This window comes from Lysobacter sp. A421, from assembly GCF_054052145.1.
The window spans coordinates 859,022-914,931 of sequence record NZ_JBSVRL010000002.1 but is presented as its reverse complement, the minus strand read 5'-3'; the positions used below and the strand labels follow the sequence as shown (position 1 = coordinate 914,931).

General features: G+C 65.3%; 57 protein-coding genes and 2 pseudogenes (1 of these 59 cut by a window edge). 29 read left to right on the top strand and 30 right to left on the bottom strand.

The features are described 5' to 3' along the window. The 3 genes in view from hemA to ACW7G6_RS09605 are tightly spaced (at most 17 nt apart) and all read left to right on the top strand, a layout consistent with a single transcriptional unit that may run on beyond the window. Positions 1–975, top strand: partial view of a glutamyl-tRNA reductase gene (gene hemA / locus ACW7G6_RS09615; RefSeq protein ID WP_456978466.1) — the 3' portion only. The gene continues 324 nt to the left of window position 1, outside the view; only the last 975 of its 1,299 coding nucleotides appear in the window; its start codon lies off the left edge, out of view; it ends in the stop codon at positions 973–975. After that, complete coding sequence (prfA, locus tag ACW7G6_RS09610; RefSeq protein WP_456978465.1) at positions 972–2,057, top strand: peptide chain release factor 1; 1,086 nt, start codon at positions 972–974, stop codon at positions 2,055–2,057. Before hemA ends, prfA begins: the two co-directional genes overlap by 4 nt. 17 nt (positions 2,058–2,074) lie before the next feature. Beyond that, positions 2,075–3,772, top strand: coding sequence for an O-linked N-acetylglucosamine transferase, SPINDLY family protein (locus ACW7G6_RS09605; RefSeq protein WP_456998121.1), 1,698 nt, complete (start codon positions 2,075–2,077; stop codon positions 3,770–3,772). Between the two features lie 28 nt (positions 3,773–3,800). On the opposite strand, the gene ACW7G6_RS09600 is transcribed toward ACW7G6_RS09605, so the two are convergent. Further along, positions 3,801–4,400 (bottom strand): TlpA family protein disulfide reductase, encoded by a 600-nt coding sequence (locus ACW7G6_RS09600; protein WP_456998120.1) that lies wholly within the window; start codon positions 4,398–4,400, stop codon positions 3,801–3,803. Between the two features lie 3 nt (positions 4,401–4,403). Next, the gene (locus ACW7G6_RS09595) at positions 4,404–5,666 is read right to left on the bottom strand and encodes a YihY family inner membrane protein (protein WP_456998119.1); all 1,263 of its coding nucleotides are present in this window, start codon (positions 5,664–5,666) and stop codon (positions 4,404–4,406) included. 73 nt (positions 5,667–5,739) lie between these two features. Here ACW7G6_RS09595 and wrbA point away from each other — a divergent pair, with 73 nt between their 5' ends. From wrbA to ACW7G6_RS09580, 3 genes are all read left to right on the top strand, one after another. After that, complete coding sequence (wrbA, locus tag ACW7G6_RS09590; protein WP_456978461.1) at positions 5,740–6,330, top strand: NAD(P)H:quinone oxidoreductase; 591 nt, start codon at positions 5,740–5,742, stop codon at positions 6,328–6,330. Next, on the top strand, positions 6,327–6,698 hold the full coding sequence (locus ACW7G6_RS09585) for a DUF2069 domain-containing protein (RefSeq protein WP_456978460.1): 372 nt from the start codon (positions 6,327–6,329) through the stop codon (positions 6,696–6,698). The genes wrbA and ACW7G6_RS09585 overlap by 4 nt, the downstream gene beginning before the upstream one ends. A 61-nt stretch (positions 6,699–6,759) precedes the next feature. Further along, positions 6,760–7,245 (top strand): asparaginase domain-containing protein, encoded by a 486-nt coding sequence (locus tag ACW7G6_RS09580; protein WP_456978459.1) that lies wholly within the window; start codon positions 6,760–6,762, stop codon positions 7,243–7,245. Here ACW7G6_RS09580 and ACW7G6_RS09575 read toward each other — a convergent pair. After that, positions 7,242–7,709 (bottom strand): hypothetical protein, encoded by a 468-nt coding sequence (locus tag ACW7G6_RS09575; RefSeq protein WP_456978457.1) that lies wholly within the window; start codon positions 7,707–7,709, stop codon positions 7,242–7,244. The genes ACW7G6_RS09580 and ACW7G6_RS09575 overlap by 4 nt on opposite strands. Positions 7,710–7,883: 174 nt before the next feature. Then, positions 7,884–8,441, bottom strand: coding sequence for a putative Fe-S cluster assembly protein SufT (gene sufT / locus ACW7G6_RS09570; RefSeq protein WP_456978456.1), 558 nt, complete (start codon positions 8,439–8,441; stop codon positions 7,884–7,886). A 161-nt stretch (positions 8,442–8,602) separates the two neighbouring features. Between sufT and ACW7G6_RS09565 the strand changes: the two genes are divergently transcribed. Beyond that, on the top strand, positions 8,603–8,986 hold the full coding sequence (locus tag ACW7G6_RS09565; RefSeq protein ID WP_456978455.1) for a hypothetical protein: 384 nt from the start codon (positions 8,603–8,605) through the stop codon (positions 8,984–8,986). Between the two features lie 67 nt (positions 8,987–9,053). Here ACW7G6_RS09565 and ACW7G6_RS09560 read toward each other — a convergent pair whose 3' ends face one another. The 4 genes from ACW7G6_RS09560 to ACW7G6_RS09545 all read right to left on the bottom strand — a co-directional run bounded on the left by ACW7G6_RS09560 (position 9,054) and on the right by ACW7G6_RS09545 (position 14,491). Then, positions 9,054–10,478 carry an NAD(P)(+) transhydrogenase (Re/Si-specific) subunit beta gene (locus ACW7G6_RS09560; RefSeq protein WP_456998118.1) on the bottom strand — a complete coding sequence of 475 codons (1,425 nt, stop codon included), beginning with the start codon at positions 10,476–10,478 and terminating at the stop codon, positions 9,054–9,056. After that, on the bottom strand, positions 10,475–10,795 hold the full coding sequence (locus ACW7G6_RS09555; RefSeq protein ID WP_456998117.1) for an NAD(P) transhydrogenase subunit alpha: 321 nt from the start codon (positions 10,793–10,795) through the stop codon (positions 10,475–10,477). The genes ACW7G6_RS09560 and ACW7G6_RS09555 overlap by 4 nt, the downstream gene beginning before the upstream one ends. Before the next feature lie 111 nt (positions 10,796–10,906). After that, positions 10,907–12,016, bottom strand: coding sequence for an NAD(P) transhydrogenase subunit alpha (locus ACW7G6_RS09550; RefSeq protein ID WP_456998116.1), 1,110 nt, complete (start codon positions 12,014–12,016; stop codon positions 10,907–10,909). Positions 12,017–12,106: 90 nt separating this feature from the next. Next, positions 12,107–14,491, bottom strand: coding sequence for a DUF1631 family protein (locus ACW7G6_RS09545; RefSeq protein ID WP_456998115.1), 2,385 nt, complete (start codon positions 14,489–14,491; stop codon positions 12,107–12,109). A 138-nt stretch (positions 14,492–14,629) separates the two neighbouring features. Here ACW7G6_RS09545 and ACW7G6_RS09540 point away from each other — a divergent pair, with 138 nt between their 5' ends. The 3 genes from ACW7G6_RS09540 to ACW7G6_RS09530 are packed head-to-tail and all read left to right on the top strand — an operon-like array spanning position 14,630 to position 16,769. Beyond that, entirely contained in the window at positions 14,630–15,244 is a 615-nt protein-coding gene (locus ACW7G6_RS09540; protein ID WP_456978450.1) for a nitroreductase family protein, read from the top strand. Further along, the gene (locus ACW7G6_RS09535) at positions 15,241–16,167 is read left to right on the top strand and encodes a 5'-3' exonuclease (protein ID WP_456978449.1); all 927 of its coding nucleotides are present in this window, start codon (positions 15,241–15,243) and stop codon (positions 16,165–16,167) included. Before ACW7G6_RS09540 ends, ACW7G6_RS09535 begins: the two co-directional genes overlap by 4 nt. A 44-nt stretch (positions 16,168–16,211) precedes the next feature. Further along, on the top strand, positions 16,212–16,769 hold the full coding sequence (locus ACW7G6_RS09530) for an NUDIX hydrolase (protein ID WP_456978448.1): 558 nt from the start codon (positions 16,212–16,214) through the stop codon (positions 16,767–16,769). Between the two features lie 7 nt (positions 16,770–16,776). On the opposite strand, the gene pip is transcribed toward ACW7G6_RS09530, so the two are convergent. Together pip and prmC are read right to left on the bottom strand one after the other, a co-directional pair. After that, complete coding sequence (gene pip, locus ACW7G6_RS09525) at positions 16,777–17,718, bottom strand: prolyl aminopeptidase (RefSeq protein WP_456998114.1); 942 nt, start codon at positions 17,716–17,718, stop codon at positions 16,777–16,779. A gap of 124 nt (positions 17,719–17,842) precedes the next feature. Next, a complete protein-coding gene (prmC, locus tag ACW7G6_RS09520; RefSeq protein ID WP_456978446.1) occupies positions 17,843–18,667 on the bottom strand; it encodes a peptide chain release factor N(5)-glutamine methyltransferase in 825 nt (274 codons plus the stop codon). Positions 18,668–19,016: 349 nt separating this feature from the next. On the opposite strand from prmC, the gene ahpC reads away from it, so the two are divergent. The 3 genes from ahpC to ACW7G6_RS09505 all read left to right on the top strand — a co-directional run bounded on the left by ahpC (position 19,017) and on the right by ACW7G6_RS09505 (position 22,747). Beyond that, complete coding sequence (gene ahpC, locus ACW7G6_RS09515; RefSeq protein ID WP_456978445.1) at positions 19,017–19,580, top strand: alkyl hydroperoxide reductase subunit C; 564 nt, start codon at positions 19,017–19,019, stop codon at positions 19,578–19,580. Positions 19,581–20,147: 567 nt separating this feature from the next. After that, positions 20,148–21,752 (top strand): alkyl hydroperoxide reductase subunit F, encoded by a 1,605-nt coding sequence (ahpF, locus tag ACW7G6_RS09510; protein WP_456998113.1) that lies wholly within the window; start codon positions 20,148–20,150, stop codon positions 21,750–21,752. Between the two features lie 68 nt (positions 21,753–21,820). Next, positions 21,821–22,747 carry a LysR substrate-binding domain-containing protein gene (locus ACW7G6_RS09505; RefSeq protein ID WP_456998112.1) on the top strand — a complete coding sequence of 309 codons (927 nt, stop codon included), beginning with the start codon at positions 21,821–21,823 and terminating at the stop codon, positions 22,745–22,747. A 17-nt stretch (positions 22,748–22,764) separates the two neighbouring features. Here ACW7G6_RS09505 and ACW7G6_RS09500 read toward each other — a convergent pair whose 3' ends face one another. Further along, positions 22,765–23,040 carry a putative signal transducing protein gene (locus tag ACW7G6_RS09500; protein WP_456978442.1) on the bottom strand — a complete coding sequence of 92 codons (276 nt, stop codon included), beginning with the start codon at positions 23,038–23,040 and terminating at the stop codon, positions 22,765–22,767. Between the two features lie 165 nt (positions 23,041–23,205). Between ACW7G6_RS09500 and ACW7G6_RS09495 the strand changes: the two genes are divergently transcribed. The 4 genes from ACW7G6_RS09495 to rlmM all read left to right on the top strand — a co-directional run bounded on the left by ACW7G6_RS09495 (position 23,206) and on the right by rlmM (position 27,019). Beyond that, positions 23,206–24,954 carry a glutamine--tRNA ligase/YqeY domain fusion protein gene (locus tag ACW7G6_RS09495; protein WP_456998111.1) on the top strand — a complete coding sequence of 583 codons (1,749 nt, stop codon included), beginning with the start codon at positions 23,206–23,208 and terminating at the stop codon, positions 24,952–24,954. 71 nt (positions 24,955–25,025) lie between these two features. After that, complete coding sequence (locus tag ACW7G6_RS09490; RefSeq protein WP_456998162.1) at positions 25,026–25,358, top strand: hypothetical protein; 333 nt, start codon at positions 25,026–25,028, stop codon at positions 25,356–25,358. A 13-nt stretch (positions 25,359–25,371) separates the two neighbouring features. Further along, a complete protein-coding gene (locus ACW7G6_RS09485; RefSeq protein ID WP_456978440.1) occupies positions 25,372–25,947 on the top strand; it encodes a nucleoside deaminase in 576 nt (191 codons plus the stop codon). Between the two features lies 1 nt (position 25,948). Next, positions 25,949–27,019 (top strand): 23S rRNA (cytidine(2498)-2'-O)-methyltransferase RlmM, encoded by a 1,071-nt coding sequence (rlmM, locus tag ACW7G6_RS09480; protein ID WP_456978438.1) that lies wholly within the window; start codon positions 25,949–25,951, stop codon positions 27,017–27,019. Positions 27,020–27,034: 15 nt separating this feature from the next. Here rlmM and ACW7G6_RS09475 read toward each other — a convergent pair whose 3' ends face one another. Then, on the bottom strand, positions 27,035–28,234 hold the full coding sequence (locus ACW7G6_RS09475; protein ID WP_456978437.1) for an FAD-dependent oxidoreductase: 1,200 nt from the start codon (positions 28,232–28,234) through the stop codon (positions 27,035–27,037). After that, positions 28,231–29,532: a 2-octaprenyl-6-methoxyphenyl hydroxylase gene (ubiH, locus tag ACW7G6_RS09470; RefSeq protein ID WP_456998110.1), complete on the bottom strand. Its 1,302-nt coding sequence runs from the start codon at positions 29,530–29,532 to the stop codon at positions 28,231–28,233. Before ubiH ends, ACW7G6_RS09475 begins: the two co-directional genes overlap by 4 nt. A 42-nt stretch (positions 29,533–29,574) precedes the next feature. Here ubiH and ACW7G6_RS09465 point away from each other — a divergent pair, with 42 nt between their 5' ends. From ACW7G6_RS09465 to ACW7G6_RS09425, 9 genes are all read left to right on the top strand, one after another. After that, entirely contained in the window at positions 29,575–30,153 is a 579-nt protein-coding gene (locus tag ACW7G6_RS09465; RefSeq protein WP_456978435.1) for a DUF6580 family putative transport protein, read from the top strand. Positions 30,154–30,162: 9 nt separating this feature from the next. Further along, positions 30,163–30,717, top strand: coding sequence for a cob(I)yrinic acid a,c-diamide adenosyltransferase (locus ACW7G6_RS09460; protein WP_456978434.1), 555 nt, complete (start codon positions 30,163–30,165; stop codon positions 30,715–30,717). 31 nt (positions 30,718–30,748) lie between these two features. Then, complete coding sequence (locus ACW7G6_RS09455; protein WP_456998161.1) at positions 30,749–31,672, top strand: histone deacetylase family protein; 924 nt, start codon at positions 30,749–30,751, stop codon at positions 31,670–31,672. 147 nt (positions 31,673–31,819) lie between these two features. Then, entirely contained in the window at positions 31,820–34,180 is a 2,361-nt protein-coding gene (lptD, locus tag ACW7G6_RS09450; RefSeq protein WP_456998109.1) for an LPS assembly protein LptD, read from the top strand. Then, complete coding sequence (locus ACW7G6_RS09445) at positions 34,177–35,547, top strand: peptidylprolyl isomerase (protein ID WP_456978432.1); 1,371 nt, start codon at positions 34,177–34,179, stop codon at positions 35,545–35,547. Before lptD ends, ACW7G6_RS09445 begins: the two co-directional genes overlap by 4 nt. A 1-nt stretch (position 35,548) precedes the next feature. Beyond that, positions 35,549–36,535, top strand: coding sequence for a 4-hydroxythreonine-4-phosphate dehydrogenase PdxA (gene pdxA, locus ACW7G6_RS09440; RefSeq protein WP_456978431.1), 987 nt, complete (start codon positions 35,549–35,551; stop codon positions 36,533–36,535). Next, positions 36,532–37,380 carry a 16S rRNA (adenine(1518)-N(6)/adenine(1519)-N(6))-dimethyltransferase RsmA gene (gene rsmA, locus ACW7G6_RS09435; protein ID WP_456978430.1) on the top strand — a complete coding sequence of 283 codons (849 nt, stop codon included), beginning with the start codon at positions 36,532–36,534 and terminating at the stop codon, positions 37,378–37,380. Before pdxA ends, rsmA begins: the two co-directional genes overlap by 4 nt. Before the next feature lie 47 nt (positions 37,381–37,427). Then, a complete protein-coding gene (gene apaG / locus ACW7G6_RS09430; RefSeq protein WP_456978429.1) occupies positions 37,428–37,811 on the top strand; it encodes a Co2+/Mg2+ efflux protein ApaG in 384 nt (127 codons plus the stop codon). 13 nt (positions 37,812–37,824) lie between these two features. Then, positions 37,825–38,685 (top strand): symmetrical bis(5'-nucleosyl)-tetraphosphatase, encoded by an 861-nt coding sequence (locus ACW7G6_RS09425; RefSeq protein ID WP_456998108.1) that lies wholly within the window; start codon positions 37,825–37,827, stop codon positions 38,683–38,685. 16 nt (positions 38,686–38,701) lie between these two features. On the opposite strand, the gene ACW7G6_RS09420 is transcribed toward ACW7G6_RS09425, so the two are convergent. The 13 genes from ACW7G6_RS09420 to nudE form a co-directional block, all read right to left on the bottom strand. Continuing rightward, the gene (locus ACW7G6_RS09420; RefSeq protein ID WP_456998160.1) at positions 38,702–39,205 is read right to left on the bottom strand and encodes a dihydrofolate reductase; all 504 of its coding nucleotides are present in this window, start codon (positions 39,203–39,205) and stop codon (positions 38,702–38,704) included. Further along, complete coding sequence (locus tag ACW7G6_RS09415) at positions 39,205–39,999, bottom strand: thymidylate synthase (RefSeq protein WP_456978426.1); 795 nt, start codon at positions 39,997–39,999, stop codon at positions 39,205–39,207. The genes ACW7G6_RS09420 and ACW7G6_RS09415 overlap by 1 nt, the downstream gene beginning before the upstream one ends. Position 40,000: 1 nt before the next feature. Beyond that, positions 40,001–40,873, bottom strand: a complete 873-nt coding sequence (gene lgt / locus ACW7G6_RS09410; protein ID WP_456978425.1) for a prolipoprotein diacylglyceryl transferase — start codon at positions 40,871–40,873, stop codon at positions 40,001–40,003. A gap of 46 nt (positions 40,874–40,919) precedes the next feature. After that, the gene (locus ACW7G6_RS09405) at positions 40,920–41,411 is read right to left on the bottom strand and encodes a TPM domain-containing protein (protein WP_456998107.1); all 492 of its coding nucleotides are present in this window, start codon (positions 41,409–41,411) and stop codon (positions 40,920–40,922) included. Between the two features lie 10 nt (positions 41,412–41,421). Further along, a complete protein-coding gene (locus ACW7G6_RS09400) occupies positions 41,422–42,324 on the bottom strand; it encodes a TPM domain-containing protein (protein ID WP_456998159.1) in 903 nt (300 codons plus the stop codon). Positions 42,325–42,379: 55 nt separating this feature from the next. Next, the gene (locus ACW7G6_RS09395; protein ID WP_456978423.1) at positions 42,380–43,039 is read right to left on the bottom strand and encodes a LemA family protein; all 660 of its coding nucleotides are present in this window, start codon (positions 43,037–43,039) and stop codon (positions 42,380–42,382) included. 84 nt (positions 43,040–43,123) lie between these two features. Beyond that, positions 43,124–43,843: a TerC family protein gene (locus ACW7G6_RS09390; RefSeq protein WP_456978422.1), complete on the bottom strand. Its 720-nt coding sequence runs from the start codon at positions 43,841–43,843 to the stop codon at positions 43,124–43,126. Positions 43,844–43,888: 45 nt separating this feature from the next. Further along, entirely contained in the window at positions 43,889–44,269 is a 381-nt protein-coding gene (locus ACW7G6_RS09385; RefSeq protein ID WP_456978421.1) for a diacylglycerol kinase, read from the bottom strand. A 251-nt stretch (positions 44,270–44,520) separates the two neighbouring features. Then, positions 44,521–45,480, bottom strand: a complete 960-nt coding sequence (locus ACW7G6_RS09380; protein WP_456978838.1) for an isoaspartyl peptidase/L-asparaginase family protein — start codon at positions 45,478–45,480, stop codon at positions 44,521–44,523. Positions 45,481–45,588: 108 nt separating this feature from the next. Next, complete coding sequence (locus tag ACW7G6_RS09375) at positions 45,589–46,893, bottom strand: sensor histidine kinase (RefSeq protein ID WP_456978420.1); 1,305 nt, start codon at positions 46,891–46,893, stop codon at positions 45,589–45,591. Position 46,894: 1 nt separating this feature from the next. Further along, the gene (locus tag ACW7G6_RS09370; RefSeq protein WP_456962293.1) at positions 46,895–47,605 is read right to left on the bottom strand and encodes a response regulator transcription factor; all 711 of its coding nucleotides are present in this window, start codon (positions 47,603–47,605) and stop codon (positions 46,895–46,897) included. Between the two features lie 76 nt (positions 47,606–47,681). Then, complete coding sequence (gene cysQ, locus ACW7G6_RS09365; RefSeq protein ID WP_456998106.1) at positions 47,682–48,488, bottom strand: 3'(2'),5'-bisphosphate nucleotidase CysQ; 807 nt, start codon at positions 48,486–48,488, stop codon at positions 47,682–47,684. Then, entirely contained in the window at positions 48,485–49,033 is a 549-nt protein-coding gene (nudE, locus tag ACW7G6_RS09360) for an ADP compounds hydrolase NudE (protein WP_456978418.1), read from the bottom strand. The genes cysQ and nudE overlap by 4 nt, the downstream gene beginning before the upstream one ends. 80 nt (positions 49,034–49,113) lie before the next feature. Between nudE and bioA the strand changes: the two genes are divergently transcribed. Together bioA and ACW7G6_RS09350 are read left to right on the top strand one after the other, a co-directional pair. Next, on the top strand, positions 49,114–50,529 hold the full coding sequence (gene bioA / locus ACW7G6_RS09355; RefSeq protein ID WP_456998105.1) for an adenosylmethionine--8-amino-7-oxononanoate transaminase: 1,416 nt from the start codon (positions 49,114–49,116) through the stop codon (positions 50,527–50,529). Next, entirely contained in the window at positions 50,520–51,266 is a 747-nt protein-coding gene (locus ACW7G6_RS09350; protein ID WP_456998104.1) for a 16S rRNA (uracil(1498)-N(3))-methyltransferase, read from the top strand. The genes bioA and ACW7G6_RS09350 overlap by 10 nt, the downstream gene beginning before the upstream one ends. Before the next feature lie 32 nt (positions 51,267–51,298). On the opposite strand, the gene ACW7G6_RS09345 is transcribed toward ACW7G6_RS09350, so the two are convergent. From ACW7G6_RS09345 to ACW7G6_RS09330, 4 genes and pseudogenes are all read right to left on the bottom strand, one after another. After that, positions 51,299–51,823: a chemotaxis protein CheW gene (locus ACW7G6_RS09345; protein ID WP_456998103.1), complete on the bottom strand. Its 525-nt coding sequence runs from the start codon at positions 51,821–51,823 to the stop codon at positions 51,299–51,301. 10 nt (positions 51,824–51,833) lie between these two features. Continuing rightward, positions 51,834–53,117 carry a chemotaxis protein CheB gene (locus ACW7G6_RS09340; protein ID WP_456998102.1) on the bottom strand — a complete coding sequence of 428 codons (1,284 nt, stop codon included), beginning with the start codon at positions 53,115–53,117 and terminating at the stop codon, positions 51,834–51,836. Next, a pseudogene (locus ACW7G6_RS09335) lies at positions 53,107–55,521 on the bottom strand (response regulator); the annotation flags it as partial. The pseudogene ACW7G6_RS09335 and the gene ACW7G6_RS09340, both read right to left, overlap by 11 nt. A 44-nt stretch (positions 55,522–55,565) precedes the next feature. Next, positions 55,566–55,865, bottom strand: a complete 300-nt coding sequence (locus tag ACW7G6_RS09330; protein ID WP_456998158.1) for a hypothetical protein — start codon at positions 55,863–55,865, stop codon at positions 55,566–55,568. Between ACW7G6_RS09330 and ACW7G6_RS09325 the strand changes: the two are divergent. Next, positions 55,851–55,910 (top strand): annotated as a pseudogene (locus ACW7G6_RS09325) (hypothetical protein); the annotation flags it as partial. The gene ACW7G6_RS09330 and the pseudogene ACW7G6_RS09325 overlap by 15 nt on opposite strands.

The following is a 55,910-nucleotide window of genomic DNA, read 5'->3' as shown; positions in this document are numbered from 1 at the left end:
GCCACCGGACTGGATTCACTGGTCCTGGGCGAGCCACAGATCCTCGGCCAGGTGAAGGATGCCTGGGCCAGCGCACGCGCGGCCGGCAGTCTGGGCACCCGGCTGGACGGGTTGTTCCAGCACACCTTCACTACCGCCAAACGTGCGCGCACCGACACCCGCATAGGTGCCAATCCGGTGTCGGTTGCCTCGACTGCAGTGCGCCTGGCACAGGAATCATTCGCTGCGCTGGAAGACTCGACCGTGCTGCTGATCGGTGCCGGCGAGACCATCGAGCTGGCCGCGCGCCATCTGGTGCACGCCAAGGTCAAGCGGCTGCTGGTCGCCAACCGCACCCTGGCGCACGCGCAAGCGCTGGCCAGTCGCCACGGCGGGGTCGCCCTGCCGCTGGCGGAGCTGGACCGGCACCTGTCCGAGGCCGACATCGTGTTGTCGGCCACTGCCGCGCGCGAACCGGTCCTGCATCGCGAACAAGTCGCCACCGCACTGGCCACGCGCAAGCATCGACCGATGCTGCTGCTCGACCTGGCGGTGCCGCGCGACATCGCTGCCGATGTCGCCAGCCTGCGCGATGTCTATCTCTACACCGTCGATGATCTGGAGCGATCGATCGAGGACAATCGCCAGGGGCGCCGCGAAGCGGCCAACCAGGCGGAGGCGATCGTCGAGGTGCAGGTCGCCCGCTTCATGGAATCGATGATCGGACGTACCCGTACCGCACCGCTCAAGCGCCTGCGCGCTCATGGCGAAGCGGTCCGGGCCGAGGCATTGGCGAAAGCCAAAGCGCAGCTGGCTGCCGGCGAGGAACCCTCCGCGGTACTCGACTTCCTCGCCCACACCCTGACCAATCGCCTGCTGCATGCCCCAACCATCGCTTTGCGCGAGGCCGCCTGGACCGGAGACACGGAGCTGGCACGGGCCACCGACAAGCTGTTCCCGATCGACGGCAGCACCCCAGACGACGAGAACCCATGACCCCAAGCCTGCGCCGCAAGCTCGAAGCCCTCGTCGAACGGCGCGAGGAGCTGGAGCGCCTGCTCGCCGATCCCGGCGTGATCGGCGACAACCAGCGTTTCCGCCAGCTCTCACGCGAGTTCTCGCAACTAGAGCCGGTTGCCATCGCACTGGCCAACGAGACCGCGGCCAACGCCGACCTCGCCGCCGCCCAGGCCATGCGTGACGACCCGGAACTGCGCGAGTTGGCCGACGAGGAGATCACCGCCGCCACCGAACGCCTGCAACAGCTGGACGCCGAGCTGCTCGCCCACCTGGTCCCGAAAGACCCGCGCGATGACGGCGATCTCTACCTGGAAGTCCGCGCCGGCACCGGCGGCGACGAAGCGGCGATCTTCGCCGGCGACCTGTTCCGGATGTACTCGCGCTACGCCGAGCGCCAAGGCTGGCGGGTCGAGGTCGAATCGGCCAGCCAAGGCGAGCACGGCGGCTTCAAGGAGGTCATCGCCCGGGTCGAAGGCCGCGGCGCCTACTCCAGGCTGAAGTTCGAATCGGGCACCCATCGGGTCCAGCGCGTGCCCGAGACCGAGTCCCAGGGCCGCATCCACACCTCGGCGGCGACTGTCGCGATCATCGCGGTGGAACCCGAAGGTGAGCCGATCGAGATCAACCCGGCCGACCTGCGGGTCGACACCTTCCGCTCTTCCGGCGCTGGCGGCCAGCACGTCAACAAGACCGACTCGGCAATCCGGATCACCCATCTGCCCAGCGGCATCGTGGTGGAAAGCCAGACCGAGCGCAGCCAGCACGCCAACCGCGACACCGCGATGAAGCGCCTGCGCGCCACCCTGGCCGAGCAGCAGGCCAGCAAGGCCGCCACCGCGATTGCCCAGGACCGCAAGCTGCAAGTTGGCAGTGGCGACCGTAGCCAACGCATCCGCACCTACAGCTATCCGCAGGGCCGGATCACCGATCACCGGATCGAGGGGCTGACCTTGTACGACCTGCCCAACATCCTGACCGGCGATCTGGATGGACTGGTGGAGCGGCTGCAGCAGGAGCACCAGGCCGATGAACTGGCGCGACTGACCCACAGCGAATGAAGCAGGGGACTTGAGCCATGCCGCCCATCGACCAGGGCAATGACCTGCGCCGAGCGGTGGCCCGCGAACCGCACAACCCAATGGCATGGATCGTCCTGGCGGAAGCTGAACTGGACGCCGGCGACGCCAGGGCCGGCGAGGCGGCCTGCCAGCGTGCACTGGCATTGCGGCCGGGACATCCCGAAGCACTGGCGCGCCTGGGCCGCGCACAATGGATGCAAGGCAACCACGCCCAGGCTGCGGCCAGCCTGCGCGCGGCGGCACGCAACGCGCCCGACCATCCCGGCATCGCCGTCTGGCTGGGCCATGTACTGGAAGACATCGGTGAGGCCGAAGCGGCCGCGGATGCCTACGCACGGGCCCATGTCCTCGCCCCCGGCGAACCCCAACTGGCCGCCTATTCGCTGGCGTGGCGCCGCAAGCTGTGCGATTGGCGCGATCTGGACCGGCTGTCGGACCAGGTTCGCGACGCCGTCCGCCGCGGACAGGCCGCGATCGAACCATTCGCGTTCCTGAGTGAGGACAGCACCGCCGCCGAGCAACTTCACTGCGCCCGCCTGCGCTCGGCCAGCATCGCTCGTGCCGTGCTACCGCTGTCCACCCGCCAGCCCATCCCCGCCAGTAGCAGATCGGTGCGGACCGGATTGTTGTCGAACGGGTTTGGTGCCCACCCGACCGGCCTGCTGACGGTAGCCCTGCTGGAAGCGCTGGCCACCCAGGCGCGGATCGACGTTCACCTGTTCGCCCTCAATCCCGACGATGGCAGCCCGATCCGGGAGCGACTCGGTCGGGCGACCCGGTTGCATGACGTCTCCGGACGCCGTCATGCCGACGTCGCCGAAGCCATCCGGGAGGCCCGCATCGACGTGTTGTTCGACCTGCGTGGCTGGGGCGGCGGCGGCGTGCCGGAAGTCCTGGCGATGCGGCCGGCACCGGTACAGGTCAACTGGCTCGCCTACCCGGGAACCTCGGGTGCGCCCTGGATCGACTTCGTGCTGGCGGATGGGTTCGTGCTGCCCGAATCGCTGGCGCCGCATTTCAGCGAAAAGGTGGTCCGCCTGCCCCGCTGCTTCCAGCCCTCCGACACCACACGCGAAGTCGCGCCGCCACCGCCGCGCGCCGAGTGCGGCCTGCCGCCGCGAATCGATGGCAATGGCGTGGTGTTCTGCTGCTTCAACAACAGCTACAAGCTCAACGCCCACAGCGTGAAGCGTGCGTTGGCGGTGTTGCATGGCGTACCCGGCAGCGTGCTGTGGTTGCTGTCCGGACCGGGTCATGCCGACCAGCGGTTACGGGCGGTGGCCCAGGCCGAAGGCGTTGACCCCCAGCGTCTGGTGTTCATGGCCAAGCAACCGCATGCGGACTATCTTGCGCGGCTTCGCCACGCCGACCTGTTCCTGGATACCGAGCCGTATAACGCCCATACCACCGCCTCTGACGCGCTGTGGGCCGGCTGCCCGGTACTGACCCGGCCCGGTCAGACCTTCGCTTCACGCGTCGCCGGCAGCCTCAACCACCACCTCGGGATGGATGAGATGAACATGCCCGACGACCGGGCGTTCATCGCCCGCGCCATCGAGTTGGGTCGCAACCCCCGGCAGCTGGATACGGTCCGGTCCAGGCTGGACCAGCGTCGCCGCGATGGCGATGTGTTCGACATGGAGGGTTTCGCCAACGATTTCGCGTCGGCGGTGCTCGCGATGAGCGCCGGCTGAGGCACCGCACCATTCTCATCGGTGCCGCTTACGTGGCGGCGGCAATCACTGCCTCGATCTCATTGGCGGTGACCGGGCCAAGGATCTTTTTGGCCACGCTGCCATCGGGCGCGATCAGGTAGGTCATCGGCAATCCACGCGGGGTGTCAAAGCCGACCGGCGGATCGTAGGTGTCGACAATGCTGATCGGATACACCACCGGATGCTCCAGCAGGAAAGCCTTCAAGTCCGCCGGCTTGATGTCCTCGTACGCCAGCCCGATCACCTCGACGTGCTCGCGCATCGCATCCAGGGCAGACAGCTCCGGCATTTCCTCCAGGCACGGCCGGCACCAGGTGGCCCAGAAATTCACCACCACCCACTTGCCACGATGATCGGCCAGATCGTAAGGGTCGCCATCGATGGTGGTGACCTGAAGGACCGGGACATGGGCGGCGTCCGGTAGTGGCGCGGTCTGTCCTGGCGCCGTCACTTCCATGTCTGGTGAATCCGGCGCAGCCGCCGTCGACTCCGGCGACGGCGGCGCAACAGCCGACTCGGTCGCGGGGTCCCCGGCGGGCTGGCAGGCGACGAGCAGGCTTGCGAGCAGCACGGCAACCAGCAATACGACAACGCTCGTTCGGGTCATGGTTCAGTCCTCGGCATGGATGGTGGAAACCCGGCGCTTGAGCAGGTCGCGCAGGGGTATTCGCAATTCGTCCAGGGCGGCGACCGCAGACTTGCCCAAGGCATCGTCCCGGCACGGCAAGTGCACCTCCGCGATCGGGATACGCAGCTGGCAGGCCTCGTAGATCTCGCCCAGCGCCAGGTTGTCGAGATCCCGGGCAAGCAGCCACTGTCCATCGTCGGCGCGCCGCACCACATTGATCCCGCCCAGTTGGGCAAGCATTTCCTGGATCAGCGCGTCGGTCAATATCGGCTCCAGGTGCTGGATATCCTCGCTATGCAGCCCCTCCCCGCGTTCGCGCGCCTCGTTGAAACGCGCCAACAGCCGCATCAAGCCGTAGATCTCATACCCGACCGGCAAGCGCATCGACACGGGTTGATAGCGGAATGCGGAACTGGAGGAGGCCAGCGATGCGCCCAGCAACACCCCCACCCAGCTCAGGAAGATCCACATCATGAAGATCGGCACGAACGCGACGGTGCCGTAGATCCGCGAGTAGTTGCCGAAGGTGCCCAGGTACACCCCCAACCCCCAGCGAACCAGTTCGAACAGGCAGGTGGCCAGCACCGCACCGGCAATCGCATGCCGCCACTGCACGGTGCGATGGGGGACGACGCGATAGATCGCCGAGAATGCAATCAGTTCCAGCACCATCGGCGCCACCTGCAGCATCACCACTTCCAAGGCATGCCCGGCCGCGGTGTCGAAAACCGACAGCGAGAAGAACCGCGCCGACACCGCCAGGCTGGCCGCCGCGATGATTGCCCCCAACGTCAACACGGTCCAGTACACCAGGAAGCGACCGACCTTGGGCCGGGTCGCCTTGACCCGCCAGATCCGGTTGAAGGTCACTTCAACGCCGTTCAGGGTAATCAGCAAGGACACCACCAGGGCGACAATGCCCGCCGTGGTGAGTTGGCCGGCGTTGCTGGAGAACTGGAGCAGATATCCCTCAACCGAGCGCGCCGCGGACGGCACGAAGTTGGAGAAGATGTAATCACTCAGCCGCTCGCTCCACTCGGCGAACACCGGGAATCCGGACAGCACCCCGAAGACCACCATCGACAGCGGCACCAGGGCGAATACGGTGGTGTACGACAACGCGCCGGCGGCCTGGAACAGATTGTCGTCCAGCACTCGCCTGCCAAGAAAGCGCAGGAAGCTGAGCACGCGCGGGCGATCGCGCACGCGCTCGCTCCAGCGGTTGAGGGAGTCCAGTGGTTCCATCCACAGCAGGTTAACTGATGACGGCAGCGGCTTCCTCTATCCTTGAGCGCTTTGATGCTGGGTGCGCAAGGCAATGGCGGAAATTCTGGTGCTTTACTACAGCCGCAACGGGGCGGTCGCGCGGCTGGCGCGGCAGATTGCACGCGGGATCGGCGAGGTCCCGGGCATGAGTGCCCGGCTGCGCACGGTGCCGCCGGTCAGCGCAGTCACCCAGGCGGTCGCACCATCGGTGCCGGAGGATGGAGCGCCCTACGTGGAGCCTCGCGACCTGGAGGAATGCGCCGGGCTGGCGATCGGGAGCCCGACCCGCTTCGGCAACATGGCCGCGCCGCTCAAGCACTGGCTGGACGGGCTGGGCGGGCAATGGGCCAGCGGCACCCTGGTGGGCAAGCCGGCGGCGGTGTTCACCTCCACCACCACCATGCACGGCGGTCAGGAGTCGACCCTGCTGACAATGATGGTGCCGCTGCTGCACCACGGCTGCCTGCTGGTGGGGATCCCGTTTACCGAGCCGTTGCTCAGCACCACCCAAACCGGCGGCACACCATACGGCGCCAGCCACGTCACTGGCACGGGCGATGACCGGCCAATCAGCGACGAGGAAGCGCACCTGGCGCGGGCGCTGGGCAAGCGGGTCGCGATGATTGCCGGGAGGCTGGGATGAGTACGCCGCGCGAACCCGGGACCACAACACGGTCACATCCGGCCCGCTCACTGGTGCTGGTGCTTGGCTTGATCGGGTTGGCGGTGCTGTATGCGGCCTGGTTTGCGCCGCCGCGTGATTGGGTCGCCTTGACCGTATTCGGGTTGCCGCCATTGGCACTGGGGATCGCGGCATGGCTTGGCTGGCGCACGGCCGGGTTCTGGGCTTCGGTACTGGCGCTGGCCTGGTTCAGCCACGGGATCATGGCGGCATGGACACGCCCGGCCGAGCTGGGGTTCGCCTTGATGGAAACCTTGCTGGCATTGGTGGTGATATTCGCCGCCAACCTGCCTGGGCTGCGTGCACGATTCGGGACCAGGCGCTCGTAGACCTGCCACCCCGGCAACGCCGGTGCCTATAATCGTCGGTCAACCCGCAACGCGAAGCCCCATGGACCAACTCTGCATCGTCACCACCGGCGGCACGATCGACAAGATCTATTTTGACGACAAGTCGGATTACCAGATCGGCGAGCCACAGATCGGACTGATCCTGGAGGATCTGGGGGTCGCGTTCCGCTATCGGGTGATCCCGATCCTGCGCAAGGATTCGCTGCATATCACCCACGATGACCGCGAGCTGATCCGGGCAACGATTACGGCACAGGACGCGCGCTGCGTGCTGGTCACCCACGGCACCGACTCGATGGTGGAGACGGCCAACGTACTGGCCAGCATCGCCGGCAAGACCATTGTGTTGACCGGTGCGCTGAACCCCGCACGATTCCGCGGCTCCGACGCCCAGTTCAATATCGGCACCGCCGTCGGCGCGGTGCAATCGCTGCCGGCCGGTGTCTACATTGCCATGAACGGACGCATCTGGGACCCGGCCAAGGTGCGCAAGAACGTCGAAGCGAACCGGTTCGAGGCGCTCTAAAGGTTGCCGCCAAGCGGTTCCGGCGGCGGCAGCGTCGACCCCTGCTGGATCGTCACAATGCCGTCGATTTCGATGTATTCAACCTGTGGGTCCGACCCGAACTGAGCCATCAGGGCCGCCGCCTCTTGCCGGTCCAATGGACGCGACGTGGTGAATACGTCGGCACCCACCGCCAGGCGGAGCTGCCAATCCAGTTGCAATGATTGGCCCGTCGCAGCCCCGTCCAGACCACTGGCGACAGCACTGGCTTCCAACTGGGCGCGTGCGGCTGCCGGGCTTTGCGCTGCGACGCTGCCATCGCGGTACTTCACGATGAAGCGCTGGTAGGGGCCTTCACCGGGGAGCTCGCCAAGCTTTGTCGGAGCCGGCGTGACTGCCGGTAACGCATCAGCGTTATCCGCCGTTGGCACCGGCGTCAGGTCCTGCGGCTCCGGATTGCCCGTCGCCACGGCGCAAGCGCTCATGCCAGCGACCAATGCGACCGCAAGCCCTGCGCGAACAAAAAGGTATGGGCCATGCATGGGCTCCTCCACAAACCTGGAAAAATTACACGCTACAGCATGTCCAGGATGCGGGGAGTCATGGAGCCGTCACCCATCAGCGTTCGACGCAACGCATCGGTGCTCAAGCCTCAAGCCTCAAAGCATCCCGGTCTCGAGCTGGGCGGCCTCGGACATCATGTGGCGGTTCCAGGGTGGCTCGAATACCAGTTCCACGTCGGTCTCGGTCACCGTCGGAATCATCTTGAGCTTGTCGCTGACGTCCGCCACCAGGATCTCACCCATGCCACAACCCGGAGCGGTCAGGGTCATCCGGACCTCGACCAGCCGCTGCCCCGCTTGTTGCGGATGCGCCTTTACATTGGCCTCATAGATCAGCCCCAGGTCGACCACGTTGATCGGGATCTCGGGGTCGAAACAGGTTCGTAGCTGCTTCCACACCAACTCCTCGACAGCGCCTTCATCCGCGCCATCGGCAAGCTCCAGCGGTTCGGGAGGCTCCTTGCCAATGGCATCCGCGTCTTCGCCGGCAATCCGGAACAGGTTGCCATCCACGAACACGGTGTAACTGCCCCCCAGGCTTTGGGTGATGTAACCCGTGGTGCCGGCGGGCAAGTTGACGACATCGCCCTGGGGGACCAGTACGGCAGGACAGTCGCGCTCGAAACGGACCGGTTCGCTGTTGCGTGAATACATGTGGGAGGCCGCCAAGACCGGCTTTTCTGGAAGTAGGACCATTCTAGTCCAATATGCTGTTGGCAGCGCGACAGCTATGCTGCACGGCCCCCGACTCGACATCCCATTCCATGGTTCCATCCTCGCGATCGACTGCTCGCCCGTTCCGGTTTCCCCACTGGGTGCTTTCGCGCCTGCTGTTGGTGCTGGGCATCTGCGGGTTCGCCGCGATCTGGGTGATGCTGGCCGTCTACACCGACTCCCAGAAGAGCTGGATGGCGGTCGTGGGCGCACTGGACGTCGCCGTGATCCTGCGTCTGGGTGGTTGGCGCGCGGGCATGGGGCGCATGCTGCTGGCGGTGCTGTCCACGGCCACGATCGTGGTGTTGGCCAATTGGGGCATCATCGCCTCCCACCTGGGCGCGATGCTGGGCCTGCTGCCGTGGGATTCAGCCACCCGCCTGGGTTTCCACCACGCGTGGACCCTGGCAGGGCTGGCCAACGACGCCGCAGACCTGGCCTGGCTGTCGCTGGCTTTGCTGGTGGCTGCGCTGACCACCCGCTGAGCGACCTCCTGACGGGCCGGCCTCGCCAAACCCTGTTCGTGCCAACGGTGTCGCGCTGCCACGTGCCTCAGCCGTCCAGCGCCTTGAGCTCCGACACCAGCGCCCCGACCATCTCCGCGCCATCGCCGTAGAGCATCCGGGTGTTGTCGGCATAGAACAGCGCATTCTCGATACCCGCGAAGCCGGTGCCCTTGCCACGCTTGATCACCACTGCGTTCCTGGCATTCATCACATCCAGGATCGGCATGCCGTAAATGGGGCTGGCGGGGTCGGTTTTCGCCACCGGGTTGACCACGTCGTTGGCGCCAATCACCAGCGCCACATCGGTCTGCGGAAACTCCGGGTTGATATCGTCCATGTCGACGATCAAGTCGTACGGCACGCCTGCCTCGGCCAGCAACACGTTCATGTGGCCGGGCATCCGACCTGCAACCGGATGGATCGCGAACTTCACCTTGACCCCGCGCTCGATCAGCTTTTGACTCAACTCCCACACCTTGTGCTGCGCCTGGGCCACTGCCATGCCGTAACCCGGCACGATCACCACCCGCTCGGCATACGCCATCATCGCGGCGACATCCCCGGCCTCAATGGGCTTCTGCGTGCCGTCAATTTCCTGCGCCTCGCCACCGCCCCCAAAGTGGGAAAACAGCACCCCGCTGATTGGCCGGTTCATCGCCTTGGCCATCAGCCGGGTCAACAACATGCCGGCCGCACCGACCATGGTGCCGGCAATGATCAGCGCCTGGTTGCCGAGCACGAAACCCTCGAACGCGACGGCCAGGCCGGTCAAGGCGTTGTACAGCGAGATCACCACCGGCATGTCGGCCCCGCCGATCGGCAATGTCATCAACAGGCCCAGCAGCAGCGCCAGGGCGAAGAACGCGATGATCACCGGCACCTGCAGCGATACCACCGCCCAGCCCCCTGCCACCAGCATGGCGATGAAGACCACGGCGCTGAGCAATTGCTGCGCCGGGAATACCACCCGTTTGTCGAGCCTTCCATCGAGCTTGGCCCACGCGATCACCGAGCCCGACAGCGACACGGCGCCAATCGCCGCACCCAGTACGGCCAGCACCAACACCGACATCACTGGCGACACGGCGCCGGCGGATGCCGCGACCGGTTGACCCGACGCCACTGACGAGAACTTCAGTAATTCCACCGCGCCAATCCCGGCCGCCGCGCCGCCGCCCATGCCGTTGTAGAGCGCCACCATCTGCGGCATGTCGGTGATCGCCACCTTGCGCCCGGAAACCCACGCGGCAACCGTGCCAATCACCAACGCGACCACGATCAGCTCGAAGTTGTGCAGCCCCGGCAGCAGGAAAGTCGCGGCCGTCGCCACCACCATCCCGACACCCGCCCAGCGGATGCCACTACGCGCGGTGCGGGGCGAAGCCATCCGCTGCAAACCAAGCAGGAACAAGGTCGCGGCGATGAAGTAACTGCCCGCCGCCAACAGCGATTGCCACCCGTCTGCGATCACGCCGGGCCACCGGGCTGACCACCGGATTTCCCAACTGGCTTGCTGGGTTTGAACATGTCCAGCATGCGTTCGGTCACCACGTAACCGCCAGCGGCATTGCCCGCACCGAGCAATACCGCGACGAAACCAATGACCTTCTCAACCGTGGTGTCCGCATGGCCCAACACCACCATCGCGCCGACCAGCACGATGCCATGGATGAAGTTGGAGCCCGACATCAGCGGGGTGTGCAGGATGACCGGCACCCGGGCGATGATCACGTGGCCGGCAATTGCCGCCAGCATGAAGATATAGAGCCCCATCAGTCCATCGCCCATCGTTGCTTCTCCGCAAGGTGTTGATCGCATCATAGCCGTGTCGCGGACGTGCTCACCCGGGCGGCTGGCACACATCGAAAAGACTCGCGATAGCGCGGGCCATCGCCGTGTCTAAGCCGCCGCTGGTCGCTCCGGCCATACGGTTTTCGCCAGCAATTCATCGTCCCAGTCGAATTGGATGGCTCCGTCGACAAGGAACAGGCCGACGAAGTTGAATACGTTGCGGGCAAACATCTCACTGGCGTGGGTCGCACCACTGCTGGCCAGGTCAAGCGGCCCGGCGATGGTGACGCCGTCCGCCTGGATGGTCTCGCCCGGCCGGGTCGACTCGCAGTTGCCACCGGTCTCGGCGGCCAGGTCGACGATCACGCTCCCGGGCTTCATTCCCGCCACCATGGCCTCGCTGATGATCTTCGGCGCAGGCCGGCCAGGTACGGCCGCCGTGGTGACCAGGACATCCACCACCTTGAGGTGTTCGCCGAGCCGACGCTGCTGCTCGGCGCGCTCCTCATCGGTCAGTGCACGCGCATACCCACCCTCACCGGCCGCGCTGACCCCCAGGTCGAGGAACCTGGCTCCCAATGATTCGATCTGCTCGCGGGTTTCAGGACGGACATCAAAACCCTCCACCTGTGCGCCCAGACGCCTGGCGGTCGCGATCGCCTGCAGGCCGGCCACTCCCGCCCCGACCACCAGCACCTTGGAGGGCCGGATGGTTCCCGCCGCGGTGGTCAGCATCGGGAAGAAACGTGGACTGAGCTGGGCGGCGATCAACATGGCCTTGTAACCGGCCATGCCGGCCTGCGAGCTGAGCACGTCCATCGCCTGCGCCCGGGTGGTTCGAGGCAGGCGCTCCAGCGGAAAGGCCCGCAACCCGCGCGAGGTGATTGCTTCGGCGCGCGCAGTATCTGCCTGCGGCGCGATCTGGCCGACCAGCGCGGCACCGCGGCGCAACTGCCCCAGCAATTCCACCGGCGGTGCCTGTACGCACAGGACCAGGTCCGCGTCGCGCAGCGTGGACTCGGCATCATCCGCCAGCTCAACCCCGGCTTGCCGGTAAGCCTCATCGTCGAAGCCTGCTCGCGACCCTGCACCACGTTGCATGCGCACCTTGGCACCGGCGGCAGTGAGTTTTTTCGCGGTTTCAGGGGTCAACGCAACACGGCGTTCGCCGGGGGCAGTCTCGCTTGCCACGCCAATGGTTATCGCCGTCGCGGTCATGCACATACTTCCTTGCCGAGGTTGGATCATCGTAACCAATGACCCTCGTCAGCGCGATGCGCCCTCGGCGGCGAAGCCCCAACCAGGTGTTCAGTGGGTATGGGCGGCCCGATCGAGCTGCACCCGCACGTGTTGCATCGCCTGCTCGAAAGCCGTCGGCTCACAACCCGTCCGCAATCGACCCACTCCGGCGAGCATCGCCAGTTCCTCGACGGACGCCACCAACAGCCGCACGCCCCGACGGCTGACCAACAGCCGGCGTCCGGTGACCGGACTGACCCAGGCAATCTTCGCCGCGCTGGAGTTGCCCCGGATATCGGTCACTTGCAACCAGCTGCCCACGGCCAGCGAACGCAGTTGATCGGCCTGGGAAGGATCAAATTCCAGTCGCTCCCCCTTGTCCAGCCACAGGTACTTCTCCTGCGCATCCTCCTCGGCCTCACTGGGGGGCGCTGGATGCAGATCGCGTGGCGTGTTGGGATAGACCAACCCCTTCACCAATACCGCCAAACCATGCTCGGCAGCGCTGTGACCCAGCCCGGAGCTGGCCAGACAGGTGCTGATCGCCGGCTCTATTGCCAGCAGGTGGCGGGCGAGATCGCGACCACGGCCTTCTGCGGCGATCCGGTCTGCCTCCACCAACGAGTCGCCCAGCGCGATCGCCTCGACCAGCTGCTCGCTGTCGGGCCCTTCGCGCAGCAGCACCTGGACCAGATGATGTCGCCAGGTCGTACTCAGGAACTCGGCCACAGCGGGGCTCAACGGCGGAGCGGCGAGACGACGTGACAACAGGGTGTCGGTGTACTCGCGCGCGTGGTTCAGCCGCTCGCGGCCATAGGTCGCCTTCGCCGCCCGCTCGGCCTGCAATTCGATGCGTCGCCGTTGCTGCTGCAACATCGTGTCCAGCTCATGGTGGGCGATCTCGAAAATCGCCAGATCCTCGTTGTACTCGGCGACCACGCGTTGCGAGATGGCGGTCGCCCGGTCCAGCAGCTCACGCTCATGGGCGGTCTCGCCGCGATTGCCGGCGATCGCCTCGGTGATCGAGTCAAACAGTCGCCGCGCCGGATGCCCCGGCTGCACGAACAACTGCTGGTCCGTCAACGCCACCTTGACAAAAGGCAACACCAGGCGCGCGTACACCCGCCGCGCCGGGGCCTCGAATTGCTGACTGTGGAACAGCGAGTCGAACACCAGTCCGACCAGGTCGATCGCATCCTCGTCTTCGGTGCTGAAGCGGATCCGTTGCGGATCCAGTCCCAGCCGGCGCGAACCACCGCTGAGTTGTTGCCGGATCACATCGGCCAATGTCCCGGACCCCGCCAGCGCACGGGCGAAAGCATCGGCGGGCTCGGCCTGCAGCAGCGAGGCGACACTGACCACCTCATCGAGCCGCAACTCGTGCCATTGCGACGAAGCGTCCGTTTTCGCCTGGCTGGTCGGCTCGGCGGGGCTGTTCAAAGCGCCCTCTCGCCATGCATGCAGCATGCTGCGCAGCTCACCCAGTTCGTGCGGGGTAGCGGAATCGCCGCCGATACCTGCACCGACGCCAGCCTGACCGCGATGGCCATGGCCTGCTTGCTCTGCCTGTCCTGACTGCCCTGCTGGGCCATCACGTCCGTAACCCTGATCTGACCCCGCTACGCGACCGTTGCCCGCCTGATGGCCGTACCCGCCGTGTCCACCATGTCCGATGTGGTCTGCGTGGCCGTGACCGTCGTAGTTTCGTCCGCCTCGTCCGTCAGACCCATCCGCATGACCGGATTCGCCATGACCCAATTCGCCATGACTCGATTCACTGCGACCCGATGACGCCGGCGACCGCGACCCGGCGGAAATCGGTGCTCGGCGAGGCACTTCCGCCATGCCATAGCCCGCCGTTGCCAACAGGGTATTGGCCTTGGCGTATATCTCGTCCAACGTCCGGATCAACTCGTGTTGGTAATGGCCGAACAGGTGCCCGCGCAGGATCTCGGGAATCTGCTCGTCGCTGAAGGTCTCTACGAAGGTGTTGGCCAGCCGTAGCGGACCGATCGGGTTGACGCTGGCTTCCACGCCAAGCGCAGCGGCCAACAGTCCCAGGCGCCGGTCCATCACCTCCAGGGGCTCTTCAAAATCGTGTTGAAGCACTGTGACGAGCGCTTGCCCTGCCAGGTGGAAATCGATCTGGGTATCAGCGATCAGGCCCAATGGCTGGTCGCCTTGATTGCGAGCATGCGGCGAGCGGAAATCGTCGAACCCCTGCGCGATCTGCTGCCGGTAGCGCATCACCTGGGCTGCATGATGTTGGCGCAACACCCACAATGCCGACTGGCTCTGATAGACGACCTGTCCGGCATGGGCGTCATCGCCACCCACGGCTGCCGCATTCAACGTCTCCTCGATCGGCCCGTAAAACTCCCCAGGCAGCCCACCCAGATGCTCCAGCACCAGTCGCTTGATCTGTTCAAGCACCCGGGTAGGATCAGTTGGCACGGCGTTGACGCCACGCGATGGTTGGATAGGCACGCCTACTCCGAGGTTGGTGTGACGTTGACTCGTCTCAACGGACGCACTACGCAGCTTAGTGGCAAGATACGTCAGCCAATCATTACCTTCATCAAACTGTGATGCATGTCCGCCAGCCGCACCAATACTTATCACATTAGCCCTTCACAGCCACCCAACCCGTTGGCGCCACTGGATGCCCGCCGCTCGGTGCCTTTCATGCTGTTGGGCGAGCCGGGCCCCGACCCGGCTACCTTGCTGCGCCTGCTGGGCAGCGCGACACGCGTGCCCGACCACGGCGCCAGGGTACCGTTCCGGTTTGTATCCATCCGCGGCGAGGCACGTCGCGTGTTCGGTGAGCAACTGGCGGCGCGTCACCTGGCCGCCGACCCGCAAGCCAGCGAGGCGGCCATCGCCAAGGACCGCGATCGCTACCTGCATGCCCCGGTGATCGTGGTCCTGGTCGCCCGACTGGGGCCGGATGAAAAAATCCCCGCACAGGAACGCCTGCTCACCGCAGGCTGCACCGGTTTTGCGTTGTTGCAGGCTGCGCAGGCAATCGGCTTCGGTGGCTGCTGGCTGACTGGCTGGGCCGCCTACGACCGGGACGTGGCCAGCCTGCTGGGCCTGGATGAAACGGAACACGTTATCGGTTTCATCCACCTGGGGACTCCTTCCCGCCAAGCGGCTGAACGCAAGCGCCCCGATCCCGCCGAGCTGCTCACCCAGTGGACACCTTGAGCGCTTCGACCGCCGTGCCCACCCGCACCCTTTATCTGGTCGACGCCAGCTTGTACGTGTTCCGGGCCTGGCACTCGATGCCCGATGAGTTCCGCGACGCCGACGACTGGCCGACCAACGCGGTGCACGGCTTCGCCCGGTTCCTGCTGGAGCTGCTGGACCGGACCCGGCCGCAGCACATCGCGGTGGCCTTCGACGAGGCACTGGATTCGTGTTTTCGCAACCTGCTGTATCCAGCCTACAAGGCCAACCGCGACCCCGCACCGGAAGAGCTCAGGCGCCAGTTCGGGCAGTGCCGGGCCTTGTGCGCGGCGCTCGGGCTGAGCGTACTGGGGCACCGCCATTACGAAGCCGACGACCTGATTGGCAGCGCCTGCGTGCAGGCACGGGCGCACGGTTTCCGGTCGGTGATCGTGTCAGCTGACAAGGACCTGTCGCAACTGCTTGGCGAGCACGACGAGCAGTGGGATTTTGCCCGTGGCCAGCGCTGGGGTGCGGACGGGGTGCCGGCCCGGCACGGGGTGCAGGCGCGACAGATGGCCGACTACCTGGCGCTGTGCGGCGACGCGGTGGACAACATTCCCGGGGTACCGGGGATTGGCGCAAAAACCGCCGCGGCATTGCTGGCGCACTTTGACACCCTGGACGCCTTGCTCGAACGCGTCGAGGAAGTCCCGTTCCTGCGCCTGCGTGGGGCCAAAGCCTGCGCGCAACGGCTGCGCATGCATCGCGAGCAAGCCCTGCTGTGCCGGCAACTGTCCACCATCGCCTGCGACGTGGCGTTGGAAGGCAGCCAGGAACATTTCCTGCGCAACAGCGCCGATGGCGCGACCCTGGGGGCCTTGTGCAATGGCCTGCGCTTCGGCCCGATGACCCGCCGCCGGCTCTACAACGCCGCAGGCCTTGAATTCGCCCCTGCCTGAAGGCAAACCGTGTTTTAGCGTCAAGGCGCGGTTAGCATCGAACCATGACCGACCATGACGAAACTCCCGAAATCCTCTACGACGGCCAATGGCTGCGCATGGTCCGTCGCGGCCGCTGGGAGTATGCCGAGCGCACCCACGGCAACGGCATGGCGGTGATCATCATCGCCGTCACGCCCGATGACCATGTGTTGTTCGTAGAGCAATACCGGGTGCCGCTTGGCGCCCGCACCATTGAGATGCCCGCCGGGCTGGTCGGCGATGACCATGCCGAGGACACCCTGGCCAGCGCCGCGCATCGGGAGCTGGTCGAGGAGACTGGCTGGGAGCCCGGTCGCGTCGACGTGCTGCTCACCGGGCCGACTTCTTCGGGGATGAGCAGCGAGCGCATCGCGTTCGTGCGTGCGTCGGACCTGGTCAAGGTCGGTGAAGGCGGCGGCGTCGACAACGAAGACATCACCGTGCACAAGGTCCCGCGTCCGCAGGTCCCGCAATGGCTGATACAGAAGCAGCGCGAAGGCTTCGAACTGGACCTGAAACTGTGGGCCGGGCTGTGGATGATTGATCGCAACCCGGACGGTTCACCCGCCAACCCGGCCTGAGCGCGAGCTAGGCAAAGCCGTCGGTCGCCCGTACCAGCGCATCGACGTTTTCAGCCTCGAATGCCGAATGGCCCGAGGCCGGACTGATCGACAACTCGGCCTTCGGCCAGGCCTGGTGAAGATCCCAGGCGTTTTGCACCGGGCAGACCACGTCATAGCGGCCATGCACGATGATGCCGGGTATATCGGCGATGTTGCCGATGTCACGCAGCAATTGGTCGTCCACCTCGAAGAAGCCGCTGTTGACGAAATAGTGATTCTCGATCCGGGCGAACGCCAGTGCGAACTCCGGGTCCTCGTGGCTGGTGGTGAAATCCTCGTCGACATGCAGGAAGCTGGTCGCGCCTTCCCACACGCTCCAGGCTCTGGCGGCGTCCAACCGGGCCTTCTCGTCGCTGCTGGTCAGTCGACGGTGGAAGGCACTGATCAGGTCGTGGCGCTCGACCTCGGGGATCGCCTGCACATAGTGCTGCCAGGCCTCCGGGAACAGGCGGCTGGCACCTTCCTGGTAGAACCACTCCAGCTCCCAGCGCCGCAGCATGAAGATCCCGCGCAGGACCAGCTCGGTCACCCGCTTGGGGTGCTTCTCGGCGTAGGCCAATGCCAGCGTCGAGCCCCAGCTGCCACCGAACACCTGCCACCGGTCCACGCCCAACTTGACCCGCAACTTCTCGATGTCCTCCACCAGGTGCCAGGTGGTGTTGTTGACCAGGTCGGCGGCCGGCGTGGAGCGGCCGCTGCCACGCTGGTCGAACAGGATGATCCGGTACCTGGCCGGATCGTGGAAGCGCCGCATCTTGCTGCTGCAGCCACCGCCCGGGCCACCGTGCAGCAACACCACCGGCTTGCCGTCGGGATTGCCGCACTGCTCGTAGTACAAGGTGTGGCGTTCATCGACCTCGATGGTGCCGGTGTCGTAAGGCTGGATCTCGGGGTATAGGCTGCGCATGCTGACGCTCGCTGGAAAGATGGCCCGAGTCTAACGAGGCCTCAACGTTGCCGCACTCCCCGAGCCGACCGGTGCGTCTTGAGCACGTTGCCCACCAACCCGCGAAGTCGGTCTTCCAACCGGTTCAATCCGGCTTGCGACCCAGACTGATGCGATCGCGTTGCTCCAGGTCGGCGACGGTCGCCACCTCGACCAGTCCGGCCTCAGCCAGCATCCCGCGTACGCGTTCGCCCTGGTCCCAACCGTGCTCCAGCAACAGCCAGCCACCCGGCATCAGGTGCTGCGGCGCATCGCGGGTGATCACCCGCAGCGCGTCCAGTCCGTCTTCGCCGGAGACCAGCGCCCCGCGCGGCTCGAAACGCAAGTCGCCCTGGCCCAGATGGACATCGGCCTGGGCGATGTAAGGCGGATTGCTTGCGATCAAGTTGAAGCTTGCGCCGGCAAGCGGGGTCAGCCAATCCCCCTGTGAAAACTCGATGTTCGGCATGCCCAACCGGCCCGCATTGTCGATCGCGACCTGCAGCGCATCCGCACTGGCGTCGGTGGCAACCACGCGCGCCAGTGGCCGTTCACGTGCCAAGGCAATCGCGATGGCACCGCTACCGGTACCCAGGTCCGCAATCGAAAGCACCACTGTGTCGGGCAACCGGTCCAATGCCAGCTCAACCAACAACTCGGTCTCGGGTCGCGGGATCAGCACTGCCGGGCCCACCCGCAGGTCGAAGTCCCGGAACCCCCGCTGGCCAAGCAGGTAGGCCACCGGCTCGCCCGCGCGGCGCCGCGTCAGCAATACTTCGAACCGCGCCGAGTTCTGCTCATCCAGCGAATCGTCGCCATGGGCGTACAGCCAGCTTCGGGGCCGCCCCAGCACGTGGGCGAGCAACAACTCCGCCTCGCCGGGCTCGATCCCCGACCGTGCCGCGCGCAGCGTGTGGTCTATGCGTGCCATCGGGCTCCAGCATTGGTGTGTTTTAAATCGGCGTGCTTAACCAGCCGCATCGTACCGGAGACAACCCTAGGTTCCGGAAAAAAGCGGGGGTTTGGCGCGGCTTCACTTGATAAACGAGCGGATCACCGCGATCTGGACTGGAGCGTGCTGGTACTCCATCGGCTGCGCCCACAGCGACGCTCCGGGGATCCAGACGTGATCCGCCCACTGCCATCGGTTCAGGCATCAGCACTCCATTGATAGTTACGATCTATTGCAATGATAAATTCAATCGATTTGAACAATCAAAACGGCCGATCTATGATGGCTTCACTCTCTCCTGTTCATCAACCAACCCGAGGATCCATTGATGTCTCTGATCAATACCGAAATCAAGCCGTTTACGGCCCAGGCGTTCAAGAACGGCAAGTTCATTGAAGTCTCCGACGCCGACCTGAAGGGCAAGTGGTCGGTCGTATTCTTCTACCCGGCCGACTTCACCTTCGTCTGCCCGACCGAGCTGGAAGACCTGGCCGAGAACTACGCCGAGTTCCAGAAGCTGGGCGTGGAGATCTACAGCGTCTCCACCGACACCCACTTCGCCCACAAGGCCTGGCACGACAGCTCCGAGGCGATCAAGAAGATCCAGTACACGATGGTCGGCGACCCGACCGGCACCATCACCCGCAACTTCGAGGTGATGATCGAGGACGTTGGTCTGGCCGATCGCGGCACCTTCGTGATCGACCCGGACGGCAAGATCCAGATCATCGAGATCAACGCCGGCGGCATCGGCCGCGACGCGTCCGAGCTGCTGCGCAAGGTCAAGGCCGCCCAGTACGTCAACGCCCATCCGAACGAGGTCTGCCCGGCCAAGTGGAAGGAAGGCGAGAAGACCCTGGAGCCGTCACTGGACCTGGTCGGCAAGATCTAAGGATCGCCTGAACCGTTGCCGTTACCCGGCAACGGATCGTCACCCCGCAACAAACTGTCACCTGGCAGTACACCGTCACCTGGCAGTACACCGTCATCTGGCAGTACACCGTCATCTGACAGCACACCGTCATCTGACAGCACACCGTCACCTGGCAGCGCACCGTCACCTGACAGTAAGCCGTCATCCCCGCGAAGGCGGGGATCCATGGACGTCAAGTCGTCGATTGGCAACGTCCCTGGACTCCCGCCTGCGCGGGAGTGACGGTCCCACGGGAGTGACGGTCCTACGGGAGTAACGGTCGCTACGGAAGTGACAATCAAAAGCGAGTTGGCAGGGCTTCTCCAAAGTCTCCACCCGCTTCATGTGACACGGAGTCCGGGCGCAAGTCGCCCGGCCCTCCGCCGCGTCGATCCGGCCCACCGGAATCCGCACCTTGCTTATCCGGTTGCTTGCATCAGCGGCCTGGGACGTTGCCGGAACACTCTCTCCGGCTCCCTCCCCTCGCCCCAGGCCGCTTCTGCAAGCACCCGAGCCATCATTTTTCGCCTTCATGGAGCCATTGCCATGCTTGACAACAACCTCAAGACCCAATTGAAGGGCTATCTCGAGAAGCTGGTCCAGCCGATCGAGCTGGTCGCCTCGCTCGACGATGGCGACAAGTCGCAGGAGCTCAACACCCTGCTCAACGACATCGCCGCGCTGTCCGACAAGATCAGCCTGCGCCGCGACGATTCGCAGCCGCGCAAGCCGTCGTTCACGATCAACCGCATCGGTACCGACGTCAGCGTCGGCTTTGCCGCGATCCCGATGGGCCACGAGTTCACCTCGCTGGTGCTTGCGCTGCTGTGGGTCGGCGGCCATCCGGCGAAGATCTCCGAGGAAGAAGCCAACCAGATCCGCGACCTGGAAGGCGAGTACCGCTTCGAGACCTTCATGTCGCTGTCGTGCCAGAGTTGCCCGGACACGGTGCAGGCGCTGAACCTGATGAGCGTGCTGAATCCCAACATCCACCACGTCGCGATCGACGGCGCACTGTTCCAGGACGAGGTCGAGGCGCGCGAGATCATGTCGGTGCCGACCGTACTGCTCAACGATGAGGCCTTCGACACCGGCCGGATGACGGTCGAGCAGATCGTCGCCCGCCTGGACACCGGTGCCGGGCAGCGCGCGGCCGAGGAGATCAAGACCAAGGCGCCGTTCGAGGTGCTGGTGATCGGCGGCGGCCCGGCCGGCGCGGCGGCAGCGGTCTATGCCGCGCGCAAGGGCATCCGCACCGGCGTGGCGGCCGAGCGTTTCGGCGGCCAGGTACTGGACACGATGGCAATCGAGAACTTCATCTCGGTCACCTACACCGAAGGCCCCAAGCTGGCCGCCGCGCTGGAGCAGCACGTCAGGGAATACGACGTCGACATCATGAACCTGCAGCGCGCGACCAAGCTGATCCCGGCGAGCGAACCCGGTGGGCTGGTCGAGGTGCAACTGGCCAACGGCGCGTCGCTGAAATCACGCAGCGTGGTCCTGTCCACCGGCGCGCGCTGGCGGCAGATGGGTGTTCCCGGCGAGGAGGAATACCGCAACAAGGGCGTCGCCTATTGCCCGCATTGCGATGGCCCGCTGTACAAGGGCAAGGACGTGGCGGTGATCGGCGGCGGCAACTCCGGCGTCGAGGCCGCGATCGACCTGGCCGGCATCGTCAAGCACGTCACCCTGGTCGAGTTCGACAGCCAGCTGCGCGCCGACGAAGTCCTGCAACGCAAGCTGCGCAGCCTGCCCAACGTGACCATCATCGTCAGCGCCTTGAGCACCGAGGTGTTGGGCGACGGCAAGAAGGTCACCACACTGGTCTACAAGGACCGCGTGAGCGAGCAAGTCCACCAGGTCGACCTGGACGGCATCTTCGTGCAGATCGGACTGCTGCCCAACACCGACTGGCTGAAGGGCGACCTGGAACTGTCCCCACGCGGCGAAATCGTCATCGACGAGCGCGGCGGCACCTCGATGCCGGGCGTGTTCGCCGCCGGTGACGCGACCACGGTGCCGTACAAGCAGATCGTGATCGCGATGGGGGCAGGCTCCACGGCTGCCCTGAGCGCGTTCGATCATCTGATCCGGACGCCGGCCCCGGCAACCGCCCACTCCGTGCCGCAGCCAGAAGCCGCGGTCGCCTGATCTGACCCACGCGTCGCGTCGCACCGGCTCTGCCAAGCCGGCGCGACGCGGCGTGAGCGAGGCACCCCATGAACCTGCGCGATCTCAAATACCTGGTGGCACTGGCCGAGCACCGGCACTTCGGTCGCGCGGCGGCGGCCAGCTTCGTCAGCCAGCCCACCTTGTCCACCCAGATCAGGAAACTGGAGGAGGAACTGGGAGTGGTGCTGTTCGAGCGCGCACCCCGCAAGGTGATGCTGACCCCGATCGGGCGCGAGATCGTCGAGCGCGCACGCAAGGCGCTGGCCAATGTCGAACAGATGACCCAGATCGCCCGTCACAGCCAGGACCCGGAGGCCGGCAGTATCCGCCTGGGCATGTTCCCGACCCTCGGCCCCTACCTGCTGCCGCACGTGCTGCCGTCACTGCGCGAGCGTTTCCCCCGGCTCGAATTGCTGCTGGTGGAGGAGAAGACCGACGCCCTGCTGGCGCGCCTGCACGAGGGGCGACTGGACGCGGCCCTGCTCGCGCTGCCGGTCCACGACGAACAGTTGCATGTGCAACCGCTGTTTGATGAACCTTTCCTGCTGGCGGTGCCCCGTGGACATCCGCTGGCAGCGCGAAAATCGCTGGCGATCAGCGACCTTGACCATGTCCCGCTGCTGCTGCTGGAAGAAGGCCATTGCCTGCGCGACCAGGCGCTGGATGTCTGCCGTATGGCCGGCGCCGGGGAGCGTGACGGGTTTCGTGCGACCAGTCTGGAGACCTTGCGACAGATGGTGGCCGCCGGGGTCGGGCTGACGTTGCTGCCGGTACTGGCGACCCAGCCGCCGGTACCGCCGTCTCCGGATATCGCGCTACTGCCCTTCAGGGGTGAATCGCCGCACCGCCGCATCGCGATGGTATGGCGCAAGACCTCCGCAATGGGCCCGCTGCTGGAACAGGTCGCACAAAGCTTGCGCCGATTGCCAGCCGCGCTGCTGGAAGCACCGAAGCCTGACCCAGCGCTCGGCTGAACGCGCGGCAGCCGCTCTCATCCCACCGCGGGTGCGGCGCCTGCCTGCCAATGGTCCTGGTCCGATTCGCCCAGCGCGACCGGTGCGCCCAGGCCAACCGTTTCCACCACCTCGCGCGCCGCAAGCCAGGCCGCATCCGGCACACAGACCTGGACCAGGCCGAACATCGGAAGCTCGCCCATGCCGCCGAGCAAGGCTTCGCCCTTGATGAACACCGGAATCTCCGCCGCTTCCAGCGCGTGACGGATCAGATGGGCGTCAATGATCCCGGCAGCTTCATATACGACCCTCATCGGTACGCTCCACAATAGGCCTGATGTAATAGGCGTGATGTAATAGGCGTGATGCCATTGCAGCCGAGCATACCGCGCACCACGACAATGCCGTGACAACAACGGGAACCGTGCCCTGACACCGGCTAGACTTGTCGCTTCCCCTTCGTCTCCCCGATGCGCCGCATGTCTGAGTCCACGTCCCCCACCATTGATCCGGGCACACCCCTCAAGCAGGACTTCGTCCGCCAGATCGTCCGCGACGACATCGCCAGCGACAAGCACACGGCGATCAAGACCCGCTTCCCACCCGAGCCCAACGGCTACCTGCACATTGGCCATGCCAAGGCGATCTGCCTGGATTTCGGCATCGCCAAGGAATTCGGCGGCGTGTGCAACCTGCGCCTGGACGACACCAACCCGACACGCGAAGACCTCGAGTACGTCGCCGCGATCCAGGAAGACGTGCAATGGCTGGGTTTTCAGTGGAATGAACTGCGCCACTCATCCGACTATTTCGAGGTGTACTACCTGGCGGCGGAAAAGCTGGTCGCCCAGGGCGATGCCTTTGTGTGCGACCTCAGCGCCGACCAGATACGCGAGTACCGCGGCAGCCTGACCGAGCCCGGAAGGCCATCGCCGTTCCGCGACCGCAGCATCGACGAGAACCTCGACCTGTTCCGCCGCATGCGTGCCGGCGAGTTCCCCGACGGCGCGCGCACCCTGCGGGCGAAGATCGACATGGCCAGCGGCAACATCAACCTGCGTGACCCGGCGATCTACCGGATCAAGCACGTGCCGCACCAGAACACCGGCGACGCGTGGTGCATCTACCCGATGTACGACTACGCCCATGCACTGGGTGATGCAATCGAGGGCATCACCCATTCGTTGTGCACGCTGGAATTCGAAGACCACCGCCCCCTGTATGACTGGTGCGTGGACCAGGTCGACCTGGCCGGCCACCCCGACCTGCTGAAGCCGCTGACCTCCAACGGCCTGCCGCTGGAGGCCGCAAAGCCACGCCAGATCGAGTTCTCGCGCCTGAACATCAACTACACCGTGATGAGCAAGCGCAAGCTGATGGCGCTGGTGCAGTCCGGGCTGGTCGATGGCTGGGACGACCCGCGCATGCCCACCTTGCTGGGACTGCGCCGCCGTGGCTACACGCCCTCGTCTGTGCGTCTGTTCGTCGACCGGCTGGGTGTCAGCAAGCAGAACTCGATGATCGATTTCTCGGTACTGGAAGGCTGCCTGCGCGAGGACCTGGATGCCACTGCGGCCCGTCGGATGGCGGTACTGGATCCGTTGAAGCTGGTCATCGACAACCTGCCCGACGACCACACCGAGTCGCTCACCTTCCCCAACCATCCCAAGGATGAGGACTTCGGTTCGCGCCAGGTGCCCTTTTCGAATGCGTTGTGGATCGAGCGCGATGATTTCGCCGAAGTGCCACCCAAGGGCTTCAGACGTCTGGTCCCGGGGGGCGAGGTGCGCTTGCGCGGTGCCGGTATCGTGCGCTGCACCGGTGTCGTGCGCGATGAGCAGGGACAGGTGATCGAAGTGCACGCCACCCTCGACCCCGAATCCCGGCCCGGCTTGGAAGGCGCGAGCCGCAAGATCAAGGGCACCATCCACTGGGTCTGTGCCCGCAACGCGATCGCCACGGAAATCCGCCTGTACGACCGCCTGTTCCTGGTACCGGACCCGGACAACGACAATGACGGCAAGACCTACCAGGATCACCTGAACCCCGATTCGTGCCGCACCGTGACCGGGCAGGTGGAGCCCTCGGTGGTCCTGGCCGCACCGGAGCAGACCTTCCAGTTCGAACGCGTGGGCTACTTTGTTGCCGATCGCCGCGACCATGCGCCCGGCAAGCCGGTGTTCAACCGCAGTGTCACCTTGCGCGACATCTGGGCCAACAAGGTTTGAGTCACTGCCTGCCAGCAAGACAGAGCAAACGCACCCCGGGATTTTTCGTACCATGGCTATTGCTGTTGTTGATGCTGGCCGGCTGCAGCGCCCCACCCACGATCGACGGTCATCGCTCACCCACGCCGGCACCCGCCAGCAGTGTCGGGCGGATCATCACCGGCAACCCGGTCCAGATCGACCGCAGTTGCCACAGCGACGCCGATTGCACGGTAAAGAACGTCGGCAACTGCTGTGGCTATTACCCCTCATGCGTCAACCTCGACAGCCCGACCGACCCGGCCCGCGTGCAGGCACAATGCGCGAGCACCGGCATGGCTTCGGTCTGCGGCTTCCCGGCGATCAGCCATTGCCAATGCGTGAATAACCGGTGCCAGGGCAGCAACCAGGCCCGGTTGAAATAATGGAGACCTGCCGATGCTGTACGCACAAATCCACCTGACCTTGCCGGTCTGGGTCCACGGAGCGATCGATACCGCCGCCACCTACACCGGTGACGACGCCAAGGTTGCGCTGGCCATCGACCTGTCCCGGCGCAACATCGATGCCCGCAGCGGCGGTCCGTTTGGTGCGGCGGTGTTCGACCGCGACGACCGCATCCTCGCCATCGGGGTCAACCGGGTGGTCCCCCAGGCCTGTTCGCTGGCACATGCTGAAACCATGGCCTACATGCTGGCCCAGCAGCGCACCCAGCGCAGCCGACTCAACCAGGTGGAACCCGGGGTCAGCGCCGGACCAATCACCTTGGCGACTTCCGCGCAACCCTGCTGCCAGTGCTATGGGGCGACGATCTGGGCCGGCATCGACCGGTTGCTGATCGGCGCACGCAGCGAGGACGTTGAGGAGCTGACCGAGTTCGACGAAGGCCCGTTGCCCAGCGACTGGGTGGGTGAGCTGGAGCGACGCGGCATCGCGGTCGTGCGCGACCTGCATCGAACTGCCGCGCGCGAAGTACTGGCCAGCTATGCGCAACTCGGCGGGGTCGGGTACTGACATGGCCGATGCACTTTTTTGCTGGTGCCGCGCCGGGTTCGAACCGGAACTGGCTGCCGAGCTCACCGAGCGGGCCGCCCTTGTCGGCGTGTCGGGTTACGCGCGTGCCGAGCGTGGCAACGGCTATGTCGAGTTCATCACCGCCGACGCGTTGGCGCTTTCGCGCGCGGTGCCGTTGGACCAACTGGTATTCGCCCGCCAGAAGCTGTTGCGACTGGCCGACTTGCGCGCGCTGGATCCCACCGACCGGATCACTCCGCTGCTTGCTGCGCTGGCAGAGCTGCCCAACGCGAACCAGGGCCAGCCGCGATTTGGCGATTTGTGGGTCGAACATCCCGACTCGGATGCCGGCAAGCCGCTGGCCGGGCTGGCCCGCAGTTTCGGCAACGCGCTGCGCCCGGCGCTGCGCAAGGCCGGTTGGCTCAGCGCGAAGGAGGACCTGCGCCGGCCGCGACTGCACGTGGTTTTCCTGGGCGGCCACCATCTGGTGCTGGCCACCAGCACGCCGGCGGACAGCTCGCCATGGCCGTTGGGGATTCCGCGGCTGCGGATGCACGCCGACGCCCCGAGCCGATCCGCACTCAAGTTGGAAGAGGCGCTGCTGACGCTGCTGGACGACAACGAACGCAAGGGGTTGCTGCGCGACAACATGCAGGCCGTCGACCTGGGCGCGGCGCCGGGCGGTTGGAGCTGGGTGATGGTGCGCCACGGCATGCTGGTCACCGCCGTCGACAACGGCCCGATGCGCGAGCAGTTGCTGGAAAGCGGCCGGGTCGAACACATACGCGCCGACGGGTTCCAGTGGCAGCCGCGACGCCCGGTCGACTGGATGGTCTGCGATATGGTCGAACAACCGCGCCGGGTCGCTGACCGCATGGCAACCTGGTTTCGCGAAGGCTGGTGCAAGTACGCGGTGTTCAACCTGAAGCTGCCGATGAAGAAGCGCTGGGAGGAGACCCGGATCTGCCTGGAGGCCTTCGAGCACCAGACCCACCGGCCGATGGTCATCCGTGCCCGCCAGTTGTTTCACGATCGTGAAGAAATCACCGTGCTGGCGATGCCCAAGCGCTGAAACAGACAACCACCATCAGTCCCGCAGCCCGGCCGCGTGACGCCACAGTGCCCGGGTCAGCGGCGGCATGCGCCCGGCCAGGCCGAGCAGGTGCCCGCGCAACAACGTGGGCGCGACCGCATCGTTGGAAAACATCCGGTTGATCATCTCGAAGGCGTGCGCTGAAATCGTGTTGTCGCTTCGGCGCTGACGGTCCCAACGTTGCAGGCGACTGCCCGCTCCCGGATCGCCATTGCCGGCAATCGTCCCGGCCAGCATCGCATCCAGGCCGGCGACATCGCGCAAACCCAGGTTCACGCCCTGCCCGGCCAGTGGATGGACCGCGTGCGCGGCGTCGCCCACCAGCACCATCCGCCCAGCCAGCTGGGTGGTGGCCAGTTGCCGGCGCAACGGGAACGCAGCCCGCTTGGACACCGCAAGCAGCGCTCCGAGCGGCCCGTCGAACGCCCGCCCAAGTTCGGCCAGGAACGTCTTGTCATCGGCCGCCAACAGCCGCGCGGCTTCATCTTCCGGCAAGGTCCACACAATCGAGCTGCGCGGCTGGCCATCATCGGTGTCGCTGAATGGCAGGAACGCCAACGGCCCGCCCGGCAGGAACCGTTGCCAGCAAGTCGCTTGATGCGCACGCTCATGCTGGATGAACCCCACCAGCCCACGTTGGTGGTAATCGTGCCGCGGGGCATCGATCCCGGCCAGTGCGCGCAGCTGCGAATCGGCACCGTCGGCGGCCACCAGCAGGCGTGCGCGCAGGCGACCGCCCGACGCCAATCCGAGATTCACGCTGTCGGCGTCCTGCTCCAGTGACGTGACCTGCTCGGGACAAAGCAGTTGCACTCCGGCCCCCGGCAAGGCGTTCCAGAGTCGGTCAACCAGCAACCCGTTCTCGACGATCCAGCCCAGCTCACGCCGCGCCAGCTGGTCGGCATCAAATACCAGCGGCGCGCCGCCAGCCGCGTCCCAGACACGCATTTCGCGGTAGGGCTGGATGCGTGCGCTGGTGATCGCATTCCACACCCCCAGCCGGTCCAGCAGGGCCGCGTTGTCGGGCGCGAAGGCAAACACCCGCAGATCTGGTGCATCGCGTCGCCATGGGGCCGGCTGGCGGTTTTCCACCAATGCAACGCGCAACCCGCGCAGGGCGAGCGCCAACGCCGCGGCGGAGCCGACCACGCCGGCACCCACCACCACCGCATCGAGCATCCCGCGCCGACTCATGCGTCATCCACCCGGCGGCGTGACAACGCGGGCACGTCGCCGCGGTAGCCCAACGCACCGGCCACCAGGCTCGCCTGCAAGGACGGCAGTTGATCGATCGCCAGCAATCCGAGGCTGCGAAGCGGCCTCAGCAGTGGCGATGGGTTCGTCGTGATCCGTGTCAGTCCATCGGAAAACTCCAGCGTCCGCCGGCGATCCTGCGCACGCCGCTGCGCATGGGTGGCCAGCAGGCCGGTGGCGCCGCAATCAGCCATCGGGTCCGCCCGGCGCGCCGCTTCAACAAGCTCGGCAAGCATCAGTGCATCACGCAATCCCAGATTGAAGCCCTGCGCGCCCAGGGGATGGATGGTCTGCGCGGCATTACCCACCAACAAGGCGCGATGGGCGTGTGTGCGCTCGGCCAGCACCCGGATGGCCGGGTAGGCCACCCGCGGGCCACACGCCAGGAAACGTCCGGCCCGCCAGCCAAACGCCGCCTGCACCCGCGCCAGGAACGCGGCTTCGTCCAGCGCCGCGACCGCCTCCGCATCGTCGCGTGCAACCGCGTGCACCAATCCGTAATGACGATCACCCCGCGGCAGCAAGGCGGTCGGACCGGACGCACCCAGACGTTCATAGGCGGTGCCGTCGGGCGCGCGTTCGGGCCGCATCCGGGTGACAAACAGGGTCTGCTGGTAGTCGTGCACCCGGGCGCCAATACCCAGGCTCTCGCGCACCGCACTGCGCGTGCCATCGGCGCCGACCAGCAGCTGCGCCCGCAACAAGTGCTCACCGCTGTCGTCGGCGATCCGTACAGCCCGAAACCCTTCCTGGTCCGGTTCCAGCGTCTGGAAACGCGCCGGACGATATCGCGTCAAACCGGACAGTCCGGACAGCCGTGCTTCCAGCGCCTGGCCAAAATCGCGTGCGACCACCACCCGGCCAAATTCGCTGCGGCCATGGTCGCAGGCACGCAGCAGGCTGCGTCCGAAATCCCCGCGGCGGCTGACGTGGATCCGTTCGATAGCCCCGCCCGGTGCACGCAGCTCCTGCATCACTCCCAGCGCCGTCAGCGCATTCACGGTCGCCTCGGCGAAGCTGAGGTTGCGCTCATCGAAAACGCTGGCCTGCGCGGCTGTCGACGGGTCTGCCGGCGCCACGGCCTCCACCAGTCCGACGTCGACCCCCACCTGTTCCAGCGCGATGGCCAGACTGGAGCCCACCAGGCCACCGCCAATGATCAACACATCATGCGACGCCGCAGGAGGCACACAAGCCTCTTCGGGCAGGGTTTCGACGGATCGGGAACTGGCAGCCATTGCGCTATGCTAACGGCTCCGTCGTCCCGCACCCAGATCACGATGAAACCTTCCCAATCCCCTGTTTCCCTGTTCGCCGTCGGCCCATTGGTGCTGGTCGGGCTGATCCTGCTCGCCGCGCTCACCCGGGTGTTGCCACATCCACCGAACTTCTCGCCGGTGACTGCAATCGCACTGTTTGGCGGCGCCTATTTCGCCAGCCGCAGCTGGGCGTTGCTGGTGCCGTTGATTGGCCTGTTCCTGTCGGATCTGGTGCTGGCATCGCTCAACGGCGGCTTGTATGCGAGTTGGTTCAACGGCATCGGCATCTGGCTGGTTTACGCCTGCATCGTAGTGACCGCCGTAATGGGCTTTGGGCTGCGCGGCAAGGTTCGCGGCGGCACCGTGCTGGGTTACTCGCTGGCGGGCTCGGTGCTGTTCTTCGTCATCACCAATTTCGGCGCGTTCCTGGCCGATCCGATGTATCCCAAGACGGTTGCCGGACTGACGGCGGCCTATGCCGCCGGCATCCCGTTCTTCCAGTGGTCGGTGCTGGGTACGCTGTTCTACTCGGCAATCCTGTTCGGCGGTTTCGCGCTGCTGCGCTCGCGCCTTCCCTCGCTGCACGCACAGACGGTCTGATTGGCGACCGTGGGCAATCGTCTCTCCAAGATCTACACCAGGACCGGTGACGATGGCTCCACCGGACTGGGTGACGGCAGCCGGGTGGCAAAGGACTCGGCGCGGGTCAACGCCTACGGCACCGTCGATGAAGCCAACTCGGCGATCGGACTGGTCCTGGCCAGCGAGGTCCCGGACGACATCCGGACCTTGCTGATCGCGGTCCAGCACCAGTTGTTCGATCTGGGTGGCGAGCTGTGCATTCCGGGCCACGCGGCGATCACCGATGCCGACGTGGACCGTCTGGAGCAACACCTGGACCAGTTCAACCAGGACCTGCCCGCCTTGAAGGAGTTCATTCTTCCCGGTGGTGGCGAGGCCTCGGCGCGGTGCCACATCGCCCGCACCGTGGTGCGTCGCGCCGAGCGTGCCACCATCACCCTGTCACGCGACGAGAGCGTCCGGCCCGAAGCGGTGCGCTACCTGAACCGGCTGTCGGACCTGTTGTTCGTCCTGTGTCGCGTCCTCGCCCGCGCCAGTGGCCACGGTGAAGTCACATGGCAACACGAGCGTCGCAAGACCTGAGCCGGTGGCGGCAGCCGTGAATGCCGCCGACCTGCACCTGTATACCCATCAGGCCTGTCTCGGGCATCTGCCGGGCGCCGGCAACCCCGAAAGCCCTGCCCGTCTGCAAGCCGTTATCGAGGCGATCAGCGAGGTCTGGCCGGACCTGCCGTGGCACCAGGCACCCGCTGCCACCGGTAGCCAACTGCTCCGCGTCCACCATCCCGGCCTGCTGCGCCAAGTGCTCGATACCGTGGTCCTGCCGGATGCTGCACCCGTCGCTCTCGACCAGGACACGCTGCTCGGCGCCGGCTCGGCACAAGCGGCCCTGCATGCCGCCGGGGCAGGTATCGCGGCGGTTGATGCGTTGATGGCCGGCCAGGCCCGCCGTGCATTTTGTGCTGTCCGCCCTCCCGGACACCACGCCACCGACCGGGTTGCGATGGGCTTCTGCCTGTTCAACAACGTTGCCGTTGCCGCAGCTCACGCATGCGAACAGTACGGTTTGCGGCGGGTGGCGGTGATCGATTTTGACGTCCATCACGGCAACGGTACCCAAGCGATCTTCCAGGCCGATGCGCGCGTGATGTACGTCTCCTCCCACCAGTCCTCGCTGTATCCGCATACGGGACTGACCAGTGAACGCGGCATCGGCAACATACTCAACTGGCCGTTGCCGGAAGCGGCCGATGGCGATGTGTTCCGCGCCGCATGGCGGGAGCACCTGTTGCCCGCCGTCGCTGGTTTCAGGCCCCAGATGGTGTTCATATCGGCCGGCTTCGACGCTCATTGGCGCGACCCGCTGGCCAGCCTTCGCCTGCATGCCGACGACTTTGGTTGGTTGACCGGGCAGTTGCGCGAGATTGCCGACCGCCACGCCGACGGCCGTCTGGTATCCACCCTGGAGGGCGGTTACGACCTGGAAGCATTACGACAATGCAGCCTGGCCCACGTCGGCGCCCTGCTGGAGCACTGAACCATAACGGCCGTTGACGTATCCCTAATGCGACTTTCCGAGAAGCGGTCAAACATGAATGTTGCAGCATCCCCGCCCACACCCTCGTTGCCGCGACCCCGTCGATGCGGCAAGCTAACTGCCGTTTCAGGATTCCCGGATCGCTACGTGCGCAACACTCTCCGTTTGCTGCCATTGTCGTTGTGCATCGCACTGGCGTTACCCGCCCATGCGGCGGATGACGCCGAGAACTGGCAGCTGTGCCCGATCGAGGACGCCGTGCCGGCGTTCATCGAGGCACCGCCTTCGGCTCCCGTCGACGGTGAGCGCGTCGACCAGCCGACCGATATCGCCGGTGACGCGCTCAGTGCCAGTGAAAGCAACCTTTCGGTCTTCAAGGGCAACGTGGAGCTCAATCGCGGCGACCAGTTCCTGGGCACCGACAAGCTGTCCTACAACAGCGAGGACGGCACCTACGTGGCCGAGGGCAGCGTGCGTTATCAGGATTCCGGGATGCGCATCGTGGCCGAACGGGCCCACGGCGACCAGAATGCCGACACCCACACCATCGAGGACCTGCGGTACCAGTTGATCGAGCAGCGCGGCAATGGCGGCGCGGAACGGATCAGGATGCAGGGAGACCAGGGTGCCTTGATGAGCTCGACCTACTCGACTTGCGCCCCATCGCAGCGCGGCTGGGAGCTGCGCGCCCGCCAGATTGATTTTGACACCGCCGAGGGCCTCGGCGTAGCCCACAACGCCACCGTGCGCATTGGCAGCGTGCCGGTGCTGTACGTGCCATGGCTGATGTTCCCGATCGACGACCGCCGTCGCACCGGCCTGCTGTATCCGTCGATCAAGGTGTCCGGTCGCAATGGCTTCGACTGGCGCCAGCCGATCTACCTCAACCTCGCGCCCAATTACGACGCCACCTTGATGCCGCGGCTGATGACCAATCGTGGCATCCAGCTGGGCGGCGAGTTCCGCTGGCTGTATGAGGGAGGACGCGGCGAGTTTGCCGGAGAATGGCTGCCCAAGGACAAGCTCCCTGGCGACGAACCCGGGCGCTACCTCAACGACGAACAGGGGCGACCGATCGCCGGGGCAACGCTGCCGGAAGACGACCGCGGCCAATTCAAGTTCGACGCGGTGCACGCGCTGGGCGGTGGATGGCGCGCCCAGGCGAATCTGGGCTGGGTCAGTGACACCCATTACCTGGAAGACTCCAGCAACAGCCTGTACGGCCTGTCGTCCTGGCAGATCCGCAGCCAGGTCGGTTTGTTAGGCCGCGGCCAGCACTGGGATGCGGGCCTGATGGCCGACCACAACCAGCTCGCCGATTACACCCTGACCGAGCGCAACCTGGGCTACGACCGCCTGCCTCGGGCCTATCTGAATTGGGCGCAGCCGTTTGCCCGCTGGTTTGAAGTCGGCGTCAATGCCGAAGCGGTCCACTTTCGCCACGAGGTCCGCAACGAAGGCAGCCGGCTCGACCTCAAGCCCTTCGTCAGCATGCCGTTGCAAGGCGCCGCCTGGTTCGTCACCCCCAAACTGGCCTGGCGTTACACCGCCTATCAGCTCGACGACGCCCTCGCGGCGGCCAATGGCGGTGACGATGCGCCGACGCGGAGCTTGCCGATCGCGTCGGTCGACGCCGGGTTGTTCTTCGACCGGGAGGTCAGCTTCGGCAACGAGTCCTACCTGCACACCCTGGAGCCGCGGGTCTATTACCTGAATGTCCCCTACCGGGACCAGGGCGGCCTGCCGCGTTTCGACACCAATCCGATGACGTTCAGCTGGGGGCAGCTGTTCCGTGACAACCGCTATACCGGCCCGGACCGGCAGATCGACGCCAACCAGCTGACGACCGCCGTCACCAGCCGCCTGATCAGCCAGGACGACGGACGCGAGCGTGTGTCGGTCAGCCTGGGGCAGATCCAGTATTTCGACGACAGTCTCGTGGTGGTACCTGGTGAAGACCTCGTCGAGCGCGGCAAGTCGGCCTGGGTCGCCGACGTCGGGGTCTACGCCACCGACCGCTGGAGCATCAACGCCGCCTATCAATGGGACCCGAAGTACCGTCGCGAGGACCTTGCCAGCATCCGCACGCGCTACCTGATCGGCGATGTCGGTGTGGTCAACCTGGGCTACCGATACCGGCGCGACCTCACCGAGCAGGTGGATTTCTCGTTCCTGTATCCAGTCAACCAGAACTGGAGCCTGGTCGGTCGCTACTACTACTCGCTGGAAGACGACAAGTTGCTCGAATCCATCGCCGGCGTGCAGTGGGAAAGTTGCTGCATGGCCGTGCGCCTGATCGCGCGGCGCTACGTCCGCGAGCGCAACGGCGACCTGGATGATTCCCTGCGTCTGGAGTTCGAGCTCAAGGGCCTAGGCTCGGCCGGCCAAAAGACCGAGGATATATTGAGCCGTGCTATCCTCGGCTATGATCGTGACGATCTTTATCTGGTGCCACCATCTTCTCTGGATGGTGACGATTACGACAACTCCCTCGATCCGATCCCATGATGAAATTATTCGCCTGTCTTCTCGCCGGTGCGCTTCTTATGGTGCCCGTCGTCCATGCGCAACAACTTGAGCCGATCGACAGCATCGCCGTCGTGGTGGATGAAGATGTCATCCTGCAAAGCGAGTTGGACCGGGCGCTGGCCAATATCCGTAACCAGTACGCTGGCCGGTCCGACCAGCTGCCTCCGGACGACGTGCTTGAACGCCAGGTCGCCGAGCGGCTGGTCCTGCTCAAACTGCAGGTCGCACGGGCCAAGAGCACCGGCGTGCGCGTGACCGACCAGGAGGTCGACCAGGCCATCGGGGCGATCGCTGCGCAAAACCAGGCCAGCGTCGACCAACTGGCCGCGCAACTGGCTGGCGATGGTACGTCGCTGGCCCAGTTCCGCGACTCCATCAGCGACGAGTTGCTGGTCCAGCGCTTGCGCCAGCGCCTTGCGCAGAGCCAGGTGTCGGTCAGTGACGCCGAGGTCGATGCCGCCATGGCGGCGCAGCAGGCCACGGGCGATCAATACCACCTGGCCCATATCCTGGTGGCATTGCCAGAAGGTGCCACCCCGGAACAAATCAGTACCGGACAAAGCAAGATCGACGGCATCAAGAGTGTCATTGAGCGCGGTGAAATGAATTTCGCCGCGGCAGCGGTCCGCTACTCCGACAGCCCCAACGCACTGGAAGGCGGTGACCTGGGCTGGCGCGCGGCGAATGAAATTCCGGCCGCGTTCAAGGATATGGTGAGTGGTCTTTCCCCTGGCCAGATCACCGATTCGATCCGCGGTCCCAGCGGGTTCCAGCTGTTGCAGCTGGTCGACGTCCGCGCGGCATCCGCCTCCGATCCGGCGATGGCCACGCAGTACAAAGCCAGTCACATCCTGATCCGCGTCGACCCCAGCACCACCACCGACGCCCAGGCCAAGGCCGAAGTCGATACCCTGCACGCCCGCATTGTCGGCGGCGCCGATTTTGCCGAGCTGGCGCGGGAGCACTCTGAAGATCCAAGCTCCAAGAACCGCGGGGGCGACCTGGGGTGGTTTACCCAGGACCAGTTCGGCCCCGATTTCGGCAGCGAGGTGGCCGCCTTGACCGACGGCGACGTGTCTGCACCCTTCCGCACCGCGGCCGGCTGGCACATCGTCAAGCGCACCGGTGTCCGGCAAGCCGATGTTGGCGAGCAGTCCGAGCGCGCCCAGGTCCGCGAGACCATCGGCCGGCGCAAGCTTGAGGACGAATGGAACCGGTTCCTGCGCGAAATGCGTGGCGAGGCGTTCGTCGACTTCCGCTCCGGCGCCGCCGCGGCCGAGCAAGCTGCGGAGCAAGCCGCCGAGCAGGAGAGCGCGCCTGCCGTGAGTCCCGCCGACGGCAACTGAGATGACCCCGGTCCGGCTTGCGCTGGTCCCAGGCGAGCCGGCCGGCGTCGGGCCTGAACTGTGCGTGCGCCTGGTGCAGCAGTCGCGGGATTATCGACTGACCGCATTCGGCGATGGTCCCACGTTGCAGGCCGCCGCCGCCGCACTCGGGCTGCCGCTACGGCTGGTTACCCCAGACCAGGCCAGCGGGTCAGCAGGAGAGCTGGCCCTGGTCGACATTCCCAACGCCGTACCCGTCGCGTTCGGTCAACCCGACCCACGCAATGCCGGAGCCGTGATCAATGCACTGCGGCGTGCCGCCGACGGCTGCCTGCAAGGTGGTTTCGATGGCGTGGTGACCGGACCGGTGCACAAGGCGGTGATCAACCAGGGCGGCATCGCTTACAACGGCACCACCGAACTGTTGGCGCAACAGGCCGGCTGCGAGGTGGTGATGATGCTGGCCAACCCGGTCATGCGGGTCGCGCTCGCCACCACCCACCTGCCGCTGCGTGCCGTCAGTGAATCGATCACCATTGAATCACTGACCCGCACCTTGCGGATCGTGCAGGCGGCGATGACGGCGGATTTCGGCATTGTCGCCCCGGTCATCGCGGTATTGGGGCTCAACCCGCATGCGGGCGAAGCCGGTCACATGGGGCATGAGGAGATCGACGTCATCGAACCGGTACTGGCAACCCTACGCGCCGAAGGCATGAACCTGATCGGCCCGCTACCTGCCGATACCGCATTCCTGCCGGACAAACTGCGCCGGTTCGATGTGGTGCTGGCGATGTACCACGACCAGGGCTTGCCGGTACTCAAGTTCAGCGGCTTCGAGCAGGCGGTGAACCTGACCCTTGGCCTGCCCTACCCCCGTGTCGCCGTCGATCACGGTACCGCGCTCGATCTGGCCGGCAAGGGTATTGCCGATCCATCCAGCCTGCTCGCCGCGGCGCGTCATTGCGCCCAGCTTGCCAAGGCCCGCAAGCACCGGTTGACAGCATGACGACCCCGCACACCCCATTTGGCGAACACCACCACGCGTCTTCCGGTGGCTTCTCGGCCAAGGCAAAGAAACACCTGGGTCAGAACTTCCTGCATGACCGCACGATCATCGACAAGATCGTGCAGGCGGTTAACCCCAAACCGGGTGACCAGCTGGTCGAGATTGGTCCCGGCCAGGGCGCCATCACGTTCCCGCTGCTGCAACGTCATGGCGAACTGACCGTGATCGAGTTCGACCGCGACCTGATTGTCCCGCTGACCGCCGCCGCGCGCGCGCATGGCGAGTTGACGGTCATCAACCGCGATGTGCTCCAGGTCGACTTTCGCGAGCTTGCCGCCGACATTGCCGATGTATCGACCCGTCAACTGCGATTGGTGGGCAACCTGCCGTACAACCTGTCATCGCCGATCCTGTTCCATGCCCTCGACCACGCCCCGTCGATCCGGGACATGGTGTTCATGCTGCAAAAGGAAGTGGTAGACCGCATGGCCGCCGGCCCTGGCAGCAAGATCTACGGCCGGCTGAGCGTGATGCTCCAGGCCTACTGCACGGTGACACCGCTATTCCTGGTGCCGCCGGGCGCATTCCGACCCGCACCAAAAATCGAATCCGCCGTCGTGCGCCTGGTGCCGCATGCCGCCGGCAGCATCGACATCCAAGATCGGAAGCTGTTTGCCCACGTCGTTCGCGATGCCTTCGGACAACGCCGCAAGACCCTGCGCAACGCGTTGTCGCGGCTATGCGACGCCGCCGCACTGGAATCCGTAGGGATCAGTCCGCAGGCACGCGCCGAGCAGATCGACGTCGCTGAGTTCATCCGCCTTGCCAACTCGCTCGCCCGCTGACGACAACCGCCCCCCGCTCCAGCCGGTCACGACTTACACTGTCAGATATGGAACACCGCACCGATTATGCATTCGACATCAAGGTCGCCACCCGGTATCTCGACGACCAGTCCGAGCCCGAGCAGGATCGCTTTGTCTTCGCCTACACCATCCAGATCCACAACCGCGGCGCCGTGCCGGCGCAGCTGATTTCGCGCCGCTGGCTGATTACCGATGCCAACAGCAAGGTGCAACAGGTCGAGGGCGAAGGCGTGGTCGGGGAGCAGCCGTGGCTGCGGCCCGGCGAAGGCTTCGAGTACACCTCCGGGGCCGTACTGGAGACCGACCTGGGGACGATGGAGGGCAGTTACGCGATGGTCGCCGATGATGGCACCCACTTCGACGTCCCCGTGCCTGTCTTTACGTTGACTGTGCCGCGCACCCTGCACTGATGGCGGGCCTGGCATGAGTGTTTGGGCAATCGGTGATCTGCAGGGCTGTTACGACATCACCCAGCGGCTGCTGGAAAAAATCGCCTTCGATCCAGCCCGCGACCGGCTGTGGTTCTGTGGCGACCTGGTCAATCGCGGCGGCCAATCGCTGGAAACCCTGCGCCTGGTGCACTCGCTGCGCGACAACGTGCAGGTGGTATTGGGCAACCATGACCTGTCATTGCTGGCGGTCGGTGAGCGTCGCGAGGAAGACCAGCGCCGAGTCAATCCCGACCTCCAGCGTGTCGTCTTCGCCCACGACCGCGATACCTTGCTGGATTGGCTGCGCAGGCAGGAAATGGTTCACGTCGACCGCGAACTGGGCTGGATGATGGTGCATGCAGGCCTGGCTCCCAAATGGACCACCCAACTGGCCGAGAAGCACGGCCGTGAAATCGAAGCACTGCTGCGGGGCGACCAGTACCCGCGGTTGCTGAAGCACATGTACGGCGACGGGCCGGTCTGGAACCCCCGGCTGGCCGGAATCGACCGCCAGCGCGCGATCATCAACCTGCTTACGCGAATGCGTTATTGCTCGCCACGCGGCCGGATTTCATTCGACGACAAGGGGGTCCCCGGCACCCAGCCACCGGGACTCTATCCGTGGTACGCGGTACCCGGCCGCGTCGAGCGTGACCTGAAGATCGTCTGCGGTCACTGGTCGGCACTGGAGCTGTTCATCGGCCACGGCGTGCACGCGATCGATACCGGCGCGGTATGGGGCGGCAAGCTGACCGCGATCCAGTTGGATACCGACCAACTGCGCTTCGTCCAGGTCCCCGGCCGGGATGTACCCGCCAATCCGCCAAAGCCGCGGCAGCGTCCGCGGCGCTAAGCGCGAATCACCACGCCTATTGGCCGCACCGGCGGTAGTCGACAAATTCGAAACCGTATGCATGTTTGGGGTCGGCCGGTTGGCGCTCGCGGCCAGTGACCTGCCATTGCAGTGGGTCAAACGCCGGGAAAAAAGCATCGGCATCCGCGACCACCGTATCCACATGGGTCAGGTGCATTCGCGCTGCCGCTGCCATGCACAGGGCATAGATCTCACCCCCGCCGATCACCCACAGCTCGCTGCCACCGTCCCGGGCAACCAGGTCGATCGCCGCCTCGAGCGATGCCACCGGCTGCATGCCGTCAAACGGCGCCAGACCCGAGCGGGTCAACACCAGGTTTCTCCGGCCCGGCAATGCACGTCCCAACGACTGGGCGGTCTTGCGTCCCATCAGTACCGGCTTGCCCAGTGTCAGCGCCTTGAAACGCCTGAGGTCGTCGGACAGGCGCCACGGCATGTCATTGCCACGACCGATCGCGCGGTGCCGGTCCAGCGCCGCAATCAGCACCAGTTCGACCATCACACCGCCACCGGTGCCTTGATCGCCGGCAACGGGTCATAACCCTGGATTTCGATATCGGCGTAGGTGAAACCGGAGATATCCTGCACCTGCCGATTCAACTGCAACCGTGGCAACGCGAGCGGCTCGCGCGACAACTGCTCGCGCGCCTGCTGGTAGTGGTTGGAATATAGATGGGCATCGCCCAGGGTATGCACGAAGTCGCCGACCTCCAGCCCGCACACCTGCGCCACCATATGGGTCAGCAAGGCGTAGCTGGCAATATTGAACGGCACGCCCAGGAAAATGTCGCCGCTGCGCTGATACAGCTGGCAGCTGAGCTTGCCGTCCACGACATAGAACTGGAACATTGTGTGGCACGGCATCAACGCCATGTCCGGCAGGTCCGCGACATTCCATGACGAGACGATCAAGCGGCGCGAATCGGGGTTGCGCCTGATCTCGTTCACCACCCAATCGATCTGGTCGATCTCCTGGCCGTCCGCGCCCGCCCAGCGACGCCACTGCTTGCCATAGATCGGGCCAAGCTCGCCGTCCGCATCCGCCCACTCGTCCCAGATCCTGACCTTGTTGTCGCGCAGGTAGGCGATATTGGTCTGTCCCTGCAGGAACCACAGCAGCTCGTGCACGATCGAGCGCAGATGCAACTTTTTGGTGGTGACCAGCGGAAATCCCCGGGCCAGGTCAAAACGCATCTGCCAACCAAATACGCTGCGGGTGCCGGTGCCGGTACGATCGGATTTTTCGGTGCCGTGCTCCAGCACGTGACCCAGCAGCTCCAGGTACTGGCGCATGTCAGGCCTCCGGGAGCGGCTGTGGCTGCACGGTCGGCGAGCGACGGGAACGCCACAGCCAGAACAGGCCCAGCGCAATCAGCGGCAGGCTCAACAGCTGGCCCATGGTCAGCCAGCCGAACGCCAGGTAGCCCAGTTGCACGTCGGGCACCCGCACGAACTCGACCAGGAACCGGAAGCTGCCGTACAGCACCAGGAACAGTCCGGACACGGCATAACGTGGCCGCGGCTTGCGCGAAAACCACCACACGATGCAGAACGTTACCAAGCCCTCAAGCACGGCCTGGTACAACTGCGAGGGATGGCGGGCGAACCGGTCCAGGGCCCCACTGGCAAACTGCGCCTGCAGCTGCTCGCTGCTCCAGCCGGCAAACTCCGGCGCGCGCGGGAACAGCACGCCCCAGCCGCCATCGGTGACCTTGCCCCACAACTCGCCGCCAATGTAGTTGCCCACCCGGCCCAGCCCCAGTCCCGCCGGCACCAGGGGCACGACAAAGTCGGCCACATCGAAGAAATGCAGGCCCTGCTTGCGCGACCACCAGTACCCGGCTGCGGCCACCCCGAGCAAGCCGCCATGGAAGCTCATCCCGCCTTCCCAGATGCGCAGCAGCATCAACGGATCATCCAGCAAGTCGCTGAACCCGTAAAACAGGACGTAGCCGATGCGCCCGCCCAGCACCACCCCGAGCATGCCGTAAAACAGCAGGTCGCCAAACGCCTGCTCGTTCACGCCCGGCAATCGTCCCGCGCGGATGCGGCGCAAGCCCAGCCACCAGGCGATGCCAAACCCCAGCAGGTACATGACGCCGTACCAGTGAACCTGCAACGGCCCGAGGCTGAATGCGATTGGATTGATCTGGTGCAGGATGATCATGAAGCGTGCGGTTCCCGGTCGATGAGGTTCAATCTATTGTGCCCGCTCAGCCCAGCAGGTGGGGCCGGTTCGGCAGCTCGTCGCGATCCTCATCATCCGGATCGCGCGCAAAATGTCCGGCCACCAGCACCGATATCGCCTCGATACCGCGCACGATGGCAGTTTCGGGTTCACCGGCCTTGAGGTGCTCCTCGATCAACTCGCAGACACCTCGCCACTGCTTCGGCCCGACACGGCCGTCAAAGCCACGATCGGCCACCAGTTCGATGCGATGGTCGGCCAGCAACAGGTACAGCAGCACGCCATTGTTGCCACGTGTGTCCCATACCCCGAGTTGCGCGAACACTTCCTGCGCTCGTTCACGCGCCGACTGTCCCGCCAACAACGCTCGAATCGACAGCGCCGACTCGACCGCAAAACATATCTCTGCACTGTGGTGGCGCTCGCTGTCAGCAACCGCAGTGGTGATGCGTTGCAAGCGCTCGGCCGGAAACAACCGCCGCGTGGATGGTGCAAACAGGTGCCTGAGCATTCGCATCAACATATCGTCACCAACTGCCCGAGGCGCCGCCGCCTCCGCTCATGCCACCGCCGCCACCCCACCCGCCGCCGCCGAAACCGCCTCCGCCGCCAAAGCCACCACTGCCCCACCCGCCGCCACCAATCCCACCGAATCCTCCAATGCCGTGGTGTCGCGCAAATCGCCCACCGCCGCCGCCACCCAGTCCGAACAGCAGGCCGATGACCGCCCCGATGCCGCCAACCAGCAGCAACGACGACAACAACCAGGCAACGCCACCGGCAGCGGCGGCCACCAGCCCACCGCGCACCGGACGGGATGCACTGCTGAACACCCCTCGTGCAACCTGGGCGGCAATAAAGGCCGCGAACACAGCAAACAGCCAACCGCCACCACCATCGTCACGACCAGTCCGGGTGTCGGCCATGGGTGCCGGCAACGGCTCGCCATCGATCAGGCTGGTCAGTGCACCCGTGGCGGCGACGATGCCACCGGCGTAATCGCCCTGGCGGAACTGCGGCACCAGGTATTCCTGGATCACCCGCATCGAGGTCGCATCGGGAATCGCGCCCTCAAGGCCGTAGCCGACCTCGATCCGGACCCGGCGGTCATCCCGGGCAACCACCAGCAGCACGCCGTCATCGACTTTCTCGCGACCGAGCTGCCACTGGTCGTAGGCACGCACCGCATATTGCGCGATGTCCTCCGGCAACGTGGTGGGCACCACCAACACCTGCAACTGGCTGCCCTTGCGTTGCTGCAACGCCAGTGCCTGGGCCACCAGCTGTTGGCGGGTGGCCGCATCGAGGGTATCGGTGGTATCCACCACGGGCGAATCCAGCGCCGGAATCGGTGCAAGATCCTGCGCCGACAGCAGGCCCGATATCAGTAGCAGGGCGACCACCAGCCAGGGCCGCAACAGACGCCCCATGCCGCGCGACGAATGCGGCGTGGGGGCTGCCGCGACCACGGCGATGGCGCTATCGTCAGCCATTCGCCGGCGCAGGCTCCGGTTGTGCCGGCTCCGGCTGTACAGGCTCCGATGGTGTCGGCGCGGTCGCAGGAGTGGCGCCCGGCTGGCTGAAATCAACCGTCGGTGGCTGTCGAATCTGCGCCTCGTTGTCCACCGAGAAATTCGGTTTGGTGTCGTACCCGAACACCATCGCCGTCAGGTTGGTCGGGAACTGGCGGATGAAGGTGTTGTAGTCCTGCACCGACTCGATGTAACGCTGGCGCTCGACCGTGATCCGGTTCTCGGTGCCCTCCAGCTGCGCCTGCAACTGCAGGAAGTTCTGGTCGGCCTTCAACTGCGGATAGTTCTCGCTGACCATCAACAACCGACCAATCGCACTTTGCAACTGTCCCTGCGCCTGCTGGAACTGCTCCAGTGACGCCGCATCGCCGGCATCGACATTGATGCTGCCAACCCGCGAGCGCGCTTCGGTGACTTCGGTCAGCACCCGTTGCTCGTGGGACGCATAGCCCTGCACCGTAGCCACCAGGTTGGGCACCAGGTCGGCCCGACGCTTGTACACGTTCAGGACCTGTGACCAGGCGGCGGAAACGGCTTCATCCTTCTGCTGGATGGTGTTGTAACCGCAACCACTGAGCAGCATTGCAGCCGCCAGCACAAGCAAGATTCGCATGGCACGACTCCTTTCCCGACGATGGTCGGCATTGCACCACCGCCGACCGCACCATGCAATAGACGCCGGGTGAAGAGGGCTCGCCTAGTGGTGCAGTTGCTGCCTGGCGGCGCGACGCTTGGCCGCCAGGTTCAACACCTCGACCAGTGCCGAGAACCCCATGGCTCCATAGATGTAGCCTTTGGAGATATGCAACCCGAAGCCTTCCAGGATCAGGTAGACGCCGATCAGCACGATGAACGCCAATGCCAGCATCTTGACGGTAGGGTTGCGATCGATGAAGCGTCCCAGCGGCGTGGCGGCCGCCAACATCACCACCACGGCCAACAGGATCGCGCAGACCATGATCCAGGTCTGGTTGGCCATGCCGACCGCCGCAATCACCGAGTCCAGCGAAAACACGATATCGATCACGGCAATCTGCGCCAGCACCATCCCGAACGAGACCGCCGGCTTGGTGTGGACGTCCTCCGACTCGGGCTCGCCACGGATCGACTCACGGATCTCCATGATGCCCTTGATCAACAAGAACACGCCGCCCAGGATCAACACCAGGTCGCGTACTGAAATACCCCGGCCAAACAGCTCAAACAGATCGCTGGTCAGTCCGGCCAACCATGCCAGGACCAGCAACAGGCAGATACGACTGAGACAGGCGACCGCGATGCCGATCTTGCGCGCTCGCTCTCGGGTTTCCACCGGCAACCGGCTGACCGCGATCGAAATAAACACCAGGTTATCGATGCCCAGCACGATCTCGATCGAGCTCAGCGTAATCAGGGTGATCCAGACTTCAGGATCCATCAGCATCTCAGGCACGCGTGTGTCCCATGTCAGTTGAATAAAGAATCAGAACCATCTCGGCCCGACGATCAGCGCCCAGGTCAGTGCCACGTTCAGCATCAGCACGAATACCGCAGCCGAACCCATGTCCTTGGCCCGACCCGACAGCTCGTGGAATTGCGCTCCATAGCGTTCGATCACTGCCTCGATCGCCGAATTGAGCAGTTCGACACTCAACACCAGCAGCATTGACCCGATCAGCAACACCTGCTCGACGGGCGTCTGGCCCAGCCACCAGCCCAGCGGAGCGAGCACCACGAACAGACAGACTTCCAGACGGAACGAGGACTCATGCAGCCACGCCGCAGCAATCCCCTGCAACGACCACCTGGCTGCTTTCAGCACGCGGCCGGGACCGCGTGGCAGATGGCCGATCTGATCAGCCATCTCAGTGACGTTGCCCGTGAATCGAGGTCTCGCGGATCAGCATGGGGTCGGCATCAGTAGGGGCTTGGTCATCCAGGGAGCCATTCGCGGAAGTTCACCCGAAAATTTCCGGGTAGACGCAACCAAGGCCACGCCAGACCGCCAATTTTGCCACAACAATCGCGGTAACGCCGGCCTGGAACCCGCCGCCCCCCCGTACACGACCTGCCGACACACGGCTCCCGACGTGCGGTAGTGGCGGTCACCAGGCCCTAGTCCTCGAAAATCGCAATGCCACGACTTCCGTCAGGCTTGATCCAGGCGCGGTACATGGTCCCGGTGTTGAACGGCATCGCAATATTGCCTTCGCTATCAAGTGCGATCGCGCCGCCGTCACCGCCAGCGGCGGGGACGATCCGGTTGACGACCTCTTCAGACGCTTCGGCCAGCGAGTCGCCGCGGTAGGCAACGCGCGCGCAGATATCGTGGGCGACCGCATTGCGGATATAGAACTCACCCCAACCGGTACCGGACACGCCGCAATTGTCGTCGGCCCAGGTGCCGGCACCAATGATCGGGGCGTCACCGATCCGCCCCCACTTCTTGTTGGTCATGCCACCGGTACTGGTCGCCGCGGCGATGTGGCCGTGCTGATCCAGAGCGACCGCACCGACCGTGCCGAAGTACTGCCCCGGCGTGTCGTCGCCGACCGCAGCCTGCGCCTTTTCAAGTGCGCGTCGACGGTGTTCGGTGTCGAACCAGTCATTGGACACCCGCTCGATCCCGGGCTGCGTGTCAGCAAAAGCTTCGGCGCCCTCACCGGCCAGCATCACGTGCTTGCTGTGCTCCATCACCGCTCGCGCCAGGTTGATCGGATGGCGCACGGTGGTCACGCCGGCAACCGCCCCGGCGCGTCGGGTGTGGCCCTCCATGATCGACGCATCCAGCTCATGGCCACCTTGCGCGTTGAATACCGCGCCCTTACCGGCGTTGAAGCGTGGGGAGTCTTCCAGCACCTGGATCGCCGTTTGGACCGCATCCAGCGCGGTGCCCCCGGCCGCGAGAACCCCGTGACCCGCGTCCAGCGCCCGGCCAAGGTCGGCCCGCGCCGCCTTCTCGTCATCAGCGCTGAGTGACTGCCGTGGCACGTAACCGGCGCCGCCGTGGATCACCAGCGCGGTCCTGGATGTGATCCCGGTCTCCGCCGCGGGCTGTTGTGCGTGGACGTTCATGGCGGTCAACGCGAGCAGCAGGACGGGTGCGAAGAAAAGTGGGCGCATGGTCGGCTCCGTGGTATCAGGCGCCGAGGATAGCGCGACCCGACCGCCTGTCCCACCGGGCTAGCCGAGAAACCGGATGGTCGCAGTAGTGCCCTGTCCCGGCAGGCTGCCCAGGCTCACCGGCCAACCCATGCGTTCGCCGAGCCGGCGCGCGATCGACAGCCCCATGCCTCGCCCGCCATCGCCCGAAGCATCGTGCCGATAGAACGGCTCGAACGCTTTGGCCATGGTTTGCGCGTCCATGCCGATGCCGCTATCGCGCACCTCCACGCTGGCCGCCTCCAGCCGCACCTCGATGTTGCCGTGATCGGTGAACTGGACTGCGTTGCTGAGCAGGTTGCCCACCATCACCGCCAACACGTGCGGCGGACCGAATAATTGCGGCCCGCCGTTGTCGACCAGCTCGATCGCGACCGGCTTGTCGCGAAGCATGGGACGGATGCGCTCCACTTGTTCCTGGACGATGTCGCGCACATCGAACTGGATGCTTTGTGGCGCCACGTCGGCTTCGCGCGCCAGGATCAGGAATGCGTCGATCACGGCCTCCATGTCACGTCCGGCCCTCTGCACGCGGGCGAGCGAACGCAATGTCGTGGGGTGGGTATCCGGATCACCGAGCATCATGTCGGTCGCCACCCGGATCACCGTCAACGGTGTGCGCAGCTCGTGGCTGGCGTCGCGGGTAAAGTCACGCTCGCGCTCGACGAAATCCGCTACCCGGTCGGCCAAACCGACCAGCGCGCGTGACAGTTCGCGTACTTCGCTGCCCGCTTCGACCGGCAGGTTGTGGGGCTTGATCAGGCTGGCGTCGGGGTCGCGCGGGTCCCAGCGCGTTACCACGTTGGCCAGCCAACCGACCGGAGCCACCAGTCGCTTGGACGTGCGGTAGGTCAGCCACGACACCAGGTAGGTCACCAGCAACGACAGGATCAACGACACCAGCCCGGTAAGGCCGATGGCGCGATCAATGTGGTCCGTCTGGAATACCAGGTAGAAGCTGCCTTGCGGGCGGCGATCGACCAGCACCTCTTCGAACTGCTCCGGAGCGCCGGGCACCGCGATCCGGTACCGACCCGGCGCCAACTCGCGCAGATACCGGGGCGCGGTGCGGTCGCCCGGAGCGGCCGGATCGACATACCCCGCCATGGTGGAGGTCCGCGGTAATGGAAATGCCGGGCTCGCCGCCCGGCCTACCCAGAACATGTCGGCCTCGTGCTGCATCCGCTTATCCAGGATGGTGTCGCGCACGGCAATACCGGTCAGCACCACGCCTGCGGTGATGACGATGCTGGCCACGACGGCCTGCAGGATGAAGGCCAGCTTGATTCGGCGTGGCAGGCCTTCGGTCACGGCAACTTTTGCCATGTCATTCCGGCTGTTGCGAGATATCCGCCACCCGATAACCTGCCGATTGCACCGTATGCAGCAATTGCTTGTCGAACGGCTTGTCGATTGTCTTGCGCAGGTTGTACAGGTGGCTCCTTAAGGTATCGGAGTCAGGCAGCCCGTTGCCCCATATCTCGCGCTCGATCTCCTGGCGGCTTACCACGCGGGGCGATTCACGCATCAGGATCGTCAGCAGGCGCAGCCCGATGGGCGATAACTGCAGCTCGCTGCCACCGCGGGTCACTCTCAAGCTGGCCGGATCCAGCACCAGATCGGCCACCTTCAACACCTCGCCGCCCACCTGGCGACGATCACGGCGGATCAACGCGCGCAAACGCGCCTCCAGCTCCTGGATCGCGAACGGTTTGGTCAGGTAGTCATCGGCGCCGGAGGACAACCCCTTGAGTTTCTCGTCCAGGGTGTCGCGTGCGGTCAACATCAAGACCGGCGTCGACTTGCGCGCTTCTTCGCGCAAGCGCTTGCAGACCTCGATCCCGTCCAGGCGCGGCAACATCAGGTCGAGCACGATCACGTCGTAGCTGTTCTCAGCCGCAAGCCGGTAGCCGTCCAGCCCGTCGGCGGCAAAATCCACCTCGAAGCCGCGACCTTCCAGGTATTCGCCCACCATCTCGGAAATATTGCGGTTGTCCTCCACGATGAGGACCAACCCTCCATCCTGCGTACCCTGCATGAGTCGCTCCTGTCTTCAGTTTTGTGAAGACTGCCGACCGGCGCGTAGACGTTTCGTGAAGATCACCCACCGAAGCTCAACCGTCGCTGCCGGCCCACTGGCGCCATGGCAACGCGGTATCGCCAAGTGCGATGAACGCCCCGTTGAGCAACGTATCGCGTTGGTTATAGCGAAACGGCCGGCCCTTCAGGTCGACCACGCCACCACCCGCGCCTTCCAACACCGTCTGCCCGGCGGCAGTGTCCCATTCGCACGTGGGGCCAAAACGCGGATAGACGTCGATCGCACCCTCAGCCAAACGGCAGAATTTCAGTGACGATCCCAGGCCAACCGGCTCCACCGGCCCCATGCGTTCGATGAACGTCGCGGTACGTTGGTCGCGATGGGACCGGCTGGCGGCAACCCGCAGTGGTGCCGTCGCGGGGCGGCGTACATGCAGCGGCTGGTCGATGCCATCGTCGCCGCGCTTGAACGCGCCCAACCCGCCGCCGCCATGCCACACCGCACCGGTGGTGGGTGCCTGGACCACGCCCCAGGTCGCCACCCCATGTTCGATCAGCGCGATGTTCACACTGAACTCACCATTGCGCTTGACGAACTCGCGGGTGCCATCCAACGGGTCCACCAGCCACAGGCGCGACCAGCGCAGACGCTCGGTCGCCGGGAGCTGCTTTGATTCTTCCGACAGCACCGGTATGTCCGGGGTCAATCGGGTCAACCCGGCCACGATGCAGTGATGGGCGGCAAGGTCGGCGGCGGTCAATGGCGATTGGTCCGCTTTGTGATCGACCACGAACGGGCTCCGGTAAACGTCCAGGATGCGGGTCGCGGCGGCCTGCGCAACGGCAATCACTGCTTCGCGCAGATCCTGATCAATGCTCATCCGTGCATCCTCAGCCATTCCCGGGCGATGAACAATGCGGCGATGCTGCGGCCTTCGGAAAAATCGTCGCGAAGGATCAGCTCGTGCAACGAGTCGATCTTCCACGGCACCAGTTCCAACGGTTCCGGCTCATCGCCTGCCAGGCGCTCGGGATACAGGTCGCGCGCGAGCACCAGATGGGTCGCATGGCTCATGTAGGTCGGAGCCAGGGTCAACTGGCGCAGCACGGTCAACGACCGCGCGCCGTACCCGGCCTCCTCCTTCAACTCGCGGTCGGCCGCCTGCACCGGCACCTCGCCTGCGTCGATCCGCCCCTTGACCAGACCCAGCTCGTAGCGATGCACACCGGCGGCGTACTCGCGCACCAGCAATACGGTGTCCGCATCGAGCATCGGCACCACCACGACCGCGCCGTGGCCGCGACCGTGCAGGCGCTGGAAGCGTCGCCGCTCTCCGTTGCTGAATTCCAGGTCGAGGTGTTCAAGCCGGTACGGCCCGCTGTCGTCTTCCTCGATGCCATGGATGACCGGCAGCTTTCTGGTCATGGCGTGACGCCCGTGACAGAAACCGGACTCGCCGGAAGCGCGATAATGGATGAATGAAGGGAAAGACTCACGATACAACGATGCTAGCAGAGCGCGAAGTCGGCAAGGGCAACTCCGCAGACGATGCCGGGACTTGGCGCGCTCGCGATCTGGCGGTCTTGTGGCACCCGTGCACGCAGATGCGCGAGCACCCCGACACCCTGCCCTTACTCGCCATAGAGCGCGGCGAGGGACCGTGGCTGATCGGTCGCGACGGCCGTCGTTACCTGGACGCCGGTAGCAGTTGGTGGACCAATCTGTTCGGCCATGCCGAGCCACGCCTGGCGGCCGCCATCGCCACGCAGGCCAGCACCCTGGCGCATGTGATCCTGGCCGGTTGCTCCCATGCCCCCGCAGTGGAGCTGGCCGAACGGCTGCTTGCCCTGGCGCCACGCGAGCCCGGCCGGCCCCCGATGACCAAGGTGTTCTATGCCGACAACGGCTCGTCCGGCGTCGAGGTCGCGCTGAAAATGGCATTCCACTGGTTCCGCAACCGCGGCGAACTGCGGCGGACCAAGTTCGCCGCACTGGAAGGCGGTTACCACGGCGAGACCCTTGGCGCCCTCGCCGTCGGCGACGTGCCGCTGTATCGGCGCGTCTATGCGCCGTTGTTGACCGAGGCGGTGTTCGCGCCCTCACCCGATGCCTACCTGGCACGACCCGGGCAAAGCGCGGCCAGCCACGCTGAAGATGCCGCCGACGCGCTCGCCCGGCTGCTCGATCACCACGCCGGCGAGATCTGTGCATTGATCCTGGAGCCACGGGTGCAATGCGCCGGTGGCATGCGCATGCACGACCCGATCTACCTGGCGCGAGCACGCGAGCTGTGCGACGTGCACGGGATATTCCTGATTGCCGATGAAGTCGCGGTCGGCTTTGGCCGTACCGGAACCATGTTTGCCTGCGAGCAGGCCGGCATTGCACCGGACCTGATGTGCCTGTCGAAAGGCCTGACCGGTGGCACCATGCCATTGGCGGCCGTGCTGGCGACCCAGGAGTTGTACGACGGCTTCCTGGATGACTCGCGTGAGCGCGCATTCCTGCATTCGCACAGCTATACCGGCAATCCACTTGGCTGCGCCGCGGCGCTGGCCACGCTGGACATCTTCGCGTCCGATGACGTGATCGCACGCAACCAGGTCACGGCTGCGCGCATGGCGGAGCTTGCGGCCCCACTGGGCGAGCACCCTCACGTCGCCGACCTGCGCCAGGCCGGGATGATCGTTGCTTTCGAATTGACCAGGAACGGCAACAAGGCCACCCCGTTCGATCCCGCGGCACGCATCGGCTTACGCACTTACCGCGCCGCACTCGACCGCGGGGTATTGCTGCGCCCGCTGGGCGACATCCTCTATTGGATGCCGCCATACACCGTGGCCGAGGAAGCTTTGCAACTGCTGGCCAACACCACCCGTGAGGTCATTGATCAGGCCATAGCGGAGGCCGGATGCGCCTGACCCGCGTATATGTCGACCAGCCCCTGTTGCCGGGGACCGACCTGGCGCTGCCGGAAGGCCCCGCCGTGCATCTGGCGCGGGTGTTGCGCCTTGGCGTCGGTGATGCGTGCACGTTGTTCAACGGAGACGGACACGACTACCCGGCACGCGTCGTCGCAGTGGGCAAGCGCCAGTTGCGGGTATTGATTGGCGAGGCCCGAACGGTGACGTGCGAGTCACCGCTGCGGATCATCCTGCTGCAAGGCATCGCGCGCGGCGAAAAGATGGACCTGATCATGCAGAAAGCGACCGAGCTTGGCGTGGCAGGGATCCACCCGATCATCTCCCAGCGCAGCGAGGTCAAGCTCGATCAGGCACGTGCGGAAAAACGCTTGGCGCATTGGTCCGCGGTAGTCATCGCCGCCTGCGAGCAGAGCGGCCGCGCGGTGGTGCCGGTGGTGGCCCCACCCGTAGCGCTGGCCGATGCCTTGGGCGCACTGTGCGCCGATGACCGGCGCAGGCTGGTCCTTGATCCTGACGGTCCGCTTGCTTTTTCCAGGATTGAACTCGACAGCGACCAGACCCTGGTACTTGCGATCGGGCCGGAAGGCGGGTGGTCAGACAATGACCAGCAGCAGTTCGCTCAGGCGGGCTTCCAGGGCCTACGCCTGGGGCCGCGAATCCTGCGTACTGAAACTGCCGGTCTGGCTACGATCGCCGCACTCCAGGCCCGCTTCGGCGATCTGTCCGGCACCTGAAGGGATCACCGAAACAGTGACGGTGCGCCAGCTCATGCGGCCTGGTTGCGCGCCAGCGTCTCGGCGATCAGCGATTCGACCGCTGCCAGATCCGGCACGTAGGCTTCATCTTCGTTGAGCTTTACCCGCGCCTGCACCATTGCCGGCAGCGCATCGTCGGCAGCAACTTCCAGATTGGTTCGCGACACCGTCACCAAACGGGGAAACCCCTGGCTGAGGATCGCGAAATAGGGCGTTTTCGTGACCCCGGCCAGCGCTTTCAGGACCAGCACTTTGCTGCTGAGCCCGCCTTGCTCGTGCGCCACACCGGCAAGCGTCGAGAAACCAATCAGGGGCACCTGCCAGCCACGCCAGCGGGTCAGGCCGATCAACCAGTCCGGCGCATCTTCCAGCGGCTCGGGTGGAGCAAAAGACATCACCTCGGCGATGGTGGCGTTGGGCAGCAGCAGGCGCGCACCAGCGATCTGGATCAACACCCCACGAACGTCCTGATCGATGTCCTCATCCCGGGACGGGTCAATGGCGAGGGTAGCTTTTACGCGAGAGTGTTTCGACATATCGGATTCCTCAGGACGGCCAGCGCCGCGACAGCCTCACGGCAAGTTCCGCCGGCGGCGCAACGTCACCACCACGCGCGACCAGCGCATTGGATGCGTTCGCGTCATAACACCCATCCGCGGCCTGTCCCGCCACCAGGGCGCCGGCCCAGCCGTGGTTCAAGACCGCATCGACCTGGGAGGCATCACTGCCGCTCAACAACAATATGGCGCTGTCCGACGATGGCATGGACGCGATCAGGTCCCCTTCCTGGTTGAAGCGGATCCCGCTATCGCTGACATCCACGCCGATCAAGTCGGGCAGGATGTAGACGATCCCGGCATGGGCAAACTGACCGGGTTCGGCAAGCCGCACCGGCAACGCGGTCGCACGCTGCATCTGCGCGACCAGCTTGTCGTAACGCGAACCGGCCAGATGCTGCTGGACCAGTATCGGCCGCGGGAAGCCTTCCGCTATCCCACCCAATAACTGCCGGACCGCATCGGGGCCTCCCAGTCCCGCAAGCACCAGCACCGCGCCACGTGCCTGCTCGGCCCCGGTGACGGGCGTGTCATCGACCAGCTCAAGGCCGGAGATCCGCCGTTCCAGGTCACCCAGGTCACGCTGGAACCGGTCTTTGATGGTCGACTCATTGGCCACTTCAAGTGCCACGGATCCGTCGTCGAGACTCAGCTCTGCCGGACGCTCGTTCACGCCGGCCCGGTCCAGTGCAGGCACCGCCACCGGGATATCTGCAATTTCCGCAAGCACCGGATCGAACTGGTCTGACAGATTCAGCCCTTCCGGCTGTGCCGGCTGTGCCGGCTGTGCCGGCTGTGCCGGCTGTGCCGGCTGTGCCGGCTGTGTCGGCAGTGCCGGCTGTTGCGTGAGAACTGTCGACGCGACATCGGCCGCGACCGCCACGTCGACGGATGCGGGCACTTCCATCTCGCCGGGCTCGGTACCCGCCGGCAACACGTCACCGTGCCGTTGCAGCTTGGCGATCAGGTGGCGTTGCCAACGCGCGACCTCCCAGCCATCGCGGTTGCCAGCCAACTCGGCTTCCTCGTAGATCACCTCGACATCGGAATCAAACAGCACCGCATCGAACCGGTCCAGCGCATCCTCTGTCGACGGGTCCAACGCCACCAGCACCACCTTCGGCGCAGCATCGTTCAAAGTTGCCGGGTCAAGATCCACCGGATCGCCTTCCAACACGCATTCCAGGCCGGCCAGGCCCAGTACTTCACGCAGGCGATCACACGCCAACCCGGGACTGGCCAACAGTGCCGCCCGCAGCGATTCACCCGTCATGGCGCACTTCGATCCCGAGCAGCTCATAGACATTGCGCATCAGTTCGGGTTCCTGGTAAGGCTTGCCGAGGTAGCGATCGACCCCGATATCCATCGCGCGCTGGCGATGCTTGTCCCCGGTGCGCGAGGTGATCATCACGATCGGGATGTCTTTCAACCGTGGATCGGCCTTCATGTGGGTCGCCAGCTCATAACCGTCCATGCGTGGCATCTCGATGTCCAGCAACATCAGGTCCGGCACGACATCGGCCATCCGCTCCAGCGCGTCGACGCCGTCTTTTGCCGTGGCCACCTCGAAGTTGTGCCGTTCCAGGACACGGCCACTGACCTTGCGCATGGTCACCGAGTCATCCACCACCATCACCAGCGGCACCGAGCGCGCTTCCACTACTTCCGTCACGTTGCCGGAGTAGTCGGAGTAGTCGGCAGGCAACGCCGCCTGACGGCGCACCAACGGAGCGATATCGAGGATTACCACGACGCTGCCGTCGCCCATGATGGTCGCGCCGAAGATGCCAGGCAGCGAAGCCACCTGCGGCCCAACGGGCTTGACCACGATTTCCCGGTTGCCGATGACCTGGTCGACCAGCACCGCAACCCGCAGGTCGCCGGAGCGAACCAGCAACAGCGGCATCTGCAACTGGCCTTCCGCCTTCGCCGGGCCGTGGCCCGACAGCTGACCGAGGTCGTGGACGACGTAGTCCTCGCCACCGTAACGGTAGGTGGTATCGCGTGGCTGGCCAGCGGCGTCGACCAGTTCCTCGCGCGCGATGCGGGATACACCGCGGATCGATGCGATCGGCACCGCGAAGTTGACCTCGCCAATCTTGACGAACACCGCCTGGGTGACCGCCAGCGTCTGCGGCAGGCGCAGGACGAAGGTGGTGCCCTTGCCGGACTCCGACTGGATGTCAAGGGTCCCGCCCAGCTGCCGGACCTCGTTGGCGACCACGTCCATGCCAACACCGCGTCCGGACAGGCGGCTGACGGAATCCGCAGTCGAGAAGCCCGGTTCAAGAATCAGCGCATCAAGGTCGAAATTGCTCAGCACCGCATCGCTGCGGACCAGCCCGCGTTCCTCGCCGCGGCGACGGATGCTCGCCCGATCCAGCCCACGACCGTCGTCGGCGATCTCCAGCACCACTTCCGATCCTTCGCGGCGGATCAGGATATGGACGGTGCCTTCTTCAGGCTTGCCGGCTTGCTTGCGCTCCGCCGGCGTTTCCAGCCCGTGCGCGATGGCATTGCGCAGCATGTGCTCCAGTGGCGCGGTCATGCGTTCCAGCACGTTGCGATCCAGCTCGCCGCTGGAGCCGTCCAGCTTCAGCAACACCTGCTTGCCGAGCTCACCGGAGGCCTGGCGGATCACGCGCCGCAGGCGTGGCAGCAGGCCATCGAAGGGCACCATGCGGGTGCGCATGAGGCCTTCCTGAAGGTCTGAACTGACCCGCGACTGCTGCAGCAACAAGGTTTCGTATTGACGCGTCAGGTCGTCCAGGGTGAGCTGCAGGCTGCCCTGATCGGCGGCCGATTCCGACAGCGCCCGTGAGAGCTGCTGCAAGGTGGAGAAACGATCCAGTTCGAGTGGATCGAAAACCGAGTCACCCTCTTCGGCCTCACGTTGATAGCGGGCAACGATCTGCGCCTCGGTCTCCATCTCCAGCCGGCGCAGCTGGTCACGCATACGGGTATTGGTTGCCGCCATTTCCGAGATGGCACCGCGGAACGCGCCCAGTTGCTGTTCCAACCGAGCCCGGTAGATCGCCACTTCACCGGCGTAGTTGACCAGGCGGTCAAGCAGGTCGGCGCGAATACGCACCTGCTCCTGCGGCGCGCGCACGACGATATCGTCATCGTCGTCTTGCTGCTGGTCATCAATGGGCGCCGACAACGGCGCAAGCGTCGCACTGGTGGTGCTGGCGGGCGCTTCTGCCTGGGGCGCCGTCGCCGCCGTGTCGCTACCCCGCTCCACAACGACGACTGCCGCATCCGTGCTTTCGCCGCGTGAACGCGCTTCAAATTCGGCGATCAACAGGTCCGGCATCGCGATGGCGCGACCTCCGCCGACCCGGGTGACCATCGCGTGCAGGCGGTCGAACCCGCGCTCCAGCAACGGCACGCCATCGCTGCCGAGTTCACGGCGCTGTTCGACCACCGCTTCCAGCAGCGATTCCATGACATGGCCAAGTTCGCCAACGGCCATGATCCCGGCCATTCGTGCACCGCCCTTGAGCGTATGCAGGTCGCGTTGCAAGCCGACCAGCGGCTCGCGTTCCTCGGGGCGGTCACGCAATGTCGCCAACAAGGAGTCGGCATGGTCGAGCAGGTCAATGCCTTCTTCGACGAAGATATCGACCAGTTCGGGATCAAGATCGGTCAGGTCCAGATCCTGGTCGGGATCCTCGATCCGGGTGATGGCATCAAGCAATGCCGCGGTTTCATCGGGCTTCACCACCCGCAAACCATCAACCGCCTGCTCTGCCAGCTCGTCGTTTGGCAGCGCTTCCTGACCCGACGCCGCCACGGCGGAATGAGACGACTCGACCTCTGGGTTGATGATCTCGACCGCTGTTGCGGGGGCCGCGCTTCCACCAGCCGCCTCGGTGGCTTGCTGTGCGTATTCGATTTCGAGGGCGGCGTACTCTGCCGCTTCCTCCCCTTCGATCCGTTCGGCTTCGATCCGCTCAGCTTCGATCCGCTCAGCTTCGATCCGCTCAGCTTCGATCCGCTCAGCTTCGATCCGCTCAGCTTCGATCCGCTCAGCTTCGATCCGCTCAGCTTCGATCCGCTCGT

Coding starts and splice junctions, on each gene's coding strand:
- ACW7G6_RS09420 (WP_456998160.1), bottom strand. CDS start 39,205: ATGGTCGAACTGGTGCTGATTGCGGCGCTGGACCGGCACCGCGCGATC.
- ACW7G6_RS09370 (WP_456962293.1), bottom strand. CDS start 47,605: ATGCAGGGTACGCAGGATGGAGGGTTGGTCCTCATCGTGGAGGACAAC.
- ACW7G6_RS09605 (WP_456998121.1), top strand. CDS start 2,075: ATGCCGCCCATCGACCAGGGCAATGACCTGCGCCGAGCGGTGGCCCGC.
- ACW7G6_RS09585 (WP_456978460.1), top strand. CDS start 6,327: ATGAGTACGCCGCGCGAACCCGGGACCACAACACGGTCACATCCGGCC.
- ACW7G6_RS09495 (WP_456998111.1), top strand. CDS start 23,206: ATGTCTGAGTCCACGTCCCCCACCATTGATCCGGGCACACCCCTCAAG.
- ACW7G6_RS09340 (WP_456998102.1), bottom strand. CDS start 53,117: ATGACGGGTGAATCGCTGCGGGCGGCACTGTTGGCCAGTCCCGGGTTG.
- ahpC (WP_456978445.1), top strand. CDS start 19,017: ATGTCTCTGATCAATACCGAAATCAAGCCGTTTACGGCCCAGGCGTTC.
- prmC (WP_456978446.1), bottom strand. CDS start 18,667: ATGGCACGCATAGACCACACGCTGCGCGCGGCACGGTCGGGGATCGAG.
- prfA (WP_456978465.1), top strand. CDS start 972: ATGACCCCAAGCCTGCGCCGCAAGCTCGAAGCCCTCGTCGAACGGCGC.
- ACW7G6_RS09505 (WP_456998112.1), top strand. CDS start 21,821: ATGAACCTGCGCGATCTCAAATACCTGGTGGCACTGGCCGAGCACCGG.
- ACW7G6_RS09575 (WP_456978457.1), bottom strand. CDS start 7,709: ATGAGCGCTTGCGCCGTGGCGACGGGCAATCCGGAGCCGCAGGACCTG.
- nudE (WP_456978418.1), bottom strand. CDS start 49,033: ATGACCAGAAAGCTGCCGGTCATCCATGGCATCGAGGAAGACGACAGC.
- rsmA (WP_456978430.1), top strand. CDS start 36,532: ATGACGACCCCGCACACCCCATTTGGCGAACACCACCACGCGTCTTCC.
- ACW7G6_RS09345 (WP_456998103.1), bottom strand. CDS start 51,823: ATGTCGAAACACTCTCGCGTAAAAGCTACCCTCGCCATTGACCCGTCC.
- ubiH (WP_456998110.1), bottom strand. CDS start 29,532: ATGGCTGCCAGTTCCCGATCCGTCGAAACCCTGCCCGAAGAGGCTTGT.
- ACW7G6_RS09400 (WP_456998159.1), bottom strand. CDS start 42,324: ATGGGGCGTCTGTTGCGGCCCTGGCTGGTGGTCGCCCTGCTACTGATA.
- rlmM (WP_456978438.1), top strand. CDS start 25,949: ATGGCCGATGCACTTTTTTGCTGGTGCCGCGCCGGGTTCGAACCGGAA.
- ACW7G6_RS09500 (WP_456978442.1), bottom strand. CDS start 23,040: ATGAGGGTCGTATATGAAGCTGCCGGGATCATTGACGCCCATCTGATC.
- ACW7G6_RS09350 (WP_456998104.1), top strand. CDS start 50,520: ATGCGCCTGACCCGCGTATATGTCGACCAGCCCCTGTTGCCGGGGACC.
- ACW7G6_RS09375 (WP_456978420.1), bottom strand. CDS start 46,893: ATGGCAAAAGTTGCCGTGACCGAAGGCCTGCCACGCCGAATCAAGCTG.
- apaG (WP_456978429.1), top strand. CDS start 37,428: ATGGAACACCGCACCGATTATGCATTCGACATCAAGGTCGCCACCCGG.
- bioA (WP_456998105.1), top strand. CDS start 49,114: ATGCTAGCAGAGCGCGAAGTCGGCAAGGGCAACTCCGCAGACGATGCC.
- cysQ (WP_456998106.1), bottom strand. CDS start 48,488: ATGAGCATTGATCAGGATCTGCGCGAAGCAGTGATTGCCGTTGCGCAG.
- sufT (WP_456978456.1), bottom strand. CDS start 8,441: ATGTATTCACGCAACAGCGAACCGGTCCGTTTCGAGCGCGACTGTCCT.
- ACW7G6_RS09530 (WP_456978448.1), top strand. CDS start 16,212: ATGACCGACCATGACGAAACTCCCGAAATCCTCTACGACGGCCAATGG.
- pdxA (WP_456978431.1), top strand. CDS start 35,549: ATGACCCCGGTCCGGCTTGCGCTGGTCCCAGGCGAGCCGGCCGGCGTC.
- ACW7G6_RS09465 (WP_456978435.1), top strand. CDS start 29,575: ATGAAACCTTCCCAATCCCCTGTTTCCCTGTTCGCCGTCGGCCCATTG.
- ACW7G6_RS09395 (WP_456978423.1), bottom strand. CDS start 43,039: ATGCGAATCTTGCTTGTGCTGGCGGCTGCAATGCTGCTCAGTGGTTGC.
- ahpF (WP_456998113.1), top strand. CDS start 20,148: ATGCTTGACAACAACCTCAAGACCCAATTGAAGGGCTATCTCGAGAAG.
- ACW7G6_RS09415 (WP_456978426.1), bottom strand. CDS start 39,999: ATGCGCCAGTACCTGGAGCTGCTGGGTCACGTGCTGGAGCACGGCACC.
- ACW7G6_RS09580 (WP_456978459.1), top strand. CDS start 6,760: ATGGACCAACTCTGCATCGTCACCACCGGCGGCACGATCGACAAGATC.
- ACW7G6_RS09445 (WP_456978432.1), top strand. CDS start 34,177: ATGATGAAATTATTCGCCTGTCTTCTCGCCGGTGCGCTTCTTATGGTG.
- ACW7G6_RS09540 (WP_456978450.1), top strand. CDS start 14,630: ATGTCCGCCAGCCGCACCAATACTTATCACATTAGCCCTTCACAGCCA.
- lgt (WP_456978425.1), bottom strand. CDS start 40,873: ATGATCATCCTGCACCAGATCAATCCAATCGCATTCAGCCTCGGGCCG.
- ACW7G6_RS09555 (WP_456998117.1), bottom strand. CDS start 10,795: ATGGGCGATGGACTGATGGGGCTCTATATCTTCATGCTGGCGGCAATT.
- ACW7G6_RS09490 (WP_456998162.1), top strand. CDS start 25,026: ATGCTGGCCGGCTGCAGCGCCCCACCCACGATCGACGGTCATCGCTCA.
- ACW7G6_RS09485 (WP_456978440.1), top strand. CDS start 25,372: ATGCTGTACGCACAAATCCACCTGACCTTGCCGGTCTGGGTCCACGGA.
- ACW7G6_RS09390 (WP_456978422.1), bottom strand. CDS start 43,843: ATGGATCCTGAAGTCTGGATCACCCTGATTACGCTGAGCTCGATCGAG.
- wrbA (WP_456978461.1), top strand. CDS start 5,740: ATGGCGGAAATTCTGGTGCTTTACTACAGCCGCAACGGGGCGGTCGCG.
- ACW7G6_RS09405 (WP_456998107.1), bottom strand. CDS start 41,411: ATGCGAATGCTCAGGCACCTGTTTGCACCATCCACGCGGCGGTTGTTT.
- ACW7G6_RS09425 (WP_456998108.1), top strand. CDS start 37,825: ATGAGTGTTTGGGCAATCGGTGATCTGCAGGGCTGTTACGACATCACC.
- ACW7G6_RS09600 (WP_456998120.1), bottom strand. CDS start 4,400: ATGACCCGAACGAGCGTTGTCGTATTGCTGGTTGCCGTGCTGCTCGCA.
- ACW7G6_RS09385 (WP_456978421.1), bottom strand. CDS start 44,269: ATGGCTGATCAGATCGGCCATCTGCCACGCGGTCCCGGCCGCGTGCTG.
- ACW7G6_RS09475 (WP_456978437.1), bottom strand. CDS start 28,234: ATGAGTCGGCGCGGGATGCTCGATGCGGTGGTGGTGGGTGCCGGCGTG.
- ACW7G6_RS09380 (WP_456978838.1), bottom strand. CDS start 45,480: ATGAACGTCCACGCACAACAGCCCGCGGCGGAGACCGGGATCACATCC.
- ACW7G6_RS09595 (WP_456998119.1), bottom strand. CDS start 5,666: ATGGAACCACTGGACTCCCTCAACCGCTGGAGCGAGCGCGTGCGCGAT.
- pip (WP_456998114.1), bottom strand. CDS start 17,718: ATGCGCAGCCTATACCCCGAGATCCAGCCTTACGACACCGGCACCATC.
- ACW7G6_RS09550 (WP_456998116.1), bottom strand. CDS start 12,016: ATGACCGCGACGGCGATAACCATTGGCGTGGCAAGCGAGACTGCCCCC.